The sequence below is a fragment of the Variovorax sp. 01T432 genome (assembly GCF_056398605.1).
Genome location: NZ_JBFTPS010000018.1, coordinates 1 through 56,233, shown reverse-complemented (window position 1 = coordinate 56,233; position 56,233 = coordinate 1). Strand labels below are relative to the sequence as shown.

Annotated in this window: 51 protein-coding genes and 2 pseudogenes (1 of these 53 cut by a window edge); 30 read left to right on the top strand and 23 right to left on the bottom strand. The window is 66.1% G+C overall.

What is annotated here, in order from left to right; all coding sequences use genetic code 11:
- A protein-coding gene (locus AC1DNF_RS15775) for a hypothetical protein (RefSeq protein WP_478149547.1) crosses the window boundary here: on the top strand, window positions 1-564 show its final stretch. The gene continues 597 nt to the left of window position 1, outside the view; 564 of the gene's 1,161 nt are visible here — the last part of the coding sequence; its start codon lies off the left edge, out of view; the stop codon is at window positions 562-564.
- 26 nt (window positions 565-590) lie between these two features.
- On the top strand, window positions 591-791 hold the full coding sequence (locus AC1DNF_RS15770; RefSeq protein WP_478149546.1) for a hypothetical protein: 201 nt from the start codon (window positions 591-593) through the stop codon (window positions 789-791).
- A gap of 1 nt (window position 792) precedes the next feature.
- On the opposite strand, the gene moeA is transcribed toward AC1DNF_RS15770, so the two are convergent.
- Genes moeA through moaA form a run of 3 tightly spaced genes read right to left on the bottom strand, consistent with a single transcriptional unit; the run spans window position 793 to window position 3,877 of the window.
- Window positions 793-2,106, bottom strand: coding sequence for a molybdopterin molybdotransferase MoeA (moeA, locus tag AC1DNF_RS15765; RefSeq protein WP_478149545.1), 1,314 nt, complete (start codon window positions 2,104-2,106; stop codon window positions 793-795).
- A gap of 11 nt (window positions 2,107-2,117) precedes the next feature.
- Complete coding sequence (gene mobA / locus AC1DNF_RS15760) at window positions 2,118-2,768, bottom strand: molybdenum cofactor guanylyltransferase MobA (protein ID WP_478149544.1); 651 nt, start codon at window positions 2,766-2,768, stop codon at window positions 2,118-2,120.
- Window positions 2,765-3,877 carry a GTP 3',8-cyclase MoaA gene (gene moaA / locus AC1DNF_RS15755; RefSeq protein ID WP_478149543.1) on the bottom strand — a complete coding sequence of 371 codons (1,113 nt, stop codon included), beginning with the start codon at window positions 3,875-3,877 and terminating at the stop codon, window positions 2,765-2,767. Before moaA ends, mobA begins: the two co-directional genes overlap by 4 nt.
- A 167-nt stretch (window positions 3,878-4,044) precedes the next feature.
- Here moaA and AC1DNF_RS15750 point away from each other — a divergent pair, with 167 nt between their 5' ends.
- Together AC1DNF_RS15750 and AC1DNF_RS15745 are read left to right on the top strand one after the other, a co-directional pair.
- A complete protein-coding gene (locus AC1DNF_RS15750) occupies window positions 4,045-5,616 on the top strand; it encodes a toll/interleukin-1 receptor domain-containing protein (protein WP_478149542.1) in 1,572 nt (523 codons plus the stop codon).
- Window positions 5,609-10,045, top strand: a complete 4,437-nt coding sequence (locus AC1DNF_RS15745; RefSeq protein WP_478149541.1) for an nSTAND1 domain-containing NTPase — start codon at window positions 5,609-5,611, stop codon at window positions 10,043-10,045. The genes AC1DNF_RS15750 and AC1DNF_RS15745 overlap by 8 nt, the downstream gene beginning before the upstream one ends.
- Window positions 10,046-10,116: 71 nt before the next feature.
- On the opposite strand, the gene AC1DNF_RS15740 is transcribed toward AC1DNF_RS15745, so the two are convergent.
- Complete coding sequence (locus AC1DNF_RS15740) at window positions 10,117-10,764, bottom strand: helix-turn-helix domain-containing protein (RefSeq protein ID WP_478149540.1); 648 nt, start codon at window positions 10,762-10,764, stop codon at window positions 10,117-10,119.
- 53 nt (window positions 10,765-10,817) lie between these two features.
- Between AC1DNF_RS15740 and argE the strand changes: the two genes are divergently transcribed.
- The 4 genes from argE to AC1DNF_RS15720 are packed head-to-tail and all read left to right on the top strand — an operon-like array spanning window position 10,818 to window position 15,384.
- On the top strand, window positions 10,818-12,011 hold the full coding sequence (argE, locus tag AC1DNF_RS15735) for an acetylornithine deacetylase (protein WP_478149539.1): 1,194 nt from the start codon (window positions 10,818-10,820) through the stop codon (window positions 12,009-12,011).
- A gap of 50 nt (window positions 12,012-12,061) precedes the next feature.
- Window positions 12,062-13,354 carry an MFS transporter gene (locus AC1DNF_RS15730; protein ID WP_478149538.1) on the top strand — a complete coding sequence of 431 codons (1,293 nt, stop codon included), beginning with the start codon at window positions 12,062-12,064 and terminating at the stop codon, window positions 13,352-13,354.
- Between the two features lie 27 nt (window positions 13,355-13,381).
- Window positions 13,382-14,386, top strand: a complete 1,005-nt coding sequence (locus tag AC1DNF_RS15725; RefSeq protein ID WP_478149537.1) for a threonine/serine dehydratase — start codon at window positions 13,382-13,384, stop codon at window positions 14,384-14,386.
- A complete protein-coding gene (locus AC1DNF_RS15720) occupies window positions 14,383-15,384 on the top strand; it encodes an ornithine cyclodeaminase family protein (RefSeq protein ID WP_478149536.1) in 1,002 nt (333 codons plus the stop codon). The genes AC1DNF_RS15725 and AC1DNF_RS15720 overlap by 4 nt, the downstream gene beginning before the upstream one ends.
- A gap of 22 nt (window positions 15,385-15,406) precedes the next feature.
- Here AC1DNF_RS15720 and AC1DNF_RS15715 read toward each other — a convergent pair whose 3' ends face one another.
- The 4 genes and pseudogenes from AC1DNF_RS15715 to AC1DNF_RS15700 all read right to left on the bottom strand — a co-directional run bounded on the left by AC1DNF_RS15715 (window position 15,407) and on the right by AC1DNF_RS15700 (window position 20,036).
- A complete protein-coding gene (locus AC1DNF_RS15715; protein ID WP_478149535.1) occupies window positions 15,407-16,840 on the bottom strand; it encodes an aldehyde dehydrogenase family protein in 1,434 nt (477 codons plus the stop codon).
- Window positions 16,841-16,850: 10 nt separating this feature from the next.
- Window positions 16,851-17,921: pseudogene (locus AC1DNF_RS15710) on the bottom strand (amidohydrolase).
- A 20-nt stretch (window positions 17,922-17,941) separates the two neighbouring features.
- Window positions 17,942-19,444 carry a M81 family metallopeptidase gene (locus tag AC1DNF_RS15705; protein ID WP_478149534.1) on the bottom strand — a complete coding sequence of 501 codons (1,503 nt, stop codon included), beginning with the start codon at window positions 19,442-19,444 and terminating at the stop codon, window positions 17,942-17,944.
- Between the two features lie 28 nt (window positions 19,445-19,472).
- Window positions 19,473-20,036 (bottom strand): peroxiredoxin, encoded by a 564-nt coding sequence (locus AC1DNF_RS15700; RefSeq protein ID WP_478149533.1) that lies wholly within the window; start codon window positions 20,034-20,036, stop codon window positions 19,473-19,475.
- Window positions 20,037-20,149: 113 nt separating this feature from the next.
- On the opposite strand from AC1DNF_RS15700, the gene AC1DNF_RS15695 reads away from it, so the two are divergent.
- From AC1DNF_RS15695 to AC1DNF_RS15680, 4 genes are all read left to right on the top strand, one after another.
- The gene (locus AC1DNF_RS15695) at window positions 20,150-21,727 is read left to right on the top strand and encodes a phospholipase D-like domain-containing protein (RefSeq protein WP_478149532.1); all 1,578 of its coding nucleotides are present in this window, start codon (window positions 20,150-20,152) and stop codon (window positions 21,725-21,727) included.
- Window positions 21,728-21,809: 82 nt separating this feature from the next.
- Window positions 21,810-22,172 carry a hypothetical protein gene (locus AC1DNF_RS15690; protein WP_478149531.1) on the top strand — a complete coding sequence of 121 codons (363 nt, stop codon included), beginning with the start codon at window positions 21,810-21,812 and terminating at the stop codon, window positions 22,170-22,172.
- Entirely contained in the window at window positions 22,159-22,392 is a 234-nt protein-coding gene (locus AC1DNF_RS15685; protein WP_478149530.1) for a hypothetical protein, read from the top strand. Before AC1DNF_RS15690 ends, AC1DNF_RS15685 begins: the two co-directional genes overlap by 14 nt.
- Before the next feature lie 220 nt (window positions 22,393-22,612).
- On the top strand, window positions 22,613-23,200 hold the full coding sequence (locus tag AC1DNF_RS15680; RefSeq protein ID WP_478149529.1) for a hypothetical protein: 588 nt from the start codon (window positions 22,613-22,615) through the stop codon (window positions 23,198-23,200).
- A gap of 425 nt (window positions 23,201-23,625) precedes the next feature.
- Here the strand turns inward: AC1DNF_RS15680 and AC1DNF_RS15675 are convergent, their stop codons facing one another.
- The gene (locus AC1DNF_RS15675; protein WP_478149528.1) at window positions 23,626-25,827 is read right to left on the bottom strand and encodes a sodium-translocating pyrophosphatase; all 2,202 of its coding nucleotides are present in this window, start codon (window positions 25,825-25,827) and stop codon (window positions 23,626-23,628) included.
- 258 nt (window positions 25,828-26,085) lie between these two features.
- Between AC1DNF_RS15675 and ppa the strand changes: the two genes are divergently transcribed.
- The gene (ppa, locus tag AC1DNF_RS15670; protein ID WP_162567842.1) at window positions 26,086-26,613 is read left to right on the top strand and encodes an inorganic diphosphatase; all 528 of its coding nucleotides are present in this window, start codon (window positions 26,086-26,088) and stop codon (window positions 26,611-26,613) included.
- A 13-nt stretch (window positions 26,614-26,626) separates the two neighbouring features.
- Here the strand turns inward: ppa and AC1DNF_RS15665 are convergent, their stop codons facing one another.
- Window positions 26,627-26,959, bottom strand: a complete 333-nt coding sequence (locus tag AC1DNF_RS15665; RefSeq protein ID WP_478149527.1) for a hypothetical protein — start codon at window positions 26,957-26,959, stop codon at window positions 26,627-26,629.
- Between AC1DNF_RS15665 and AC1DNF_RS15660 the strand changes: the two genes are divergently transcribed.
- Window positions 26,958-27,140 (top strand): hypothetical protein, encoded by a 183-nt coding sequence (locus AC1DNF_RS15660; protein ID WP_478149526.1) that lies wholly within the window; start codon window positions 26,958-26,960, stop codon window positions 27,138-27,140. The genes AC1DNF_RS15665 and AC1DNF_RS15660 overlap by 2 nt on opposite strands.
- A gap of 235 nt (window positions 27,141-27,375) precedes the next feature.
- Here the strand turns inward: AC1DNF_RS15660 and AC1DNF_RS15655 are convergent, their stop codons facing one another.
- On the bottom strand, window positions 27,376-28,551 hold the full coding sequence (locus AC1DNF_RS15655; RefSeq protein WP_478149525.1) for a GNAT family N-acetyltransferase: 1,176 nt from the start codon (window positions 28,549-28,551) through the stop codon (window positions 27,376-27,378).
- An 11-nt stretch (window positions 28,552-28,562) separates the two neighbouring features.
- A complete protein-coding gene (locus tag AC1DNF_RS15650) occupies window positions 28,563-29,498 on the bottom strand; it encodes a DMT family transporter (RefSeq protein WP_478149524.1) in 936 nt (311 codons plus the stop codon).
- 106 nt (window positions 29,499-29,604) lie between these two features.
- Here AC1DNF_RS15650 and AC1DNF_RS15645 point away from each other — a divergent pair, with 106 nt between their 5' ends.
- Together AC1DNF_RS15645 and AC1DNF_RS15640 are read left to right on the top strand one after the other, a co-directional pair.
- Window positions 29,605-31,299 (top strand): NAD+ synthase, encoded by a 1,695-nt coding sequence (locus AC1DNF_RS15645; RefSeq protein ID WP_478149523.1) that lies wholly within the window; start codon window positions 29,605-29,607, stop codon window positions 31,297-31,299.
- The gene (locus AC1DNF_RS15640) at window positions 31,296-31,634 is read left to right on the top strand and encodes a P-II family nitrogen regulator (RefSeq protein ID WP_478149522.1); all 339 of its coding nucleotides are present in this window, start codon (window positions 31,296-31,298) and stop codon (window positions 31,632-31,634) included. Before AC1DNF_RS15645 ends, AC1DNF_RS15640 begins: the two co-directional genes overlap by 4 nt.
- 53 nt (window positions 31,635-31,687) lie before the next feature.
- Here AC1DNF_RS15640 and AC1DNF_RS15635 read toward each other — a convergent pair whose 3' ends face one another.
- The 6 genes from AC1DNF_RS15635 to AC1DNF_RS15610 are packed head-to-tail and all read right to left on the bottom strand — an operon-like array spanning window position 31,688 to window position 35,127.
- Window positions 31,688-32,278 carry an LOG family protein gene (locus AC1DNF_RS15635; protein WP_478149521.1) on the bottom strand — a complete coding sequence of 197 codons (591 nt, stop codon included), beginning with the start codon at window positions 32,276-32,278 and terminating at the stop codon, window positions 31,688-31,690.
- 29 nt (window positions 32,279-32,307) lie between these two features.
- Window positions 32,308-32,700, bottom strand: a complete 393-nt coding sequence (locus AC1DNF_RS15630; RefSeq protein WP_478149520.1) for a diacylglycerol kinase — start codon at window positions 32,698-32,700, stop codon at window positions 32,308-32,310.
- Window positions 32,697-33,278, bottom strand: coding sequence for an RDD family protein (locus tag AC1DNF_RS15625; protein WP_478149519.1), 582 nt, complete (start codon window positions 33,276-33,278; stop codon window positions 32,697-32,699). Before AC1DNF_RS15625 ends, AC1DNF_RS15630 begins: the two co-directional genes overlap by 4 nt.
- Window positions 33,279-33,305: 27 nt before the next feature.
- Complete coding sequence (locus tag AC1DNF_RS15620; protein WP_478149518.1) at window positions 33,306-34,124, bottom strand: DUF3106 domain-containing protein; 819 nt, start codon at window positions 34,122-34,124, stop codon at window positions 33,306-33,308.
- Between the two features lie 14 nt (window positions 34,125-34,138).
- On the bottom strand, window positions 34,139-34,564 hold the full coding sequence (locus AC1DNF_RS15615) for a DUF3619 family protein (RefSeq protein ID WP_478149517.1): 426 nt from the start codon (window positions 34,562-34,564) through the stop codon (window positions 34,139-34,141).
- Window positions 34,561-35,127, bottom strand: coding sequence for an RNA polymerase sigma factor (locus tag AC1DNF_RS15610; protein ID WP_478149516.1), 567 nt, complete (start codon window positions 35,125-35,127; stop codon window positions 34,561-34,563). The genes AC1DNF_RS15615 and AC1DNF_RS15610 overlap by 4 nt, the downstream gene beginning before the upstream one ends.
- Window positions 35,128-35,416: 289 nt before the next feature.
- Between AC1DNF_RS15610 and AC1DNF_RS15605 the strand changes: the two genes are divergently transcribed.
- The 7 genes from AC1DNF_RS15605 to AC1DNF_RS15575 all read left to right on the top strand — a co-directional run bounded on the left by AC1DNF_RS15605 (window position 35,417) and on the right by AC1DNF_RS15575 (window position 44,652).
- Complete coding sequence (locus tag AC1DNF_RS15605; protein WP_478149597.1) at window positions 35,417-37,201, top strand: acetolactate synthase 3 catalytic subunit; 1,785 nt, start codon at window positions 35,417-35,419, stop codon at window positions 37,199-37,201.
- A 131-nt stretch (window positions 37,202-37,332) separates the two neighbouring features.
- Complete coding sequence (ilvN, locus tag AC1DNF_RS15600; RefSeq protein WP_286368027.1) at window positions 37,333-37,824, top strand: acetolactate synthase small subunit; 492 nt, start codon at window positions 37,333-37,335, stop codon at window positions 37,822-37,824.
- Between the two features lie 44 nt (window positions 37,825-37,868).
- Window positions 37,869-38,885 (top strand): ketol-acid reductoisomerase, encoded by a 1,017-nt coding sequence (ilvC, locus tag AC1DNF_RS15595; RefSeq protein ID WP_478149515.1) that lies wholly within the window; start codon window positions 37,869-37,871, stop codon window positions 38,883-38,885.
- A 164-nt stretch (window positions 38,886-39,049) separates the two neighbouring features.
- A complete protein-coding gene (gene pssA, locus AC1DNF_RS15590) occupies window positions 39,050-39,874 on the top strand; it encodes a CDP-diacylglycerol--serine O-phosphatidyltransferase (RefSeq protein WP_478149514.1) in 825 nt (274 codons plus the stop codon).
- Between the two features lie 177 nt (window positions 39,875-40,051).
- A complete protein-coding gene (gene leuA / locus AC1DNF_RS15585; RefSeq protein WP_478149513.1) occupies window positions 40,052-41,755 on the top strand; it encodes a 2-isopropylmalate synthase in 1,704 nt (567 codons plus the stop codon).
- A 59-nt stretch (window positions 41,756-41,814) separates the two neighbouring features.
- Complete coding sequence (locus AC1DNF_RS15580; protein WP_478149512.1) at window positions 41,815-43,353, top strand: 2-isopropylmalate synthase; 1,539 nt, start codon at window positions 41,815-41,817, stop codon at window positions 43,351-43,353.
- A 117-nt stretch (window positions 43,354-43,470) separates the two neighbouring features.
- The gene (locus AC1DNF_RS15575; RefSeq protein ID WP_478149511.1) at window positions 43,471-44,652 is read left to right on the top strand and encodes a serine hydrolase; all 1,182 of its coding nucleotides are present in this window, start codon (window positions 43,471-43,473) and stop codon (window positions 44,650-44,652) included.
- Window positions 44,653-44,706: 54 nt separating this feature from the next.
- Here the strand turns inward: AC1DNF_RS15575 and AC1DNF_RS15570 are convergent, their stop codons facing one another.
- Genes AC1DNF_RS15570 through aat form a run of 3 tightly spaced genes read right to left on the bottom strand, consistent with a single transcriptional unit; the run spans window position 44,707 to window position 47,029 of the window.
- Window positions 44,707-45,501 carry an IclR family transcriptional regulator gene (locus tag AC1DNF_RS15570; RefSeq protein WP_478149510.1) on the bottom strand — a complete coding sequence of 265 codons (795 nt, stop codon included), beginning with the start codon at window positions 45,499-45,501 and terminating at the stop codon, window positions 44,707-44,709.
- 29 nt (window positions 45,502-45,530) lie between these two features.
- Entirely contained in the window at window positions 45,531-46,280 is a 750-nt protein-coding gene (locus AC1DNF_RS15565; RefSeq protein WP_478149509.1) for an arginyltransferase, read from the bottom strand.
- The gene (gene aat / locus AC1DNF_RS15560) at window positions 46,277-47,029 is read right to left on the bottom strand and encodes a leucyl/phenylalanyl-tRNA--protein transferase (protein ID WP_478149508.1); all 753 of its coding nucleotides are present in this window, start codon (window positions 47,027-47,029) and stop codon (window positions 46,277-46,279) included. The genes AC1DNF_RS15565 and aat overlap by 4 nt, the downstream gene beginning before the upstream one ends.
- A 134-nt stretch (window positions 47,030-47,163) precedes the next feature.
- Here aat and AC1DNF_RS15555 point away from each other — a divergent pair, with 134 nt between their 5' ends.
- Window positions 47,164-49,473, top strand: coding sequence for a xanthine dehydrogenase family protein molybdopterin-binding subunit (locus tag AC1DNF_RS15555; RefSeq protein WP_478149507.1), 2,310 nt, complete (start codon window positions 47,164-47,166; stop codon window positions 49,471-49,473).
- Window positions 49,474-49,494: 21 nt separating this feature from the next.
- Here AC1DNF_RS15555 and pobA read toward each other — a convergent pair whose 3' ends face one another.
- The gene (gene pobA / locus AC1DNF_RS15550) at window positions 49,495-50,676 is read right to left on the bottom strand and encodes a 4-hydroxybenzoate 3-monooxygenase (protein ID WP_478149506.1); all 1,182 of its coding nucleotides are present in this window, start codon (window positions 50,674-50,676) and stop codon (window positions 49,495-49,497) included.
- 134 nt (window positions 50,677-50,810) lie between these two features.
- Here pobA and AC1DNF_RS15545 point away from each other — a divergent pair, with 134 nt between their 5' ends.
- The 6 genes from AC1DNF_RS15545 (at window position 50,811) to AC1DNF_RS15520 (ending at window position 56,076) form a co-directional block, all read left to right on the top strand.
- Complete coding sequence (locus AC1DNF_RS15545; RefSeq protein WP_478149505.1) at window positions 50,811-51,581, top strand: IclR family transcriptional regulator domain-containing protein; 771 nt, start codon at window positions 50,811-50,813, stop codon at window positions 51,579-51,581.
- Window positions 51,582-51,640: 59 nt separating this feature from the next.
- Window positions 51,641-52,300: a response regulator gene (locus AC1DNF_RS15540; RefSeq protein ID WP_478149504.1), complete on the top strand. Its 660-nt coding sequence runs from the start codon at window positions 51,641-51,643 to the stop codon at window positions 52,298-52,300.
- The gene (locus AC1DNF_RS15535) at window positions 52,297-53,610 is read left to right on the top strand and encodes an ATP-binding protein (RefSeq protein ID WP_478149503.1); all 1,314 of its coding nucleotides are present in this window, start codon (window positions 52,297-52,299) and stop codon (window positions 53,608-53,610) included. Before AC1DNF_RS15540 ends, AC1DNF_RS15535 begins: the two co-directional genes overlap by 4 nt.
- A gap of 114 nt (window positions 53,611-53,724) precedes the next feature.
- Window positions 53,725-55,200: a DegQ family serine endoprotease gene (locus tag AC1DNF_RS15530; RefSeq protein WP_478149502.1), complete on the top strand. Its 1,476-nt coding sequence runs from the start codon at window positions 53,725-53,727 to the stop codon at window positions 55,198-55,200.
- Window positions 55,201-55,338: 138 nt separating this feature from the next.
- Entirely contained in the window at window positions 55,339-55,689 is a 351-nt protein-coding gene (locus tag AC1DNF_RS15525; protein WP_478149501.1) for a hypothetical protein, read from the top strand.
- 21 nt (window positions 55,690-55,710) lie between these two features.
- On the top strand, window positions 55,711-56,076 hold the full coding sequence (locus AC1DNF_RS15520; protein WP_478149500.1) for an FHA domain-containing protein: 366 nt from the start codon (window positions 55,711-55,713) through the stop codon (window positions 56,074-56,076).
- 30 nt (window positions 56,077-56,106) lie between these two features.
- Here the strand turns inward: AC1DNF_RS15520 and AC1DNF_RS15515 are convergent.
- Window positions 56,107-56,233: pseudogene (locus AC1DNF_RS15515) on the bottom strand (IS110 family transposase); the annotation flags it as partial.

Below are 56,233 nucleotides of genomic sequence, written 5' to 3'. Positions count from 1 at the left end.
CAGGCCCGGCTCGCCGATGAATGGAGCGACATCACGGCCCGGCTCGCCAAGGCGGCGGCCGAGATCAACCGCCGTCAGGCGGAGATCGCCACCGTGCGCGAGATGGTCGCCAAGCTGGAGAGCACATTGCCGATCGCCCTGCAGAGAGAGGCCGACATCAGGAAGCTGGCCGAGCAGGGCTTCATGTCGAGCCACGCGACCCAGGACCGGACGCGCGAGCGCATCGAGCTCGCGCGCGATCTCGCCACGCAGCGCGCCCGGCTCGCGGAAGCCATCGCCACCCTCAGGGAAAGCGAGAACACGCGAGCCGCCTACCTCGCCGAGACGCGCCATGGCCTGAGCGCGCGCGAGGCGGCGGCCGAACTGAAGCGCCATCAAGGCACGCAGGAACTCGCCAAGGCCGGCCAGCGCGAACGCCTGTCTATGTGTTCGGGCGCGGCGATGGGGTCGACACGATCCGGGAGTTCGATGCCACGCCGGGCAACACCGACACGCTGCGTCTCGGCGCCGGCATCGCGGCCGACCAGATCTGGTTCAGCCGGGCGGGCGAGGACCTGGAGCTGAGCATCATCGGCACGGGGGACAAGCTGGTGGTCGATGACTGGTACCTGGGGGCCGAGCACCGCGTGGAGCAGTTCCAGACCAGCGACGGCAAGCTGCTGCTGGAGTCGCAGGTCCACCTGCTGACGGAGGCGATGGCGGGGTTTGCTCCGCCGCCCGCGGGCGAGACGAAGCTGGCGCCAAGCTATCAAGCCAGCCTGGGGACGCTGATCGCGGCCAACTGGCAGTGATCTACAGCACGCCGTCGAACATCATGACGTCGACGGCGTCACCCGCGGCCACGCTGCCCTGCTCATGGTGCAGTACCACGAGCCCATTGGCCTCGACCATCGAGCTCAGCACGCCGGAACCCTGATTGCCGGCGATGCGCACCTCGGGCAGCGCGCCCGGCACGGACTGTACCCAGCCGCGCTGGTATTCGGTGCGGCCGGGCTTCTTGCGGATCGCGCCGACGCTCGTCGCGCGCAGCAGGGGCGGCGGCGCGGAGCAGGCTTCGTTGCAGCCCATCATGCGCAGCAGGGCGGGGCGCACGAACGCGAGGAAGGTGACCATGACGGCCACCGGATTGCCGGGCAGGCCGAAGAGCACCGCGGGCCCGCGGTCGCCGGTCGGCGTCGGAATCAGTCCCACCGCCATGGGCCGGCCCGGCCGCATGGCGACGCGCCAGAAGGCCATGTCCCCGAGGCGCTCCATCACGGCGCGCGTGTGGTCGGCCTCGCCGACGCTCACGCCGCCGCTGGTGATGATCGCGTCGGCCTCGGCCGCCGCGCGGCGCAGTGCCGATTCCAGCGCGGCCGGGTCGTCGCGCACCAGGCCCAGGTCGATCACTTCGCAGCCGAGCCGCGTGAGCAGGCCGAAGACGGTATAGCGGTTGCTGTCGTAGACGGCGCCTTCGCGCGGCGCTTCTCCGAGGCTCAGGATCTCGTCGCCGGTGGAGAAGTAGGCGACGCGCAGGCGGCGCAGCACGGGCACCATCGGCAGGCCCAGGCTCGCGACCATGCCCAGCGCGGCGGGCGAGACGATCTGGCCGCGCAGCAGGGCGGGCTTGCCCTGCATCAGGTCTTCGCCGGTGAAGCGGCGGTTGTCGCCGCGCCGCAGCGCTTCGGCGGGGAAGCGGACGGTGTCGCCCTCGAGCTTGCAGAACTCCTGCGGAACCACGGTGTCGAGGCCCGCCGGCATCACGGCGCCGGTCATGATCTTCACCGCCTCGCCGGCCGCGACGGTGCCGCGCCAGGCGGCGCCGGCGAAGGCCTTGCCGACCACGCGCAGGCTCAGCGATGCATCGGCGGCCGCCGGGGCGTCGAGCAGGGCGCCATCGAAGGCGAAGCCGTCCATCGCCGAGTTGTCGTGCGGCGGCACGCTGACCGGGGAGATGACGTCCTCGGCCAGAACGCGGCCCAGGGCCTCGCGCAGCGCGATGCGCTCGGCTTGCGTGACGACCGCGGATTCGGCGAGCCTGGCGAGAAAGGCCTGCACGGCGTCGACGCCGAGGGCCTTGGGGTCATAGCCGGCCAATGCGGCGGCTATTTCTGCGATACGGCTCATGGCGGGAGGAATCAGCTTCGCTGAGCTTCGAGCGCATGCAGCTCGGCCAGCGTGTTGGCGTTGTAGAAGGCGTCGGGCGCGTCGCCGGGCTGGTCGAAGGGCACGAGCACCGTGCGGTGTTGTGCGGTCCACTTGTCGATCTTGCGGCCGCCGTCCTGGGTGAAGCGCACCAGGCTTTCGAGCAGGGTGGTGGGCAGCAGGCAGAACACCGGCTGGGGACGCAGCACGGGCGCGGCACCGGGCTCGTCCGCGGCCTCGGGCGCGCTCACCATGGCGATTTCGGCGCCTTCGGCCGTCAAGGCTTCGGCCATCCGCCCGGCGAGGTCGAGCGGGAACAGCGGCGTGTCGCAGGGCACGGTCAGCAGGTAGGGCGTCTCGCAGCGTTCCAGCCCGGTCAGGAAGCCCGCGAGCGGACCGGCGTAGTCCGCCAGGCCATCCGGCCACACGGGCGCGCCGAATGACTCGTAGGCCGACAGGTTGCGGTTGGCATTGATCATCAGCTCGCCGACCTGCGGGCCCAGGCGCAGCAGGGCATTCATCGCGAGCGGCGTGCCGTTGAAGTTCTGCAGGCCCTTGTCGATGCCGCCCATGCGGGAGCCGCGCCCGCCGGCGAGCACGAGGCCGGTGATGTCGCCCGGGGCGATGGCGGTGGGGCTGCTCATCCGCCGATGTAGCTCATCTCGACGCGGCGCGGTGCGGGCCCATCGCCGTCGTCGGGCCCGCGCAATGCGCGCAGCTCGGAATAGCGGTCGGCGCGACCTTGCCAGATGTGGCCGACGGCCGATGCGATCCGCGCGTCGTCGGCGTCGCCGCGCAGGAGCGGGCGCAGGTCGTGGCCCGTGCTCGCGAAGAGGCAGAGGTAGAGCCGGCCTTCGGTCGACAGCCGCGCGCGGGTGCAGTCGTGGCAGAAGGCCTGCGTGACACTGCTGATGACGCCGATCTCGCCGCCGCCATCGCCGTAGGCCCAGCGCTGCGCGGTCTCGCCGGGCGCGCTGGCTTCGAGCGCCGTGAGCGGAAATTCCTCGGCGATGCGCCGCACGACCTCGGCCGAGGGCAGCACCTCGTCCATGCGCCAGCCGTTGGTGGCGCCGACATCCATGTACTCGATGAAGCGCAGCACCACGCCGGTGCCGCGAAAGTGGCGAGCCATGGGCAGGATCTCCTGCTCGTTGGTGCCCCGCTTGACGACCATGTTGACCTTGATCGGCCCCAGGCCGGCGGCCCGCGCGGCCTCGATCCCGGCGAGCACTTCGGCCACCGGGAAGTCGACGTCGTTCATGCCGCGGAATACCGTGTCGTCGAGGCCGTCCAGGCTCACGGTGACGCGGTTGAGGCCCGCGGCCTTCAAGGCGGGGGCCTTGCGCGCGAGCAGCGATCCGTTGGTGGTCAGCGTGAGGTCCAGCGGCTGGCCCTGCGGCGTGCGCAGGGTCGCCAGCTGCTCGACCAGGACTTCGAGGTTCTTGCGCAGCAGCGGCTCGCCACCGGTGAGGCGGATCTTGTGCACGCCGTGCGAGGCGAAGATGCGGGCCAGCCGCGTGATTTCCTCGAAGCTCAGCAGTGCGCTGTGGGGGAGGTACTGGTGGTCCTTGTCGAACACTTCCTTGGGCATGCAATAGCTGCAGCGGAAGTTGCAGCGGTCGGTCACGCTGATGCGCAGGTCGGTCAGCGGGCGGGCCAGGCGGTCGAGCAGCACGCCGGTGGCCGGTACAGCGACTTCGGGCACGCGAGGCGGGCGACCGATTTCGGAGATGTTCACGACATGCTTTTTCATGGATGAGGGCAATTTAACCCATTGGCCGGGTCCCGTCCTGCCTCATGGCTACTGTCGGCGAAGCGTCACGTTCCCGTGACGTCGCCAATGAGCGCCGAGGACCCGGCCGTGTCGCACGCGTGTGACCGTTGCGCGCGCGTGGGGCCCCGGCCAAACTGGTCCGCGCCATGGCCTCATCCAACGACATCTTCATCAGCTACGCGTGGGCGGACAACGAGCCGCCGGCCGGTGCGCTGGCGCCCGAGAAGGACCGCTGGGTATGGCAGTTCGAGCGGGCGCTGACGGCGGCGCTGCGCTCGAAGCTCGGCGCGCCGCTCAACGTCTGGATCGACCGCCGCAAGCTGAGGGCCAATTCGCTCATCGAGGGCATGCTGACCGAGGAGCTGCGGCGAAGCCGACTGCTGGTGGTGCTGATGTCGCCGAGCTGGAGCGCTTCGTCCTGGTGCCGCCTCGAACTCGAAACCTATCTCGCGCAGCACCCGGGCACCAAGACACAGGAAAGCGTCTTCGTGGTGGAGATCGAACCGGTGCCGCGCGCCACCTGGAACGAGCGCATCCGCGAGCTTGCGGCATTCACCTTCCACAAGCCGCTGGCCAATGGCAGGGGCAGCGTTCGCCTGGGCTACCCGCTTCCCGATCCGCGGCTGGACCGCGACTTCTACCTCGACGTCGTCACCCTGGCCGATGACATCGCCGCCGCGCTCGAGGCGCCGCTGGCGCAGCCTGCCGTGTCCGAGTCGCCGGGGCCGGTCGAGCCGGCGGCCTCATCCGCCTCATCCGCCTCATCCCCGTCGTCCGCGTCATCCGCGCCGCCTGGCTCGCTCGAGGCCGCGGTGCCCGAGGCGAGGCCGCGGGAGAGGGTGGTCTGGATTGCCGAGCCGACCGACGACCTGCAGCGCCGGCGCCGGGAACTGCAGGACGCCATCAGGCAAGCGGGCTTCGACGTCGTCAGCCCGAGCCTGGACGCCATGCTGCGCGCCGGCGGCGCGCCGATCGAGCGGCAGCTCGAGCAAGGCCTCTCCACGGCGGGGCTCTTCGTCCAACTGCTGGGCCCGCATGCCGGTCGCACGATGGAGGACGGACGAAGCTGGGCTCAGCTGCAGTCCGAGTTGGCGCACGCCGTGGCCGCGCGCGAAGGATGGCCGTTCATCGCCTGGCGTGCCATCGGTACTTCCTTCGATGAGGCCGAGGAGCCGCACCGTCTGCTGCTGAATGCCGCGGTCGAGCAGGGCTTCGAGGAATTGCGCCGAGACCTGATCCGGCGGCTGCCCGCGCAACGCACGCTACCGGCGGCCCCGCAGCTCGGCACGCCGGCACGTCCGTCGATCTGCATCACCTGCAGCGAGGAAGACACGAAGCTGGGCGACGAGGTGATGCGCATGCTCGACGACCTGGATGTCTTCTATCTCGAGTTCGTCGACGGTGCCGGCGGGGAGGAATCCCTGCCCGATCGCGCCGAGGACAAGGCCTTGTCCGAGAGCACCGGCGTCGTCATCGTCTACGGCGCGGCCGATGCGAACTGGCTGGTGAGCAAGGTCCAGCGCGCCAACCAGCTCCGCGGCAGGGGCGAGCGGCTGTGGGGCGCGCTGATCGATGCGCCGGTCGCGGGCAAGCGGCCGGCGCCGCGGGCGCGGGCGCGGGCGATCGAGCGCCACGACTGGAGCGGCGGGCCCGACTTCGAGCACATGCGCCGCTTCGTCGAGACGATCGGGTTCGCCGGGGGAGGGGCCCATGTTTGAACTTCATGATGTGGACCGGCCCTATCCCGGGCTGAGGCAGTTCGAGTCATGGGAGACCGAGATCTTCTTTGGCCGGCGCAAGCACACCGAGCGGTTGCTGGAGATCCTCGACCGCGAGCACTTCGTGGCCGTCATCGGCCCCTCCGGTTCGGGCAAGTCGAGCCTGGTTCGCGCGGGCCTGCTGCCGGAGCTGCCGCTCGGGCGCCTGCACACGGGGACCCGCTGGCGCATCGCGACCATGCGCCCCGGCAACGAGCCGGTTCGGCGTCTCGCGCGCGCCCTGCTGCGGCCGGAGGCGTTCGGGGAGGTGTTGCTGGATGCGGAGCGCATTCCACCCACACCCGATGCGCAGACGCTCGAGGTTGCCCTGGCCGAAGCCGAGCTTCGGCGCGGCCAGTTCGGTTTGATCGAGCTGGCCGCGCAGGCGGCGCGGCGCCAGGCGAGCGCCGACGCGAGCATCGGCGTGGAGCGCCCGCCGCTGAATCTTCTGTTGCTGGTCGATCAGTTCGAGGAACTGTTCACCCACCTCGATGTGGGCACGGGCGATCTCGAAGCACGCAGGACACTGGCGGAGGAAAGCGATGCCTTCGTCAACCTGCTGCTTTCGGCGCGGGCGGCGCGGGAGGCCCGGATCTTCGTGGTGATCACGATGCGCACCGATTTCCTGGGGGCCTGCGTTCGCTTCAGCGAGCTGCCGGACGCCATCAACCGCGCCCAGTACCTCACGCCCCGCCTGCAGCGGGAGGAGATTGCGCTTGCCATCACGGGCCCGGCGCGTCATTTCGGCGGGGAGGTCGATCCGGTGGTGGTGCAGGAGCTCATCAATGCCGTCGGCACGGACAGCGACCAGTTGCCGCTGCTGCAGCACGCGCTCAGCCGCATGTGGGCATTCGCGAGCCGTCGGGCAGGGCCGGGGGAGCCGGTCCATATCGCGCAGCAGGACTTCGAGGAGGCCGGCGGCGTGCGCGATGCGCTCGCCAGGCATGCCGACAGCGTGCTCGCCTCGCTGTGCGGCCTGTCGGCGGTACCCGAGCCGCTGCGGCCCGAGCAGGTGCTGGCGCGCGAGCTGTTCTGCGCCATCACCGAGCAGCGAAGCGCCGACAGCGGGGGGCAGACGGTGCGCCGGCCCCGGGCTCTGGCGGTGATCGCCGAGCGCGCCGGGCGGGTGCCGGAAGACTATTTCCCGGTGGTGCATGCCTTCGGCGACGAGCCGGTCAATTTCCTGGCCTGCCAGGGTCCGCTCGGGCCGGATACGGTGATCGACATTTCGCACGAGGCGCTGATCCGGCAATGGCCTCGGCTGGCGGGATGGGTCGCCGACGAGGCGCGCCGTGCGGGCGAGTACCGCCGCCTGCGGCGCCAGGCGCGCGCTTTTTTTGCCGGCGAGGTGGGCGCGGCCATGCTCGGCGGGGCCGCCCTGGCCCGTGCGCTGGAGTGGATGAACGGCGGCGGCGCGGCAAGCGACGACGACTGGCGCCCGAGCGCGGCATGGGCGGCCCGCTATGCGCGCGATGCGACGCCCGATGGGCAACGCGCCGAGTTCGAACAGGTCGCACGCTTCATCCGCGAGAGCGCCGACGACGCGGCGGCGGCCGAGCGCCGCGCGGCGCGCGAGCAAGAGCAGCGGCGCCAGGCAGAGAAGGCGGAGATCGAGCGCCGCGCCGCGATGGCGCTGCTCGCCGAGAAAGACCTGCGCATGCGCGCGGAGCGCAAGCGCGCCGACGAGGCGCGGCAGTCTGCCGCCAGGCAGCGCCGGATGAGCAAGCTGCTGCTCGTCGCCGCCGCGGTGGCCATCGCCCTGGCCGCCTACAGCGCTGTCCTGAAGGAGCAGGCGAACGACAGGCGCCGACTGGTCGAGACCCAGGCTCACGTGCTGAGGGGCAGGGCCTTGTGGTTGCCGCTGGCCATCGAATCGGGACGCCTGAGCGCCAAGGACGCCGATGCGCTGCTGCGCGTGCTGCGCGCGGATGGCGAGAACCTGTCCGCCTTCGCCACTCAGCTGCGCGACGAGGAATTCCTGGCCGAGCGCTTCGTGCGCGAACCGGCGCCCTTGCTGGCCGCCATGGTCGGACCGGGGCCGGCCGCCAGGGAGGCCATGCTGTCGCTGTTCGAGCGCCGACCTGCGGCCGCCGGGGCGGACGCCGCTGCGCGCTTGCTGGCGCGCGCCTTTCTGCGCGCCGCATTGGTCGAGGATTCCGCGGCGGACATGCCGCTCGCGCAGGATGTGGCGGCCGCGGCGGTCGGCTACAGCGACGACGACCGCGAAGGATGGCGTGTCTTCGGCCGGGCCCTGAGCTCGCTCACGCCCGATATGCGGATCACGCGCCGTCGCGCGTTGTTCGAGGCGCTCGACGCGGCCGCGCGCGATCCGGCGGCCACCCCGGCCCAGTCGCTCACCCTGTCGGTGGGCATGGGTGTTCTGAGCGGGTATGCGCCCGAGGCGGAACTCGGCCATGTCTACGACCGCTTGCTGAGCGCTTCGCTCAACGGCGTCGAGGCGGAGGTCCGGCGCGGCGTGCCGCTCGCCCAGGCGCGGCCGCTTGGCGGCGCCGAGGAGTTGCCGGTCATCGGCTCGCGCCGTGATGCCTTGGTTCTCTTGCTGATTCGCCTGGCGGGTCGTCTTCCGCCGGAGGATGCCAGACAGCGCTGGCGCGTGGTGCAGGAGGAAATCAGGCTTCGGCGAGGCGCCAGGAAGGCGTTCGAACTCGGCGCCGCGGCGCCGGCGGGTGCCAACGCCAGTCCGCTCGCCCTGCGCGGCGAAGCGAGCCGGCGCGGTCTCGATCGACGCGATCTGGTCCAGTTGCTCCCCGGTCTGGCGAGGCGCCTGGCGCCGGGGCCCGCCGCGGCGGCCTACGACGAGGTCACGCGCGTTCTGATCGACGAGTTCTGGGCGCCTCGTGGCACGCACCGCGATCCCGACGAGAACGACACCGACATCGAGGTCGGTGCCTACGGAATGGCGCTCGCGCCGCTGGCCCTTGCATTGACGCCGGAGCGCGCGGCCGCCGAGGCCACCCGGCTGCTCGATCGGGTCACGCAAAGGGGCAGGCCGGAGTCCACGCGCGAGGCATTCCTCATGACACTGGTGGGGCTTGTCGAGAGGATGGAAGGGCCGGCCGCGGTGGATTTCGCCGCGCGCCTGGGCAAGGCGAACTGGGATTCCGAGGATGCCGCCTTCCACGATGAGCCTTCGCGCGATGACGCCAGGCGATTGTGGGCGGCGCTGAGAAGCAGCCTGCCAGCCGGCGAACTGGCTCTCGCGCCAGGCTGGGCCCTTGACGCGTCGCCCACATCATCGGCCCCGGCACCGCGAGCACCGGGCGGCGCGCGGGCGCAGCCCGCGGCGGGCGATGGCGCGCTCTCGGTCGCCGAATGGATCGAGCGCATCAGCGCCATCGACGACACCGACTCCGACGATGCGCTGCCGACGCTGGACGCCGCGCTGGCGGCGGCCGTGCAACGCGCCCCGGCAGCGCAACTTGCCGCGAATGCCCAGAGCCTGCATGAGGCCTTGCTGCGGGCTCGGGACGCCGATCAGCGTGGGGTCCTGGCCCGGGCATTGCAGGCCACGGCGGCGCGTCTCGACCCCACGCAGGCGGGCGCGCTGCGGCATCGGATCGCGGCGGAGATGAATGCCGACGCTTCGGTCGATGCGCGCGCGCAACTTTGGGCGATCTACGAGGGACTCGTCCCGTCCGGCTCGATCGCGGAGCGCCGGGCGATTGCCCATGAACTGCTGACCTTGATCGAGACCGCCCATGCGCCGGTGTCCGTGGCGGGCGAGACTCTGCTGCAGATCGCGGGCCAGTTCGAAGCCGCCGACCGCATGGCACTGCTGCGCGACGTGGTTTCGGCGATGGCGCACGTGCCTGAGAGCCCCCTCACCAGCGCCGATCCTTCGCTCAATGTGGTTCGCTCCGCGGGATTGTGGCGCGAGGATGCGGTGCCCGCCGAACGGATGAAGGCGCTGGAACCCATCGCCGTCGCTCTGGCTCCGAGCGTCGCGCAGCCCGAGCGGGATGACATGCGCGAGGGCGTCATCGGCGCCATCCTGGCCAGCCACAGCATGGCCGCCGCCGATGCTCTGGGCCGCGTGCTGCGCGGCTTGGGCGGCGACACGGAAGCGGAGCGACGGCGGGCCGTCGCGCAGTTCATGGCGACGCTGCCGCGCTGCGCCCGGGCGCAGGACGTGAGCGCATTGGCCGCCGCCGCGCGCTGGAATCTCGATCAACAGCCGGCCTCGTACGAAGTCGCTCGCGACATGTTCGAGCTGATGAAATATCCCTCGTCCGCGCGAGAGGCCGCGGCCAGCGTGCGCGCGAAGTTCGCGGAAGCACCCGGCGCCGATGCCGGTCTATGGGCGCTGGTCGGCTGGGCTCGCAAGACCTGGCCCGCGCTGCCGCTCGACGCCCGGCCCCAGGGCGCCTGACAGGCCTAGACGCGGCGCGCGCCGTCGACTCCGATGCAGTGCATCGCCCGCGGCATTCGAGTACCGGCGCGTCAGGCCAGGCCCGCCAGCGGCGCGCCGCCGGGTTCGTTGCAGCAGACCACGAGGATCTGCGCGCCGTCGATGCCGCCGTTCACGTACAGGTGACCCAGGCCGCTGTCGAAATAGATGCTGTCGTGCTTCTCCAGTCGCTCGACGCGGCCATCGACGAAATGCATCTCCAGCGCGCCGTCGAGCACGAAGATGAATTCCTCACCCGGGTGTTTGCTGAACTGGCCGGGACGCAGCACGGAATCGGCCTCGACCCGACCGATCATGGGTGTCATCTTCTTGGCGGTCACCTGCGTCGCCAGCATGCCGTACAGGTAACGCTCGGAGTGGTATTCGACGACGTCCTTGCTTCGCGTCACCACCACGCTCCCCGGGATGAAACCGGCCGGCTGGCTGCCGAACAGCGTCGACAGGTCCAGCTGCAGGGCGGCGGCCAGGGCGGCGAACTTCTCGTAGCTGAGCGCCAGCAGGCCGCGTTCGGCCTTGGAAATCGACGCCACGGAGACCTGCGACTTCTGGGCCAGATCGGCCAGGGTAAGGCGCTGCGCGAGGCGGGCAGCGCGCAGGCGCGCGCCGAGTTCGATCTTGTCCAGGACGACGCCCTGGCCCGGCGTAGAAGGAGGAGGGGGAGGCGAGGCGGATGGAGGCATGTCGGCCCGTGTAGAAATTTTCTTATCTGAAAATTTTCGCATATGATAATTCTGTGAGCACCCCAAACACCTCCTCTAAAGCACCGATTTCGCTTCCCTGGATCGAGAAGCTGATTCGGTTCGACACGACCAGCTTCGAGCCTAATCTCGGCCTCATCGAGACGGTCCGGGACCATCTCGAACAGCAGGGCCTCGCATCGACGCTCACCTACGAGGCCACGGGCAGGAAGGCGAATCTGTTCGCGACGCTGCCGGCGGCGGACGGCGCGACCCAAGGCGGCATCGTGCTGTCCGGCCACACCGACACGGTGCCGGTCAAGGGCCAGGCCTGGGACAGCGGTCCCTTCGATCCGGTCGTGCGCGACGGCAAGCTGTTCGGCCGCGGCGCGTGCGACATGAAGGGCTTCATCGGCGTCGTGCTGACGATGCTGCCCGAGATGAAGGCCGCGCGCCTGAGGGAGCCGATCCATTTCGCGTTTTCCTGCGACGAGGAACTGGGCTGTACCGGCGCGCCCTACATGCTGGCGGACCTGAAGGCGCGGGGCATTCATGCCAATGGCTGCATCGTGGGCGAGCCGACCGACATGCGCGTCATCGTGGCGCACAAGGGCATCAACGCCTACCGCTGCCGCGTGCATGGCCATGCCGCGCATTCCTCGCTGACGCCGCAGGGCCTCAACGCCATCGAGTACGCCGCCCGGCTGATCTGTTTCATCCGCGACCAGGCGGATCGGTTTCGCGCCGACGGGCCCTTCGACGACGCCTTCGACGTGCCCTTCACCACGCTGCAGACAGGCCTCATCCAGGGCGGCATCGCGCTCAACACGATCCCGTCGCAGTGCGAGTTCAGCTTCGAGTACCGCAACCTGCCCGGCGTGGACAGCGCGCCCATCATCGAGCGCATCAAGGACTACGCGGCGAACACGCTGCTGCCGCGAATGAAGGGCGAGCACCCGGGCGCCAGCATCGAGTTCGATCTGCTCGCCGCCGCGCCGACGCTGGATGCCTCCGAGCACGCGGCGATCACGCAACTGGTGCGCGCGCTCACGCAAGACCGGGGCGTGCGCAAGGTGGCCTATGGCACCGAGGCCGGCCTGTTCGAGCAGATGGGTGTGCCGTCCGTGATCTGCGGGCCGGGCAACATCGAACAGGCCCACAAGGCGAACGAGTTCGTCACCCTGGCGCAGATCGAACAGTGCGAATCCTTCCTTCGCAAGCTGATCCGGAGCATGCGCTCCGCGCCGTGAATCCGCGGCCGAAAACAACAACGCAACAGAGACAGGAAAGAAGAGTACCCATGGCCCATGTTCATGCCCAAGCTGGTCTGCCGGACCGTTCCTTCCAGGCCGATGCGCCGCCCTGGCGCGCCGTCATCTCGGCGTCCATCGGCAATGCGCTGGAGTGGTTCGACCTGGTGGTGTACGGCTTCTTCGCCGCGACGATTTCCAGGCTCTTCTTTCCGACGGGCGACGACACGGTGTCGCTGTTGCTGACGCTGGGCACCTTCGGCGTGTCCTTCTTCATGCGCCCGCTCGGCGCGGTGCTGATCGGCGCCTATGCCGACCGCGCCGGCCGCAAGGCCGCGCTGACGCTGTCCATCGTCCTGATGTTCACCGGCACGCTGATGATCTCGATCGTGCCGACCTTCGGCAGCATCGGCCTGCTCGCGCCTGCCGTGCTGGTGGTGGCGCGCATGATCCAGGGCTTGTCGGCGGGGGGCGAGTTCGGCAGCGCCACCGCCTTCCTGGCGGAGCACGCGCCCCGGCGGCGTGGCTTCTTCTCCAGCTGGCAGGTCGCCAGCCAGGGCCTGACCACCTTGCTGGCAGCCGGTTTCGGCGCGGTGCTCACCGGTACGCTGACGGCCGAGCAGATGGCATCGTGGGGCTGGCGCATTCCATTCATCTTCGGTCTGCTGATCGGCCCGGTGGCCTACTACATCCGCCGCAACGTCGACGAAAGCCCCGAGTTCGCGAAGATCGAAGCCACGGCCACGCCGCTGCGCGACACCTTCCGCGACCAGAAGGTGCGCCTGCTGCTGGCCATCGGCATCGTGATCCTGGGCACGGTGGCGACCTACCTGGTGCTCTTCATGCCGACCTACGGCGTCAAGCAACTGGGCCTGCCGGCTTCGGTGGTGTTCACGGCAACCATGATGGTCGGCGTGATCCAGATGCTGTTCTCGCCCTTCATCGGCCATCTCTCGGATTCGGCGGGGCGCGTGCGCATCATGCTGGTCGCCGCCGTGCTGCTGCTCCTGGCCATCTACCCGATGTTCGCCTTGCTGGTGGCGCGGCCGAGCTTCGGCACGCTGCTGCTGGTGGAGATCGTCTTCGGCTGCCTGATGACCGCCTATTTCGCGCCGGTGCCGGCGCTGCTGTCGGAACTGTTTCCGACCCGGACCCGCACCACCGGGCTCTCTTTGAGCTACAACACGGCCGTGACGATCTTCGGCGGCTTCGCGCCCTTCATCCTGACCTGGTTGATCAGCGTCACCCACGACAAACTCTCACCCAGCTATTACCTGATCTTCGCCGCCATCATCAGCATCGTCGCGCTCCTGTTCACGCGGCGCCGGCTGGGCATGAAGTAGCCATCATTCAAAGCCAAACGACATTCCATGAATCCGACTTCCGACCTGATCGACGGCCAACCGGTGCCCACGCTGGAGGCCATCGGCGAACTCAGCGCCGCCCTGCAGCCCTACGTGTTCGCTACGCCGGTGCTGGACAAGGACGCGCTGTCGACCCTGCCGGCCGCGCGCATCAACTTCAAGTTCGAGCTGCTGCAGGCCAGCGGCACCTTCAAGGCCCGCGGCGCCTTCTCCAACCTGCTGGCGCTCGACCCCGGGCAGCGGCAGGCAGGCGTGACCTGCGTGAGCGCTGGCAACCACGCGGTGGCGGTGGCCTATGCGGCGATGAAGCTCGGCATCAGCGCCAAGGTGGTCATGATCAAGACAGCCAACCCGTTTCGCGTGGCGTTGTGCCGCCAATACGGCGCCGAGATCGTGATGGCCGACAACGGCGCCGCGGCCTTCGAGCGGGTCCACCAGATCGAGAGCGAAGAAGGCCGCTTCTTCGTGCATCCGTTCAGCAGCTACCGCACGGTGCTGGGTACGGCCACGCTCGGCCATGAGTGGGCCCGGCAGGCACCGAAGCTCGACGCCGTGATCGTCCCGGTCGGCGGCGGCGGCCTGATGGCGGGCGTTTCCACCGCGTTCAAGCTGATCCAGCCCGACTGCAAGGTCTACGGCGTCGAACCCGAAGGCGCCGACGCCATGGCCCGCAGCTTCGACGCCGGCCACCCCATCAAGATGGGTCCGATGCAGGGCATTGCCGACAGCCTGATGGCGCCGCACACCGAGGCCTACAGCTACGCGCTGTGCCGCAGGAACGTCGACCGGCTCGTGACGGTGTCCGACGACCAGATCCGGCGCGCGATGCTCCACCTGTTCGAGGAACTCAAGCTGTCGCCGGAGCCGGCTTGTGCGGCCGCGACGGCGGGGCTGCTCGGGCCGCTGCGCGAGGAACTCGAGGGCCAGCGAGTGGGTGTTCTCCTGTGCGGCACCAACACCGACCTGGGGACGCTCACCAGGCACCTGGACGCTGCGCGGGCGCTGGCATGAGCGATGCGGCGGGTCCTGTCCTGTTTCTCTCGCGCGAGGAAGTTGCGCGCTTGTTGAGTGTCGCGGACTGCATCGACCTGATGTCCGATGCCATGGCGGCGCTCGCGCGTGGCGAGGTCCACCAGCCGCTGCGGCAGATCGTGAGGCCGCCGGACGCCAAGGGGCTGCTGGGCCTGATGCCCGCCTACATCGGGGGCGCCGAGCCGGTCTATGGTGCCAAGACCGCCGGCTTCTTTCCCGGCAACAGCGCGATCGGGCTGGACCCGCATCAAGGCTGCGTGCTGCTGCTCAGCGGCGAGACCGGCGCGCTCATGGCCGTGATGTCGGCGTCCGAGATCACGGGCATCCGGACCGCGGCGATGACCGGCCTCGCGACACGCCTGCTGGCCAGGCCCGAGGCCAGCCGCCTGGCGCTGATCGGCAGTGGCCACCAGGCGCACTGGCAGTTGCAGGCCGCGGCGGCCGTGCGGCCGCTGGCATCGGTCAAGGTCGCGGCGCGCAGCCTGTCGAGCGCGCAGGCGTTCGTGGAGGCGCAGCAGCGGTCTCATGGTTTTGTCATGGAGGCGGTGGAGTCCGTGGAGGCGGCGGTAGGCGACGCCGACATCGTGATCACCGTCACCGGAGCGCGCGAGCCGATCCTGCGGCAGGAATGGATTGCGCCGGGTACTCACATCAACGCCGTCGGCTCCAGCACGACTTCGCACTGCGAGATCGACCCGGCGCTGATGGGCCGCGCGTCTCTGTTCGTCGACCGGCGCGAATCCACGCTCAACGAATCGGGCGACTATCTGAATGCCTTTCGCGCCGGCATGGTCACGCCCGCGAGTCTGCTCGCGGAGATCGGCGAGCTGGTCGTCGGCCGGCATCCGGGGCGCGCCGGTGCGGACGAAGTGACGCTGTTCAAGTCGCTGGGCATGGCGCTCGAAGACGTGGCGACGGCCCGGCTGTTGTACCAGCGCGCCAAGGCCGCCGGTACCGGGGCCTGGCTGGCCCCATAGCCAAGGCGCCGCGCCGCGCCGCTCAGCCGTGGCGCACGGCCACGGTCTTCAGTGTCGTGAAGCCATAGAGCGCCTCGAAGCCCTTCTCGCGCCCATAGCCCGAGGACTTCACGCCGCCGAAAGGCAGCTCCACGCCGCCGCCCGCACCGTAGTTGTTGATGAAGACCTGGCCGCTGCGCACGCGCCTGGCCATGCGGAACTGGCGCGCGCCGTTCTGCGTCCAGACGCCCGCAACCAGGCCGAACTGCGTCGCGTTGGCGAGCGCCACGGCTTCGTCCTCGTCGCGAAAGGACATGGCGGCCAGCACGGGGCCGAAGACTTCCTCCTGTGCGAGCCGGTGATCGACCGGCACGTCACGCAGCAGCGTGGGTGCCTGGTAGAAGCCCGTTTCGGGCGCCTCGTCGACCACCACGCCTTGCGCGACCATCGGGATGCCCGCCACCTGCGCGTCGGAGAGAAAGTCCCACACGCGCTGCTGCTGCGTCTGCCGGATCAGCGGCCCGACGTCCAGGTCCATGGCCGCCGGGCCGACGCGCAGGGCGCCGAAGGCGTGGCCGAGGCGTTCGAGCAGTGGCTCGTAGATGGTCTTGTCGATCAGTACGCGCGAGCCGGCCGAGCAGGTCTGGCCGGCGTTCTGCACGATCGCGTTGATGATCACGGGGATGGCGGCGTCCAGGTCGGCGTCGGCGAAGATGATCTGCGGGCTCTTGCCGCCGAGTTCCAGCGTGACCGGGCAATGCCGCTCGGCCGCGACCTGCTGGATCAGTGTGCCGACCTTGGGGCTGCCGGTGAAGCTGATGTGGTCGATGCCGCCATGGCGCGCCAGCGCGTCGCCGACCTCATGCCCATAGCCGGTCACGATGTTGAGCGCGCCGGGCGGGAAGCCCACTTCGGCGGCCAGCTGCGCGACGCGGATCAGCGAGAGGCAGGCGTCTTCGGAAGGCTTGACCACGCAGACGTTGCCCGCGGCCAGCGCGCCGCCCACGCTGCGCCCGAAGATCTGCATCGGGTAGTTCCACGGGATGATGTGGCCGGTGACGCCGTGCGGCTCGCGCCAGGTGAAGACGCTGTAGCCGTCCTGGTAGGGAATGGTCTCGCCGTGCAGCTTGTCGCAGGCGCCGGCGTAGAACTCGAAGTAGCGCACCAGCGCCAGTGCGTCCGCGCGCGCCTGCTTGACGGGCTTGCCGCAGTCGCGTTGCTCGATGAGCGTCAGTTCGTCCACATGCTCGGCAATCTTCAGCGAGAGCTTGTAGAGCAGGCGGCTGCGGTCGGCCGCGCTGAGCTTCTGGCATGTGGTCTCGAAGCAGTGGCGTGCGGCGCGCACGGCCGCGTCGATGTCGGCGGCATTGCTGCGCTGCAGTTCGTCGAAGGGCTGGCCGTCGGAGGGGTCGATGACGGGCAGGGTACGGCCGGACGCGGAGGCAATGGCTTGGTTGCCGATGTAGTTGAGTTGCATGGAGGAGGTCTCAGAGAAGGTAGTTCTCTGCCAGGCAGGCCCAGTAGGCCGCGCCGATGGGCAGGTTGCTGTCGTTGAAATCGTAACCGGGGTTGTGGACGCCGCAGGCGCCGTGCGAACCCGGCGCGCCATTGCCGATGAAGAGAGCAGCCGGGCCGCTTCTCCAGCATGAAGGCGAAGTCCTCGCTGCCCGTGACGGCGGCGCCTTGTGGCACGACGTGGTCGGGGCCGACGAGCTCGCAGGCGATGCGGCGCGCAAACTCGGTTTCCTCCGGCGTGTTGACCAGCACCGCATAGCCTTTGCGGTAGTCGATGTCCGCCCGCACGCCGAAGCTTTCGGCCTGCGCCGTGACGATGGCCTTGAGCCGCTTCTCCAGCAGCGCGCGCATGTCGCGGTTGAGCGAGCGGACGCTGATTTCCATCACGGCGGTTTCCGGGATCACGTTGTTGGCCTTGCCCGAGTGGATGGCGCCGACGGTGACGATGGCCATCTCCTGTGGGTCGGCATTGCGCGACACGATGGTCTGCAGCGCGAGGACGATGCTGGAGGCCGCCACGATCGGGTCGGCCGCGCGGTGGGGCATGGCGCCATGGCCGCCGGTGCCGGTCAACGTGACGGTGGCGTAGTCGGACGAGGCCATGGCCGCGCCGTCGCGGAAGGTCAGTTGGCCCTGCGGCTGTCCGGGCATGTTGTGCATCGCGTAGCTTGTTCGGCCAGGTACCTGGCCGCGCCGAGCAGCATGGCGGTGTGGCCGTCGTGCCCGCAGGCATGCATGATGCCGGGGCGTCCGCTGCGGTAGGCGAGGCCGGGTTTCTCGTCGATCGGCAGGGCGTCCATGTCGGCGCGGATGCCGATGGCGCGGGTGCCGCTGCCGCGGCGCAGGCGCCCGACAAGCCCGGTGACGCCGAGCCCGCGCTCGACTTCATAGCCCCAGGCGGTGAGGCGCTCGGCCACCAGGTCGCTGGTGCCGAATTCCTCGAAACCCAGCTCGGGGTTCCGATGGATCTGCTGTCGCACGGTCACGAATTCGGCGGCGTGCTTCTTCATGTAGGCGAGATAGTGCTGTGCGCTCTTGGGCATGGTTCTTGGGGTTGGGGGAATCAGGGGCGCAGCGCCATCGTCGCGGGCAGCCGCGTCCACGGCAGGTCCGACGGGTCGGCGGCCATCGGACCGGGCGCCTTGGCGATCAGGATCCGGCTGGCGATCGGTGCGAAGTCGGCACGGAAATGCACGGAGCTCTTGTTGACCAGCACCTTCATGGCCTCGGGCTCGATGCCCAGGAAGCGGAACAGTTCGCGGTCCAGCATCTGGCTCTTTCCGCTGGCAACGGCAATGAGCACGCCTTCGATTTCGAGGCAGGCGCTGGGGCCGACGGATACATCGCTGCCGTACGTCATCGGCCCCTTGAGCGCGACCACGCCGTCGCTGAGCGCGCGCACGGTGAACTGGCCCTTGACCGGCGCGTCGCTGCGCTGCCCGCCCCAGGTGGGCACCTCGGTGCCGAGCGAAATCTCGATGCGGCCGCCGACACCGGCCGCGTGGGCGGCGGCGGCCGCGGCGGGGTCGTACATGAGGCCCAGGGCCACGCGTCCGGGATATCGGACGCCCGCGCGCTCGGCGAGCAGCGCGTGCAGCATGCCGGAGGTGTTGCTGTCGGCGCCCGCGCCGGGGTTGTCCTGCGTGTCGGCGATGACCACGGGCTTGTCCGCGCCCTCGGCGAGCGACAGCGCCTGGGCCACGGCGGCGCGAGGCAGGAGCAGGTCGAGGCGCCATTGCGCGCGAGGCTGGTCGATGCGCGCGAACAGCGCCGCGACCGCGGCCTCGGCGTCGTCGCCATAGCCCCAGACCACCGGCCCGCACTCCGCGATGTCGGCCGCCGGAAATCCGGTGGTGAAGCTCAGCACCGCGCCATGTTTCGCGTCGAGATCGCGCAGCAACCGGTAGACCGAGGCGCCGGGTTCGGTCATGGTGGACTGCACATTGAGCGGCAGCAGGAACGCCAGGCGCCGCACATGCAATGGCTCACGTGACCCGCGTGCCAGGCGGCGCGCCAGCAAGCCGGCCGCGCGCCTGCCGGTGTCGGCGGTGTCCACGTGCGGGTAGGTGCGAAAGGCCACCAGCGCATCGGCCTCGGCCAGCATGCGCTGCGTGATGTTGCCGTGCAGGTCGAGGCTGGCGACGATGGGCACCGCCGGACCGACCATCGCCCGGATGCGGGCGAGGAGTTCGCCCTCGGGGTCGTCCAGGTGTTCGGTGACTGCCGCGCCGTGCAGGTCGAGGTAGACGGCACCGAGGCCGCCCGCGGCGAGCGCATGGGCCAGGTCTTCGGTGATCGCGGCGCAGATGCGTTCGAAGGCGTCCTCGGTCACATGGGCCGAGGGTGTGGCCCCGGCCCACGCGGAGGGCACCAGTTCCCAGCCGCGTTCGCGCGCCGCGTCGATGAACCCGCCGATGGGGATGTTCTGGCCGGCATAGGCGTCGATGATGTCCGGCCCGCGCCGATAGGGTGGGTAGCTTTCGCCCAGGTGGAATGCGGCCCAGTCGGCCTTGGTGGGGGCGAAGGTGTTGGTCTCGTGCTGAAAACCGGCGATGAAGACTTTCATTGATTCCCTGGCGTCGCAACGCACGCGGTCAGCGGGATGCGGTGGCCTTGGGCAACGCGCGGATCGCGTTCAGCATGCGCTCCACGTGCTTGTCCGGATTCAGGTTCTGATAGTAGTAGGCGACCCTGCCGTTGGGCGAGATCACGTAGGACAGGCGGTTGGCAAAATCGGGCCGCGTCTGCATCAGCGCGTCGAAACCGTTGATCACCGTCTTCGTTTCATCTGAAGCCACCGGGAAGCGGCTCTGGCAGGATTTGACCGAGAACTTGGTGAGGGTGTCGATGTCGTCCGCCGAAACGCCGATCACGCTGGCGCCCAGGGTGGTGAAGCTGTCGATGGCTTCGGCAAAGGCATGGGCCTCGATGGAGCAGTCGCTGCTGTCGGCCGCGGGAAAGAAGTACACGACCACGGGGCCCTTGGCGAGGGCGTCGGCGAGCGAGTACTTGAAGACCTTGCCGCCGAGGGCGGCATCGGCGACGAATCTGGGCACGGCGTCGCCGATGTCCAACGCGGCGAGCGCCGGCGGGGCGACGAGTGCAAGGAAGGCGGCACAGGCAAATGGAGTCAGGCGAGAGGCGAACGGGAGCATCATGATGCAACTCCAGGGTGAGACGATTCGAATTCTAGAACCGGGGCCCGCGCCGCGCCGTCCTGAAACCGGCGCGGTCTTTCGGACGTACCAACGCCAATGAACAGGAGTAGAGCATGAGCACCGCATGGACCCGTTGGCTGCGCGCCGCGCTGCTGGTCGCGTTGGCCGTCCTGCTGGGCGCCTGCGGCTCGCTGCCGCCGGCTCGCGAGCGTCCGGCCGAGCATGCGGCAGCACCGGATCCCTCCACGCCGCTCGCGAAGATCGTCGCCGCGTCGACGCCGCCCGGAGAACATTCGGGTTTCCGGCTGATGCCGCTGGGCGTCTATTCGCTGGACGCGCGCGTCCAGCTCGCGCAGCGCGCGAAGCAATCGCTGGTCGTCCAGTACTACCAGTTCGAGAACGACGCGACCGGGCGCCTGCTGATGCGCGCATTGCGCGAGGCCGCGGGCCGCGGCGTGAAGGTGCGCGTGCTCGTGGACGATCTCTACACCGCGAAAAGCCAGCAGGCGCTGCTCGCGCTGTCCGAGGTTCCCAACGTGGAGGTACGCCTCTTCAATCCCTTCTGCTGCGGGCGCAACGGCTTCATCTCGCGTTTCCTCGCCTCGCCGCAGGAGATCGGTCGGCTCAACCACCGCATGCACAACAAGCTGTTCATCGCCGACGGCGTGATGGCAGTGGTCGGCGGGCGCAACATCGCCGACGAGTACTTCGTACTGAGCCAGGCGCAGAACTTCATCGATATGGATGCGGTCGTGGTCGGCAAGGTGGTTCCGCGTCTCGAGTCGATCTTCGACAGTTACTGGAACAGCGAGGAAGCCTGGCCGATCGCGGACATCGTGCAAGGCGAGGGCGGGCGCAGACCCACGGCCCAGGATTTCGACAACTGGATCGGCATGACCGCGCCGGCGCCAACGATCAATCTTCCGTCGGTCGACATCCTGGGCTATGGCCCGATCGCCGAGGAACTCGATGGCGGCGAGATGGGCCTTCTATGGGGTGAGGCACAGGCCATTGCCGATCCGCCGAGCAAGCCCATGTACATGACGCCGGAGGAAGCCCTGGCCACCAGCGTGACAATGAAAGTGTGGGGCCTGTTGCTCGATGCAAAGACCGAGGTGGACATGACCTCGCCCTACCTCGTGCCGGGCGAGCGGGGCATGGAGGCCTTCGAGGATCTCGCCAGGCGCAAGGTCAAGCTGACGCTCCTGACCAATTCGCTGGCCGCCAATGACGAGCCCCTGGTGCACGCCGGCTATGCGCGCTACCGGCACCGGCTGCTCGCCAGCGGCGCGGACCTCTATGAGCTGAGCCCGGAGCGCACCACGGCCAGCCAGCGCTTCGGCAGTTTCGGCAAGTCGCTCGGGCGCCTGCACGCCAAGACCGCCGCCATCGACAGGCGCCGCATCTTCATCGGCTCGATGAACCTCGACCCGCGCTCGGCGACGCAGAACACCGAGATGGGCGTGGTGGTCGACAGCCCGCAGCTGGCGCGCGAGATGCTGCGCGTGATCAATGTCAGCAAGGTCCAGAATTCGTACCGGCTGCGGCTGGACAAGGAGACCGACAGGCTGCAATGGCTGACCAACGATGGCGAGAAGGAGATGATCCTGACCTCCGAGCCCGAGGCGAGCTTCTTCCAGCGCTTCTACAACGCGTTGATCGCGCCGATCTTTCCCGAAATGCTGCTTTAGTGTCGCGGATAAGACAGGGGTCTGTCTGAGTTGGCGAAAGGAGGCGGTCGCCTACACTTGTTTTTCTGCGACGATGCCCCAGATGGAAGCCATGAACGAAACCAAGACTTCGGTACCCAAGACCGACCTGGCAGTGACGCACGTGCTCGCGCAGCTCCTCGAGCGGCTCGAACACAGCGCCGTCCCAGTGGGCGCCGAGCAATACCGTTCGGTCGTGATGCACCTCGTGGAGGAATTCCGCGACGTGGAGCAGGGCGCGCAGCTCGGCCAGCTGCTGGATGCTTATCCGGCGGCCTCTGAGGTGTACGAAAACCTGAACTACCAGCACGCGGGTCTGTGCCGCACCGCGCTGGACACTTCGCTTTCTGCCGAGATCGCGGCCAAGAAGGCGATCGAGCGCGCCATGCGCCCTGCCACCCCGGACGCCGCCAATGAGCAAGAGTGAAGTCAAGACCGCCGTCGTCGCCGACGGCCTGCGCTACAAGGCGAAGGCGCCGGGCTCGCCCTTCCGCGCCTCCGCGTCCTTCAGCGGCGCGACGATGTCCTGCTTCATGTGCGGCAAGCACCGTGTGCGCTCGCAGATGCGGACGCGGCAGCTGCTCGGAAAGTCGCAGACGGTCTGTGCGCCCTCGTGCAAGGCGCTCGACGAATTGGTGGATTCCTGATTCGCCGCTGAAGCCGCGCTGAAGGTCCTCGCGGAGGGCCAAGTGAGTACTTTGAACCTGCTATCAAAGGCTCCGAATTCGATCTACAGTTAGACACAATTGACGCAGATACTTGCTCAATACCAAAGTTCTAATTACGGTCGAATTAAATGATCCCGACTCAATCTATTGCCTTCCATCGGTTGGGGCTGCGTTCGTTGCACGCGAAAGGATGGGCCCTGTGAGTCAACCCCGTCACGTCATCATGCAGGTGGTCAAGCGCTCCGGCGGCGCGACGCACCATGTCGAATTCACCATGGATGACAACTTTGCCGAACGGCTGCGGCAACTGCGATCGCTCGTCCCACCTCTCAACACGCTGAACAAGCAGCGCGATCTTGTCATCGACAAGGTCCGCGTGCGTCTGCCTACCGCCACATGGCGCTGCGGCGGCGATCTGGACAGCCAGGTCGAGGGCTCCTGCATCGTGATCGCTTCCGAGGGCTACTTCAACTGCGGCGGAAGGGACAAGAAGACCAAGGAAAAACTGGTCACCTACACATTTCCGATCGGGCGCCTGATCGAGTTGCACCTGGAGCGCCCCGCTGGAGAGACCTTCTACATCCGCGACGGCATCTTCACCAACGACGAACCGGCCGATTCGGCCTCCGGCCGCTGGGTGGCATCGCTGCATGAGATGGACGTCCCGCGGGCTCCCGAGGAAGCCGTTCGCATACCGGATGCGCCATCCGACTTCGACACGCTGCAGGGCGTGCCGCTGCGCAGCGAGCAGGGTGCGCTGCCCGGTCGCGGCATCGGCCTGAACTGAGCGTGTATCGGCGCACCGCCTCGATGCGCTGATCGCAGGCGCGATAGCGCCGGATGTGGCTGCGTCGCAACGCCGGTGGGACTTCGTTCACGTTTTCAGTCAAATGTCGAGCGGCACGCCACGGCGTTCGCGAGCCCTGTCTCCGCGCCGTGACGTTCCTGCCGCTTCTGGAGAATCGGCTGGGACAATCACCGCCTGGCATCGGATATTGACGAATTGAGGCGGCACTTGCGAATGCCGAATCAATTGCGCTCCTTGTAGAAATCAATAAGGCAATTCCACTGGGCGGGCTTCGTGCCGTCCAATGCACTGACATTCAGCGAGCGCGTGCGCGCTCGCGAGTCGGAGTCCGCGGTGTCGAGTCGCCGTGAATCACGGTCGCGGTCGACCCCGACCGGGATTCGGCGCGCTCATTGCTGAGCAATTCACTTGACCGCGCCGTTCGCACTCTTGGTCGAGGTGTCCGTGCTGTCCGAAGCTGCCGGAGCGACCGGCGCAGCCCTTGCAGGAGCGCTCACAGCCGCGGGTGCCACGGCCGGCGCCGCCATGGCGCCCGCATCGCCCGAGTGGAACTTGACCACCAGCGGCACGATGAGCAGCGCCACGATGTTGATGATCTTGATCAACGGGTTCACGGCGGGGCCGGCCGTGTCCTTGTAGGGGTCGCCGACGGTATCGCCGGTGACGGCCGCCTTGTGCGCCTCCGAGCCCTTGCCGCCGTGGTGGCCGTCCTCGATGTACTTCTTGGCGTTGTCCCAGGCGCCGCCGCCGGTGCACATGGAGATCGCCACGAAGAGACCGGTGACGATCGTGCCCATCAACAGGCCGCCGAGCGCCTTGGGGCCCAGCAACAGGCCGACCAGGATTGGAACCACCACTGGCAGCAGCGAGGGAATCATCATTTCCTTGATCGCCGCGCCGGTCAGCATGCTCACGGCACGACCGTACTCGGGCTTGCCGGTACCTTCCATGATGCCTGGGATCTCGCGGAACTGGCGCCGCACCTCCTCGACCACCGACCCGGCCGCGCGGCCCACAGCCTCCATCGCCATGGCACCGAAGAGGTAGGGGATCAGGCCTCCGATGAAGAGGCCCACGATCACCATCGGGTCGCTCAGGTTGAAGCTGATGGCCAGGCCGAAGCTCTCCAGCTTGTGGGTGTAGTCGGCGAAGAGGACCAGCGCCGCGAGTCCGGCAGAACCGATGGCATAGCCCTTGGTCACCGCCTTGGTGGTGTTGCCCACGGCGTCCAGAGGGTCGGTGACGGCGCGCACGCTGGCCGGCAGGTCCGACATCTCGGCGATGCCGCCGGCGTTGTCGGTGATGGGGCCATAGGCATCGAGCGCGACGACGATGCCCGCCATGCTCAACATGGCCGTGGCGGCCACCGCGATGCCGTAGAGGCCCGCCAGCGTGTACGAAGCCAGGATCGCGATGCAGACGCAGATCACGGGCCCGGCGGTGGAGCGCATGGAAACGCCCAGGCCCGCGATGATGTTGGTGCCGTGACCGGTGGTCGATGCCTGTGCGATGTGCCGCACCGGCGAATACTGCGTGCCGGTATAGAACTCGGTGATCCACACCAGTGCCGCGGTCAGTGCAAGGCCAACGAAACAGGCACCGAAGAGCTTCAGCTGGCTGCCGGTGGCGGCGATCGCGTTGTCGGGGATGAGCCACTGCGTGACGAACCAGAACGCGATCAGCGACAGGATGCCCGCCACCGCGAGGCCCTTGTAGAGCGCCGGCATCACGTTGACCATGCCCGGCGAGGCCTTGACAAAGAAGCAGCCGATGATGGACGCGATGATCGACACCGCGCCCAGCGCCAGCGGGTAGAGCACCGCGTTGACCGGCGCGGCGCTCACCATCAGCGCGCCCAGCACCATGGTCGCGATGAGCGTCACGGCGTAGGTCTCGAACAAGTCGGCCGCCATGCCGGCGCAGTCGCCCACGTTGTCGCCCACGTTGTCGGCGATTACCGCCGGATTGCGGGGGTCATCCTCCGGAATTCCGGCCTCGACCTTTCCCACCAGGTCGGCGCCGACGTCGGCGCCCTTGGTGAAGATGCCGCCGCCCAGCCGCGCGAAGATCGAGATCAGCGAGGAGCCGAAGGCGAAACCGATCAGCGGGTTGAGGAGGGTGGCGAGGCTCTTGTCCGGCGTGAGGTTGCCGTTGCCAACCAGGAACCAGTAGAAGACCGAGACCCCGAGCAGGCCCAGCCCCACCACCAGCATGCCGGTGATGGCGCCGCCGCGAAAGGCGACGTCGAGTGCCGGCCCGATGCCTTGCGTGGCGGCCTGCGCGGTGCGCACGTTGGCGCGCACCGAGACGTTCATGCCGATGAAGCCGCAGGCGCCCGAGAGCACCGCCCCCACCACGAAGCCGACGGCCGTGGTCGCGTCGAGGAAGAGTCCGATCAGAATTGCGAGCACGACGCCGACGATGGCGATGGTGCGGTACTGCTTCGCGAGATAGGCCGCGGCGCCGGTCTGGATCGCGGCCGCGATCTCCTGCATTCGGGCATTGCCCGGGTCTTTCGAAAGAATCCAACTGCGCGCCCAGGCCCCATATCCCACGGCGATGAGGCCGCAGACTATGGCGAGGACGAGAGGGGTGTTGCCAGTCATGCCTTGCTTCTCCATTCAGTTCGTTTTGACTTGTGGAGACGAAAGCACGGGCCCCTGCGCGCAACGCGTACGGGTCAGTGCTTCCGCCGCGTTGCTTCCTCGAAGCCCCTCGCCTTGAAAGAAAAGCAGGGGCCGATTGGCCAACGCGGCCAATTTACAGGCAAAAGGCGCGTTTCGTGCGACCGTACCGTGACACGGAAAGTAAACTTCGGGTTTGTCCTCATCCCGCCAAGACTTTCAAACCACTCAAGACCCACCATGTCCCTCGGCCAAGTTTCCCCCGGAAAAGACGCTCCCGAAGCCTTCAACGTCGTCATCGAGATTCCGATGAACGCCGACCCGATCAAGTACGAAGTCGACAAGGAGTCGGGCGCGATCTTCGTCGACCGCTTCATGACGACCGCGATGCACTATCCGACCAACTATGGCTATGTGCCACAGACGCTGTCGGGCGATGGCGACCCGGTCGATGTGCTGGTGATCACACCGTGGGCGCTGGTGCCGGGCGTGGTCGTGCCGTGCCGGCCGATCGGCATCCTCATGATGGAGGATGAAGCCGGCGTCGATGGCAAGGTGCTGGCCGTGCCGACCGACAAGGTGCTGCCGATCTACAGCCACTGGAAGAAGGTGGAGGACGTGAACCCGATGCGCCTGAAAGCCATCACGCATTTCTTCGAGCACTACAAGGATCTGGAGGCCGGCAAGTGGGTCAAGGTGCTGGGCTGGGAAGGGATCGATGCCGCCAAGAAGGAAATCCTGGACGGTATCGCCAACTTCAAGAAGTAAGGAGCGCTGCCGCCTACTTCTTGCCGGCAGCCTTTCGTTCTCCGTCCGATGACCAGTCCGCGCGCACCCAGTAGAACTCCTTCCTTGCCTGCTGGGGGCTGACGCGCAGGGTGCGCGTCACCGCGGCCTGGATCTCGCCGTCCGCGGTGCAATAGAGCGGCTCTCCTTCCAGCGTGGCCCGGTGCGCTTCGAGCAGGGACCGCAACGGCACCTCGACGCTTTCGCGCGCCGGGAACGTCGAACGGATCACGACCAGTTCCCGCGTCGCGAACAAGCGGGTCTTTTGAAAGCGGTCATCGTCGATGACCGCTTCGCCTCTGCTTGTCCAGGTGGCCTCGATCTCCATGGCCATCATGACCGCGTCCGGCGAGCGCATGCCGCGCAAGGACGCGCTTCCGGCCGCGCTGAGGCATGAGCACAAATGCGGCGTGAGCTCGAAATGGACGGATCCGCGCGCCTGGGTTTCGGACTTCGCCACCTCGAAGGTCACGCTCCGCGGCGCGCTGAGGGCAGCCGCAATCTCGTGAGCCCGCCTGGCGCGTCGTCGAGCCTGGACATGCGCCACTGCGGCGAAACCCGCCATGGGCGCGGTTGCGGCGACGATCTTGATCGCAAGGAGACCCTCGTCTGAGAACATCATGAGACTTCGCCTGAGGGTTTTGGGGCTGCCATGTTGAGGATATCGGCAGGCATTCCAGAAACTTTAGGCCTACCTTGCAGCCGCCGGCACCCGATGTTCCGGATGCCCTTGCATCAGATTGCTCATGCGGAATGGCGGAAGGGGCTGCGCTCGCCGAGATGATCCATGTAGTTCTCGATGCCCTCTCCCTCACGCTCCAGGAAGCGCTCCACCGCGTCGGCGAATGCGGGATGGGCCAGCCAGTGCGCGCTGGTGGTCTTGACCGGCATCAGCGCGCGCGCCATCTTGTGTTCGCCCTGTGCGCCGCCTTCGAAGCGCTGCACGCCGTGCTCGATGCACCATTGCAGAGGCTGGTAGTAGCAGGCTTCGAAGTGCAGGCAGTCCACGCGCTCGAGCGCGCCCCAATAGCGGCCGTAGGCGACGAGCGGGCTTTCCGAGTTGTCCGCGCCCGTCAGGCCCGCGGACAGGGCGATGAGGCTGGCCGCGATCGGCCTGCCTTCGCGCTGCGCAACGAAGAGCAGCCAGGCCTCGGGCATATGGACTGCCATGCGGCGGAAGAAGTCGCGGCTCAGGTAAGGCGGGTTGCCGTGCTCGCGGTAGGTGCGTGCGTAGCAGCGATAGAAGAAATCCCAGTCGGCCTCGCTGATGTCGGACCCACGCGAGCACCGGAAGCTCACGCCGGATTCGTGGACCTTGCGGCGCTCCTGGCGGATCTTCTTGCGCTTGTCGTGCGACAGGCTGGCGAGGAACGCATCGAAATCCGTCCAGCCGCTGTTCATCCAGTGGAATTGCACGGTGTTGCGCAGCATGAGGCCAGCGTCCGCGCACGCTGAAATATCTTCATCCGCGCCAAACAGCAGATGCAGCGACGATAGTTCTTCCCCCTTGCACCACGCGATCAGCGCGCGCACCAGCGTCGCGCGGCTTTCGGCATCGCGCGCAAGAAGGCGTGTGCCCGGCACCGGGGTGAAGGGCACCGCGACCAGCGCCTTCGGGTAGTAGGCAAGGCCGTGCTGCTGGTACGCGTTGGCCCACGCCCAATCGAAGACGTATTCGCCGTAGGAATGATCCTTGACGTAGAGCGGGCATGCCGCGATGAGCTCTTTCCCGCGCCACAGCGTGATGAAGCGAGCCGTCCAGCCGCTCGCGGGAGAAGCGCTGGCGCTCTCCTGCATCGCGTTCAGGTAGGCGTGGCGCATGAAAGGCGACGGTGCCGCCTGGCAGGCCAGCAGGGCGTCCCAGGCCTTCGCGTCGATGTCCGACGGCGCGTCGTGAATGCGAATGACAGGTGGGGTCAAGAGGGGTCTCGTCAACGCTTGCGGGCGCCGAGGTTTTCGGCGATGTAGATGCCACCCAGTACCAGGGCCAGCGCCACTGCGTGGTATGCCGACAGAGGCTCGCCAAGGACGATGACGGCCAGCAACGGCCCGAAGATCGGAACCAGATTGAGGAACACGCCAGCCCGGTCGGGGCCGATCAGGGCGACTGCGTGGATAAATGTGAGCTGTGAAATGAAGGAGGGCAGCAGTCCGATGAACAGCACCAGCAACCATCCGGTGGTGGTCGGCATCAGGAAATCGCCCATGGCGATCTCCGCGGCGAGCAGAGGCAGCGAGACGATGCAGGCCACCGCAGCCGTGGCCGCGAAGAAGACGATCGCCGGGACCGCGGGCCGCCTGCGCAAGTTGAGCGCATAGCCCGCATAGAGCACCGAGGCAATGATGATCCACACGTCGCCGATGTTGAATGCGAGCTGCGCCAGCACCGCCAACTGCCCGCGCGAGGCCACGACGGCGATGCCCGCGAGCGTCAACGCCACGCCGAGGACCTGCAGCCTGCTGATGCGAGAGGCAAAGAAGAAGAAGCTGCCGACAAGAACCAGCACCGGAATCGTGCCCTGGATGATCGCGATGTTGATCGCTGTCGTGTGATGGGCGGCCGCGTAGAAGAGGGCGTTGAAGCCGGTGAATCCGAGCGTGCCCATGAGCACGATGGACTTCCACGAGGGCAGCAGGCTGCGCCAGTGCTCGGCGATGGGCTGGCGCGAGGTGAGGCCCAGCGCAACGCAGCAGACACCCCAGCGCGAGAAAGTCAGCATCATCGGCGATACCTCGCCGACCGCCAGGCGGGCCGCGACCGCGTTCGCGCCCCAGACCAGTGTCGTGAACACCAGCAGCAGATAGGCCTGGCTGGCGGGTCGCGGAATGACGGAGTCGAAGAAGCTGGAAAGAGAACCTGTACGCATCGCCTGGCGAGGGTAACAGCCCTCGCGGCCCGGCGTGGAAAGGCCGGCACAAGCCATGGCGCCCGAGGGCGAATGACATAATCATTCAAGCTTCCCTCTGCCCTGTATGACCTTGAAACTCGCCATCGCGCAACTGAATTTCGTGGTCGGTGACCTCGCCGGCAATGCGCGAAGGATCATCGACGCGGCCCGTGATGCCTACGCGCAGGGTGCGCGGCTGCTGCTCACGCCCGAACTCTCGATCTGCGGCTACGCGGCCGAGGACCTGTTTCTTCGGCCCGCCTTCGTGGCGGCCTGCGATGAGGCGGTCCTTTCGGTGGCCCGGGAGCTCGCGGATCTCTCGGGCATGGTCGTCGTGGTCGGGCATCCCACCGGAGGCAGCCTGCGCAGCAGGTCGGTCGCGGTCCAGCTCCGGTACAACGCGGCGAGCGTGCTCGGCGAGGGGCGCATTCTTCAGACCTATGCGAAGCGCGAATTGCCCAACTACCAGGTGTTCGACGAGCGCCGCTACTTCACGCCCGGAGAGGGCGTCTGCGTGTTCGAGGCGGGCGGCGTCGCGGTCGGTCTACTGATCTGCGAGGACGCCTGGTTCGATGCGCCGGCGCAGCTCGCGAAAGAGGCCGGTGCCGAAGTGCTGGCGGTGATCAATGCCTCTCCTTACCACGTCGGCAAGGTGGGCGAGCGGGTGGCGCGCATGGCCGAAAGGGCCAAGGCCGTGAGCCTGCCGCTCGTCTATGCGCATCTGGTGGGCGGCCAGGACGAAGTGGTGTTCGATGGCGCCTCCTTCGCGCTGCAGGCGGACGGGACGGCAGCGCTGCGATCGGAGAGCTTCAAGGAGGAACTTGTCTTCGCGCAGCTCGAGCGCGCCGCTGGTGTCATCGGCTTCACGCATGACGAGCGCGCCTTGGCCGTTCCTCGCGTAGACGAGGCTCAACTGTGGGACGCACTGGTCCTGGGGGTGCGCGACTACATCGGGAAGAACGGCTTTCCGGAGGCCATCCTGGGGCTTTCCGGAGGCATCGACTCGGCGCTGGTGCTGGCCATCGCGGTCGACGCATTGGGCCGCGACAAGGTTCGCGCGGTGATGATGCCTTCGCCTTACACGGCGGACATCAGCTGGATCGATGCGCGGGAGATGGCCAGGCGGCTCGGCGTGCGCTACGACGAGATCTCGATCAAACCCACCTTTGAGGCGTTCCTGGGCGCGCTGGCCGGGGACTTCAAGGGACTGCCGGAGGACACCACTGAGGAAAACCTCCAGGCCAGAATCCGCGGCACGCTGCTGATGGCACTGTCCAACAAGCTCGGTTCGATCGTGCTGACCACCGGCAACAAGAGTGAAATGGCCACCGGCTATTGCACGCTCTACGGGGATATGGCGGGCGGTTTCGCGGTCATCAAGGATCTCCTGAAGACCACGGTTTTCGCATTGGCGCGATGGCGCAACGCGCACGACCCCTACGGCACCGGCGCCGAGCCGATCCCAGAACGCATCATCACGCGCCCGCCAAGCGCCGAATTGCGGCCCGACCAGACCGATCAGGACAGTCTCCCGCCTTACGACGTCCTTGACGGAATCCTGTCACGCTACATGGAAGACGATGAAGGCATCGATGAGATCATTGCGGCGGGCTATGAGCGCGCCGTCGTCGAGCGTGTGGCTCGGCTGATCAAGATCAACGAGTACAAGAGGCGCCAGGCGCCAGTGGGCATCAGGGTGACCCACCGCAGCTTTGGCAAGGATTGGCGCTACCCTATCACCAGCAAATTCAACGAAACCGCCGGAAGAAAGACCGTATGAAGCAAATCACTGCCATCCTCAAACCGTTCAAGCTCGAAGACGTGCGCGAGGCCTTGGCCGAGGTGGGCGTCACCGGCCTCACCGTGACCGAAGTCAAGGGCTTCGGCAGGCAGAAGGGGCACACCGAACTCTACCGTGGGGCTGAGTACGTGGTCGACTTTCTGCCGAAGATGCGTGTAGAAGTGGTGGTCAACGAGGCCGATGTCGAGCGCTGTGTCGATGCGATCGTAGGCGCGGCGCGCACGGGGAAGATCGGCGACGGCAAGATCTTCGTCACGAATGTCGAGCGTGTCGTGCGCATCCGCACAGGCGAAGAGAACGAGCAGGCTGTCTAGTCGGGCCTGGCCGCCGCGTGCGGCGGACTTCGCGGAGAATGGTCGGCCGCTGCCTAGAGGACCTCGGCGAGCTTGTCGCCTCCGGGGTGGTGGCGCGCCTCTTCGACGAGTGTTTCGAGCAGTATGGGTGCATCGACGCCCGTGCGCACCAATGCCATCTGCCACTCGCCCATGAAGCCTTCACGCACGCTGTGCGCCAGGAAGGCGAGCATGGCGTCGTAGTAGCCGGCCGCGTTCAGGATGCCCACCGGCTTGTCGTGGTACCCGAGCTGGCGCCAGGTCCAGATTTCGAACAGTTCCTCGAAGGTGCCTATGCCGCCGGGCAGGGCGATGAAGGCGTCGGCGCGTTCGCCCATCATCGCCTTGCGTTCGTGCATGGTGTCGACGATGTGGAGTTCATCGCTCAGTTTGTTGGCGAGTTCCTTGTCGACCAAGGCCTTGGGGATCACGCCGACGACGCGGCCACCTGCCATGCGGGTCGCTTCGGCGACGGTGCCCATCAGACCGGTGCGGCCGCCGCCGTAGACCAATTGGCCGCCTCGTTCGCCGATCCAACGGCCGACCGCCTGCGCGATGGCCATGAACTCCGGGCGCTCGCCAGGTCGCGAGCCGCAATAAACACAAATGGAAAAAGAAGGAGTCATACCGCCATCATGCCGCGACCCGGTTGCCCCTAGACGAGGAATCGCTGCCACAGGGCCGCCGCCCAGACGGTCCCGCACAGGAGAATGGAAAGCAACACGGCAGCGCTGCCCATGTCCTTGGCGTTCTTCGAGAACGAATGCCACTCCGGACCGACACGGTCGATGGCGGCCTCGATACCGCTATTGAGCAGTTCCACGACCAGCACCAGGACCACTGTTGCCCCAAGCAGCGCCACCTCGACCCAACTGCGACCGACCCAGAAGGCTGCTGGCAGCATCACGATCGCGCATGCGACTTCCTGGCGGAACGCCGCTTCGCCCCATCCCGCACGGAATCCATCGAGGGAAATGAGCGCCGCATGCCAGACACGGCTCAAGCCCCGCCGCGATTTCTGCGGGTTGACCGAATCGTCTGAGTTCATCTGCGGCTGAGCGGCTTGGAGGGGATGAGGCGCGTACCCGCCCAGGCGTCGTGCCAGAACTGGCGCTCGGGCTGAAATCGCGCGAGCAACGCCCAGATGAGCACCCAGCCGAACACCAACAGTGCGACCTCCCCACCCCCGAGGTGGAAAGGCTGCACGGCGGCGAGCGGCGGCAGGAACCAGACCCAGCTCAACAAGTAACGAAGCAGGGCGCGGCCCTGCGTCAGGGGACGACCAAGGCGGTCGACGATCCGGATGCCCCAGGTCTTCATGGCGAGGGTCTGGCCCTTGGACCAGAACCAGACGAAGTAGACGCCGAAGACGACGAACAGGAAAGCTTGCAGCAGGTGCCGGCGCGAATCCATTGCATCACGCATCTGACCCAGGGTGCTGAACAGCCAGCCGGCGACGAACACGACGGCAAAAAGGAGCATGCCTTCGTAGAGCCAGCAAGCCATCCGGCGCCAAAGTCCGGGGGCGCTCAGTTGGGAAGAGGCATTCAGGAAGTCGGCGTGGGGCGCGTCAGTGGCCGGGCGGGGGCCGGACTGTCCGGCGCTATCGGGGGAACTGGGAGCCATCAACACCTTGAATCAGGGCGCGCGAAATCAGGGCGCGGAAGAGGGTTGCTCAGTGACGCGCACTGGCGGTATCGCAGGCGCCGGCGTTTCGGCCGGCGCTGGTGTCTGCGAAAGCGTCGACAGCGCCGGCACCTGGGCTTCGGGGCTCACGGGGGCCCCGCCGGAGGGGATGGGCGCGGCAGCGGGAGCCGGAGCGAAAAGCAAGGGGCGCGCCGGCGAGGATGGCGCGAGCTGAATGCGTGCCGTGTGCTGTCCGTCCGCCGATACTGGCGGCACAGGGGCAAGCTTCTGGGCGGGCACGGGCCTGATCGTTGGCGCGGCGCCGTGCGGCCGAGGCGCCGCGCGGGCCGCCAGCCTGCCTTTTTCTTCTTCGCTGAGAGCCTGATAAGCCTCCCATTTGGCCTTTCGCTCGTCGATCGGGACGTCCTTGACCTCCGCGAAATTGAGTCGCGCCTGCGCGCGCTGCTGGTTGGTCAGGGCGGCCCACTCCGTCATGCGGCTATGGAGTATCTCCTGGTCTGCGGCGGGCATCTTGGCGTAGTTGCGCGACAGGGCCAACCACTTGCGCTTGTGCGGCTCGCTCAAACTGTCCCAATGCGACGCCAGCGGATGCAAGGCGCGCTGCTGGCGAGCCGTGAGGTCGCGCCACAGCGGCTTGGAGAGCGTCTGCCTTGCGGGAGCGGGTGCGGCCTGCATCACCGCGTCGCCCGGTTGAGCCTTGGCTGACGATCCGGCGAAACCCAGGGCTGCGACCACGAGACTGGTGCCAGCCCACACGACCGCTGCCCAGGAACGCACACGCCACCGGCTGAGCGTCTTCGCACGGGCGAGGGAAGGTTGAGGCATGCGTTGTCCGGGGATCAGTGTTCGGCTTCGGCGCTGGTTTTCAGGAACTGGGCAAAGCCGGGGTCCGTATAGGCGGCCGGGGGCAGGTCGTCCGTCAGCAGGGCCGAATCGACCTCCGCCAGTTCGTTGGTCCGGCTGTCATCCTGCATCACGCTGATGGCCACGAGGCCCGCGACGAGCGCAACCAGCGGCACGACCGAGCCGATGCGCGTCCACCAGCCGGCACCGAGCGCGGCCGAACTTCCGCTCGACACGATGGCGGGCGCTGCCTGCATCTGTCGCACGAACCTGCGTCGCTCGATGGCCTGCATCCGCGACACGCGCAGACGCTCGCTGATTTCGTGCGGCAGATCGAGGTTGCCAGCCGAAAGCCGGCTAGCGACTCTGCGGCCGAATTGTTCTTCAAGCGCGGCGGAGGAGGCGGAGATTGTTGTATTCATAGCGAAATTCCCTTGGCTTTGAGTGCTTTGCTCAGAGCATGCACGGCACGCGAACAGTGGGTTTTGACGCTCCCTTCGGAGCAGCCCATGGCCGCAGCAGTCTCGGCGACGTCCATTTCCTCCCAGTAACGCATCAGAAAGGCCTCACGTTGACGACCCGGCAGTGCGGCGATTTGTTCCTCGATCTCGCGAAAAATCTGGCCGCGGCGCGTCGTATCCTCGGCGCTCTCGGTTTCGCGGGTGTCCGTTGGGAGGGCGAAGTGCTCGAGGAGGTCGAAATCTCCGTCGTCGTCCACCGTCTCGAAATCGCTGAGGTTCGAGAACAACGCCCGGCGGGTCTTCTGGCGCCTGAACCAGTCGAGCGTGCAATTCGAGAGGATGCGCTGGAAGAGCATCGGCAACTCGTTGGCCGGCTTGTCGCCATAGTGCTCCGCGAGCTTCATCATGCTGTCCTGCACGATGTCGAGCGCCGCCTCGTCGTCCCGCACATGGTAGACCGAGCGCTTGAAGGCGCGCCGCTCGACGCTTTTCAGGAAATCGGAAAGTTCTTGTTCAGTGGCCAAGCGAATCCGGCGCAGGAGAGGCGCCGCGTGGGGATGTGTCTCAAGGACATTGGATGGTTTTTTGCCGCCGGGAATTATGCCTGCCAGCGAAAGCCAGGGCGCCGCGCTGGCCAGTCGCCGTATTTCCGGTGTCATAATTCGGCCTGCAAGTCAAAAGGCAAACGGGTCAAGGTCCGGCGGTATCACTCATCCGCCCATGGCTTTGGCCTCAAGTTCTGACGCGGCTTCACAAGAGCTGGCGAAAGGGCACCCAAGGTTTTTCGTTCCCGAAAAAACGCAAAGGTTGATCATGGAAATCTCAAAGGCGGAACTCTCCTCCGCGGCAGCCGCATCCTCAGGAATGGGCACTCAGGTTCAAGAACTCATGGGCGCCGAGGTGCTGGTCAAGGCACTGCAGGCCGAAGGCGTCAAGTACGTCTGGGGCTATCCCGGTGGCGCGGTTCTCTACATCTACGACGCGTTCTACAAGCAGGACACCATCCAGCATGTGCTGGTTCGCCACGAGCAGGCCGCCGTGCATGCTGCCGACGGATACGCCCGCGCGACCGGCGATGTCGGCGTGGCGCTCGTGACCTCGGGGCCAGGGCTCACCAATGCGGTCACAGGCATCGCGACCGCCTACATGGACAGCATCCCGATGGTGATTATCTCGGGCCAGGTGCCGACGGCGGCAATCGGGCTTGATGCGTTCCAGGAATGCGACACCGTCGGCATCACGCGCCCGATCGTCAAGCACAACTTCCTCGTCAAGGATCCGAAGGATCTGGCGATGACCATGAAGAAGGCCTTTCACATCGCGCGCACCGGCCGTCCAGGCCCCGTGGTGGTGGATGTGCCGAAGGACGTTTCGTTCAAGAGGACTCCGTACAGCGGCTATCCCGACAAGGTCGAGATGCGCTCTTACAACCCGGTGCGCAAGGGCCACGGCGGGCAAATCCGCAAGGCGCTGCAGCTTCTGCTGACGGCCAAGCGGCCTTACATCTACACCGGTGGCGGCGTGCTGCTGAGCAACGCGACGGCTGAACTGCGCACGCTGGTCGATATGCTCGGCTACCCGGTCACCAACACGCTGATGGGCCTGGGCGCCTATCCCGCCAGCGATCGCAAGTTTCTCGGCATGCTGGGCATGCACGGCACCATCGAGGCCAACTACGCGATGCAAAACTGCGACGTGTTGCTGGGCGTGGGTGCGCGCTTCGATGATCGTGTGATCGGCAACCCGAAGCACTTTGCGCAGAACGAACGCAAGATCATCCATATCGACATCGATCCTTCGAGCATCTCGAAGCGGGTGAAGGTCGACATTCCGATCGTCGGGGACGTGAAGGAAGTGCTGGGCGAACTGATCTCGATGATCAGGGAAAGCAGCAACCGGCCAGACCCGGCAGCCCTCGGCGGCTGGTGGGAATCGATCGAAGCATGGCGCAGCAAGGACTGCCTCAAGTACGACCGCGGCAACAAGGATGTGATCAAGCCGCAGCACGTCGTCGAGACGCTGTGGAACATGACCAAGGATACCGACACGTACATCACGTCGGACGTCGGCCAGCACCAGATGTGGGCGGCCCAGTACTACCGCTTCGATGAGCCGCGTCGATGGATCAATTCCGGCGGCCTGGGGACCATGGGCGTGGGCATTCCTTATGCAATGGGTGTCAAGCTCGCGAAGCCCGAGTCGGAGGTTTTCTGCATCACGGGCGAGGGCTCGGTGCAGATGTGCATCCAGGAGCTTTCCACCTGCCTGCAATACAACACGCCGATCAAGATCTGCTCGCTCAACAATCGCTACCTGGGCATGGTGCGGCAGTGGCAGGAGATCGAGTATTCAGGTCGCTACAGCCACAGTTACATGGACGCGTTGCCCAATTTCGTGAAGCTCGCCGAAGCCTATGGCCACGTCGGTATGCTGATCGAACGGCCACAGGACGTCGAGCCCGCGCTGCGCGAGGCGCGCAAGCTCAAGGACCGCACGGTCTTCATGGATTTCCGCACGGACCCCACCGAGAACGTGTTCCCGATGGTCAAGGCGGGCCATGGCATCACCGAGATGATTCTGGGTTCCGAAGATCTTTAATCCACCCACCCCATAGCTCCTGGTCCATAGGACCAGGGTTTCGACTCTCCAACTTCGACGAATCTATTGCCCGCCGAGCCCGCGCATTACCGTGCGCGGGGGAGGGCGGCGAAAAGAGGAGTCCGATCGACATGAAACACATCATTGCCGTGCTGCTCGAAAACGAGCCCGGTGCACTCTCGCGCGTGGTGGGCCTGTTTTCGGCTCGCGGCTACAACATCGAATCGCTGACCGTGGCGCCCACGGAGGACGCAAGCCTGTCGCGGATGACCATCGTCACCGCGGGCTCCGACGATGTGATCGAACAGATCACCAAGCACCTGAACCGCCTGATCGAGGTCGTCAAGGTCGTCGACCTGACGGAGGGCTCCTACACCGAGCGCGAACTCATGATGGTGAAGGTGCGTGCGGTCGGCAAGGAGCGCGAGGAAATGATGCGCATGGCCGAAATCTTCCGCGGCCGCATCATCGACGTGACCGACAAGAGCTACACGATCGAGCTCACTGGCGACCACGGAAAGAACGATGCCTTTCTCGAGGCCATCGACCGAGGTGCGATTCTCGAAACCGTTCGCACCGGAGCCAGCGGCATCGGCCGCGGCGAGCGCATCCTGCGCGTTTGAACAAGCAGCAGTTCCACATCCACCGAATCAACGAAGGAGTAATCATGAAGGTCTATTACGACAAGGACGCCGATCTGAGCCTCATCAAGGGCAAGACGGTCGCCATCATCGGCTACGGCAGCCAGGGCCACGCGCACGCGCAGAACCTGAACGACAGTGGCGTGAAGGTCGTCGTCGGGCTGCGCAAGGGCGGTGCCTCGTGGCCCAAAGTCGAGAAGGCCGGGCTCAAGGTCGCTGAAGTCGCCGACGCCGTGAAGTCGGCCGATGTGGTCATGATCCTGCTGCCCGACGAGCAGATCGCCAACGTCTACAAGAACGACGTCGCCCCGAACATCAAGCAAGGCGCTTCGCTCGTGTTCGCGCATGGCTTCAACGTGCACTACGGCTTCGTCCAGCCGCGCGCCGACCTCGATGTGTGGATGGTCGCTCCCAAGGCTCCTGGCCACACCGTGCGCAGCACCTACGCCCAGGGCGGCGGGGTGCCTCATCTGATTGCCGTGCACGCCGACAAGAGCGGCAAGGCGCGCGACCTCGCGCTCTCCTACGCCACGGCCAATGGCGGCGGCAAGGCCGGCATCATCGAGACCAACTTCCGCGAAGAGACTGAGACCGACCTGTTCGGGGAACAGGCCGTGCTGTGCGGCGGCACCGTCGAGCTGATCAAGGCCGGCTTCGAGACGCTGGTCGAAGCCGGATATGCGCCGGAGATGGCCTATTTCGAATGCCTGCACGAACTGAAGCTGATCGTCGACCTGATCTATGAAGGCGGCATCGCCAACATGAACTACTCGATCTCGAACAACGCCGAGTACGGCGAGTACGTGACCGGCCCGCGCATCGTGACCGATGAGACCAAGAAGGTCATGAAGCAGGTCCTCAAGGACATCCAGACCGGCGAATACGCCAAGAGCTTCGTTCTCGAAAACGCGGCCGGCGCGCCCACGCTGATCAGCCGCCGCCGTCTGAACTCCGAGCACCAGATCGAAGTCGTCGGCGAGAAGCTGCGGGCGATGATGCCCTGGATCAAGAAGAACAAGCTGGTCGACCAGACCCGCAACTGATCGGACTCGCTCCGACCTGCCAGGGCCACCTTCCGGTGGCCCTTTTCTTTCATGGGGCGCCCGTGGCGCCTGAACTACACTGCGACCGATGCGATCGACACCCAGTTCTGCAATGAATCCGACAGCCGCTTGCGCCCGATCCGTGCGCGCCGGAGGCCGTTGTCATGCATGACGACACGCTCCCTGACGATGTCACGCCGCGCAAGCGGCGAAAGGGCATCTATATCCTGCCCAACCTGTTCACCCTGGCGGCGTTGTTCGGAGGCTTCTATTCGGTCGTGATGGCCATGAATGCGCGCTTCGACCTCGCGGCGCTCGGCGTGTTCGCCGCCATGATCCTCGACAGTCTCGACGGCCGCGTCGCTCGCATGACCAACACGCAAAGCGCGTTCGGCGAGCAGATGGATTCGCTCTCCGACATGGTGTCCTTCGGCGCCGCGCCCGCGTTGATTGCCTACGAGTGGTCGCTCAAGGGTCTCGGCCGCTGGGGCTGGATCGCCGCCTTCGTCTATTGCGCGTGTGCGGCACTTCGGCTTGCGCGCTTCAATGTCAATACCGGCGTCGTCGACAAGCGCTGGTTCCAGGGGCTGCCCTCGCCGGCGGCGGCTGCGCTGGTGGCTGGCTTCATCTGGCTCATGACGGAGTGGGGCAAGCGTGGCGGCGAGGTGCTTTACCTTTCCTGGTATCAGATCACGTGGATCACGTTCGCATTCACGCTCTATGCGGGCCTTGCGATGGTGACCAACGCGCCGTTCTACAGCTTCAAGGACGTTCAGATGAAGAAGAGCGTGCCGTTCGCGGTCATCGTGCTGATCGCGCTCGGGATCGCCGTCATCAACATCCATCCGCCGACGGTGCTGTTCGGGGTGTTCGTCGCCTATGGGTTGAGCGGATTCGTGGTCTATGGCTGGCGCAAGGCCAAGGGTCAGCAGGTCAGCGTCATCAGCATCTCGACCGACGAGCCCGACGAACGTGGCCTGCACAAGTGATGCGCCCTGTGCTACATTCACCGCTCCCATGAACAAGATTTCGCTGGCCCTACTACTGATCCCCTTCGGGCGGAGACGGTAGCGCACGCGCAGATCCCTCACCACGGCCCGTTCGCACCAGCAACGGGCCGTTTTGTTTGGGGTTGCTGGTTGATCCAACCACAGCGAGAAATTCAAATGTTGAAGCAACCCGACCGCAAGTACCGTGCCTTCGCACCGATCGGCCTCAAGGACCGCACCTGGCCCGATGCCGTGCTGAACCGGGCTCCGATCTGGCTGTCTACCGACCTGCGCGACGGTAACCAGGCGCTGGTGGAGCCCATGGACATTGCTCGCAAGATGCGCATGTTCGAGACGCTGGTGGCGATTGGCTTCAAGGAAATCGAGGTCGGCTTTCCATCCGCTTCCCAGGTCGAGTTCGACTTCGTGCGCAAGCTGATCGAGGAAGACCGTATCCCGGACGACGTGACGATCCAGGTGCTCACGCAGGCGCGAGATCATCTCATCGAGCGCACCTTCGAGGCCCTGCAGGGCGTGCCACGCGCCATCGTGCATCTGTACAACGCCGTGGCGCCCATCATGCGGCGTGTCGTGCTCGGCATGGACGAAGATCAGATCGTCGAACTCGCAACCACGCATGCGCGCATGTTCAATGCGTGCGCGGCCAAGCAGCCGGATACACAGTGGAGCTTCCAGTATTCGCCCGAGATGTTCTCCGGCACGGACCTCGCCTTCTCCAAGCGCGTGGTGGATGCGGTCACTGCCGTATGGGCGCCCACGCCCGCGCGCAAGTGCATCATCAACCTGCCTTCGACGGTCGAGCATTCAACGCCCAACATCTTCGCTGACATGATCGAGTGGATGCATCGCCACCTGGACCGGCGAGACGCGATCGTGCTGTCTGTGCACCCGCACAACGATCGCGGCACGGGCACGGCAGCCGGCGAGTTCGCATTGATGGCGGGCGCTGATCGTATCGAAGGATGCCTGTTCGGCAACGGCGAGCGCACCGGCAACCTCGACCTCGTCAACGTGGCGCTCAATCTCTATACGCAAGGCGTTTCGCCCGGGCTCGACTTCTCGAACATCGACGAAATCCGCGCCACCGTCGAGCACTGCAACCAGTTGCCTGTGCATCCGCGACATCCCTATGCGGGCGATCTGGTCTACACCTCTTTTTCCGGCTCGCACCAGGATGCGATCAAGAAGGCCTTTGCGGCGCGCAAGGATGATGAGATCTGGGACATGCCCTACCTGCCGATCGATCCGAAGGATGTCGGCCGCAGCTACGAGGCGGTGATCCGTGTCAACAGCCAGTCGGGCAAGGGCGGCATCGCCTATCTGCTGGAAAGCGAATATGGGCTCGAATTGCCGCGGCGCCTGCAGATGGAATTCAGCCAGGCCGTGCAGCGCGTGATGGATGTCGCCGGCAAGGAACTCACGGCGGCTGATCTCTGGCAATTGTTCGAGCGCGAATACCGAATCAATGACGATGCGGGGCCTCAACACCGGGTGCTCGAAGAGCAGGGCGAGGGCGCCGGCGCAACGGTGGTGTTGCGCGCTGATCTGCCCTGGGAAGGTGAGATGCGAAAGATCGAAGGGCGCGGCAATGGGCCCATCGATGCGTTCATTCATGCGTTGGGCGAGGCCACCGGGCACTCGATTCGAGTGATCGACTATCACCAGCATGCGATCGGTGCGGGCGCCGACGCACAGGCCGTGGCCTACCTCGAACTTCGGGTCGACGAAACGACGACCCTGTTCGGGGTCGGCAGGGACGCCAACATCATTTCCGCGTCGCTCAAGGCCATCGTCTCCGGTCTGCAGCGGGCCAGGGCGAAGGGCGCGCGCAGCGCACAATTCGTGGTTCAGCCCGCCTGAAGCAATAGCCGAAACGTCAGCGCAGGGGCAACCGCAAACCAAGGACAAGGAGATCCACGATGGCCGACAAACTGATCATTTTTGACACCACCTTGCGCGACGGCGAGCAATCGCCGGGCGCCTCGATGACCAAGGACGAGAAGCTGCGCATCGCACGCCAGCTCGAGCGCCTGCGGGTCGACGTCATCGAAGCCGGCTTTCCCGCCAGTTCCAACGGCGATTTCGAGGCTGTGAAACTGATCGCGAACGCCATCAAGGATTCGACAATCTGTGGGCTATCGCGCGCCAATGACCGGGATATCTCCCGAGCTGCGGAGGCGCTCAAGGGGGCGGCCAGCGGGCGCATTCACACCTTCATTGCCACCTCGCCCCTGCACATGGAAAAGAAACTCCGCATGACGCCGGACGAGGTATTCGAGCAGGCGAAGCTTGCAGTGCGTTTCGCGCGCAACCTGGTGGGTGATGTGGAATTCAGTCCGGAAGACGGCTACCGCAGCGACGTCGATTTTCTGTGCCGCGTGCTGGAAGCGGTCATCAAGGAGGGCGCGACCACGATCAACGTCCCCGATACCGTCGGCTACGCGGTTCCGGAGCTGTACGGCAATTTCATCAAGACGCTGCGCGAGCGAATCCCGAACAGCGACAAGGCGATCTGGTCGGTCCATTGCCACAATGACCTCGGCATGGCGGTCGCCAATTCGCTGGCCGGCGTCAAGATCGGAGGCGCGCGGCAGGTCGAATGCACCATCAATGGTCTAGGCGAACGCGCCGGGAATTGCTCCCTCGAAGAGATCGTGATGGCGGTGAAGACCCGCAAGGACTACTTCGGCCTTGATCTCGGAATCGATACGAAGCACATCGTGGCGGCCAGCCGCATGGTCAGCCAGACCACCGGTTTCGTGGTGCAACCCAACAAGGCGGTCGTCGGCGCCAACGCCTTCGCCCATGCCTCGGGCATCCATCAGGACGGCGTGCTCAAGGCGCGCGACACTTACGAAATCATGCGTGCCGAAGACGTTGGCTGGAGTGCGAACAAGATCGTGCTCGGCAAGCTGAGCGGACGCAACGCCTTCAAACAAAGGTTGCAGGAGCTGGGCGTGACCATGGAGAGCGAGGCCGACATCAACACGGCGTTCACACACTTCAAGGAACTGGCCGATCGGAAAAGTGAAATATTTGATGAAGACATCCTTGCGCTTGTAAGCGCCGAAGAGATGTCACACGTTGCTGAACAGTTCGGATTTGTATCCTTGTCGCAGCACAGCGAAACAGGCGAGCGGCCGCAGGCTCGAATCGTCTTCACCGTGAGTGGCAAGGAAGTCACCAGCGAATCCGATGGCAACGGTCCGGTCGATGCATCGCTGAAGGCCATCGAGGCTCATGTCAGGAGTGGCGCCGAGATGGTGCTCTACTCGGTGAATGCGATCAGCGGGTCGACGGAAAGCCAGGGAGAAGTGACGGTGCGGTTACAGAATGCGGGCCGGGTCGTCAACGGCGTCGGGGCGGATCCCGACATCGTGGTGGCTTCTGCCAAGGCTTATTTGAGTGCGCTCAACAAGTTACAGAGCCAAGCTGAGAGAGTGGCGGCACAAGGTTAGTTGTTGCTGGATCCTTGTTTTCGAAATGAAGAAGAGGATGCAAGTAACTGATATTGCGTGTCTTTTTTGATTTCGATAAACTGCGGTTTCCTTTTGTCACCGCTGGAGAGTTTTTAGATGCCCGAAGCCCGTTTCCACCGAGTTTCAAGCCAGCGGTTTCTTCCCGCCCTTCGTCTGGTCGCCGTCGCTCTCTGCGCGACGGCGTTCTTGCTGCCTGCGGCTAACGCTGCAAAGAAGACGCCGGCGAGCAAGAAAGCGGCGACCGTTGTCGTGGACAGCAAGCACAGGGCGGCGCACCGAAGCACAAGCTCCAAGCGCAGCGCCAAGGCCGACAGGGAAGAGCGCGTGGTGAGCGGCGGCAGCAATGTGGTGGCCTCGATCCGCAAGAGGGGCGGCAAGACTGTAGTGGCCGTACAACGCCGCTCGGTGGTGCGCGTGGCTGAACCCGCTCGACTGTCCTATGGACAACTGGCCGGTCTCCACAGCACGGAAGATGCGCTCGACCTGAAGTCCAGCGTCGCCTTGGTGATTGACCAGGATACGCGCGAAGTGTTGTTCAGCAAGAACGACCATGCCGTGCTTCCCATCGCATCGTTGACCAAGCTCATGACGGGTCTGCTTGTGAGCGAAGCCCATCTTCCCTCCGACGAGTTGATCACCATCAGCCAGGACGATGTCGACACCGAAAAGCGCAGCGGCTCCCGCCTGAGCGTCGGCACGACGTTGTCTCGCGGCGAGCTTCTCCACCTCGCATTGATGTCGAGCGAGAACCGTGCCGCGCATGCGCTCGGGCGGACCTATCCCGGCGGCCTGGCCACCTTTGTGAGCATGATGAACGCCAAGGCCAAGATGCTCGGCATGAAGGACACACGCTACGTGGAGCCGACCGGCCTGTCGAGCCGCAATCAGTCGAGCGCGCAGGATTTGGCATTGCTCGTCAATGCGGCCTATGCAGATGCCACAGTGCGCGAGCTGTCCACCTCGCCGGAGCATCAAGTGGAGGTGGGTAACCGCGTCTTGCAGTTCAACACCACGAACCGTCTGGTCAAGAACCCTGATTGGGACATCGGCGTGCAGAAGACGGGCTATATCACCGAGGCGGGTCAGTGCCTGGTGATGCAGACCAAGATCGCCGGCCGCAAATTGATCATGGTGTTTCTTGACTCCGCCGGCAAGCTCAGTCGCATCGGCGATGCCGAGCGTGTGCGGCGCTGGGTCGAGGCGACGCAGAACCACTTGACGAATCCCGCGGCTCCTGCTGCCGCATCTCAGAACGTTGCCGCGCACGTCGCGGGCTAACGACCCCTTGGCTTTTCGTGGCGCCTGAGTGGCGCCGCACCTGAAGACTGGAACTCAGGCGGGAGCCTGCGTCCCAGTCTTGAAGCCCAGGGCGCTCGAGATTTCATTGGCCGTCGCCTGCAGTTTCGGCAGCCAGCCGTCGTCGAGCCGATCCGCTGGGGCCGAAATCGACAGCCCCGCGATCAGCTTTCCCTGATCGTCGTAGATGCCGGCGGCCATGCAGCGCACGCCGAGTTCCAACTCTTCGTTGTCGCGCGCAATACCGTACTGCCGCGCCTTGGATAACTCGCGTTCGAGCGCAGGCAGTTGCGTGATGCTGTTGCGGGTGTGTCCGGCCAAGCCGGTCCGTGTGGCGTAGCTGCGCACGCGTTGCGGCTCGTCGACTGCCAGGAACAGCTTGCCGGTCGACGTGAGATGCAGCGGCGCCCGCCCTCCAATGGCGCGCACCACCTGCATGCCCGAGCGCTCGCTGTAGGCACGCTCGATGTAGACGATCTCGTCTCCCTGGCGCATGCTGAGATTGACCGGCTGCTGCGTAAGTTTGTGAAGTTCGCGCATCGGCGTCATCGCGGCGTCGCGCACGTTGAGCCGTCCCTTGACCAGGTTGCCCAATTCCAGGAGTCGCATTCCGAGCCTGTAGCTGCCAGCTTCCGGGCGGTCGACGAAGCGGCCGACCGCCAGGTCATTCAGGATGCGGTGTGTGGTGGAAGGATGCAGCCCCGTCTTCTCGCTGATCTCCTTGAGGGAGATCGCTTCCTCCCGGGACGCCAGCACGTCGATGAGCGAGAACATTCGCTCAATGACCTGGATGACAGGCGTGGCAGGAACGTCGGAGTGGGGTTTTCTCATGTGCAACACGGTAAGGACCGGTCGCCATTTTACTTGGTGAAATCATCCGGCGCTTGCCAGCGCCCGTCTTTGAGCAGTTCATGTGGCTCATAGAGGGCCTTGTAGTTCATCTTTGAACTGCCCTCGATCCAGTAGCCGAGGTACACATGGGCGAGTTGCAGCTTTCGCGCCTGTTCGATCTGCCAGAGCACACTGTAATTACCGTAGCTTGTGCCTGGCTCCGGCTCGTAGAAGGTATACACCGCCGAGAGCCCATCATTCAGGACATCGAGAATCGACACCATCTTGAGCACGCCGGCGCTGCCGTCAGGCTGGGTTTCCCGGAACTCGACGAGCCGCGAATTGACCCGGCTCTGGAGCAGGAACTGGGTGTACTGGTCGATGCTGTCATGATCCATCCCGCCACCCGAATGCCGGCCGTTCTGGTAGCGCAGATACAGCTGGTAGTGCTCGGGCACGAAGCAGAGTTTCAACACGCGTGCCTGCAGGTTGGCGTGACGTGCCTTGGCTCGGCGCTGGCTGCGTTTGGGGCGGAAATCGTTCACCAGCACGCGCAGCGGGATGCAGGCATTGCAGCCGTCGCAATAGGGCCGGTAGGTGAACATGCCACTGCGCCTGAACCCGCTCAACACGAGATCCGAGTACGCGTCGTTGTGGATCAGGTGGCTCGGCGTGGCAACCTGGGAGCGCGCCTGCCTGTCCGGCAGATAGCTGCACGGGTAGGGTGCCGTCGCGTAGAACTGCAGTGTGTGAAGTGGGAGATCCTTGAGGTGCGTCACGTCGTGAAGGTGGGTCGCGCTGACAGGAGTTCATTCCAGTATACGGGCTCGAACCGCCACGCAGGGCCCGTCTTGGCGCGCGCGTCGGCGACATGCGACAGAAACCGCTCGCGAGGGACTTCCCGAGCCCCGAAACTTGCGAGATGAGCCGTGTTCTGCTGGCAGTCGATCATCACGATGCCGTGTCGGCGGCAGAAGCACACCAGCGCGGCCAGGGCAATCTTGGAGGCGTCCGCCCGGCGCGTGAACATCGATTCGCCGAAGACCGCACGGCCGATCGCGACGCAATACAAGCCACCCGCGAGTTCGCCGTCGATCCAGGTCTCGACGCTGTGAGCATAGCCGGCACCGTGCAGCGCGATGTAGGCGCGCACCATTTCCGGCAGGATCCAGGTGCCCGACTGGCCGGGTCGAGGCGTCTGCGAGCAGGCGCCGATGACTGATTCGAAAGCATGGTCGATGCGGATTTCGCAGCCCGGCGCCGAGCGAAAATGATTGAGGGTCTTGCGCAGCGACCGATGAAGTCTGAACCGGTTCACCTCGAGCACCATGCGCGGGTCCGGGCTCCACCAGAGGATGGGCTGGCCCTCGCTGAACCAGGGAAAGATGCCATTGCCATAGGCCTGCAACAGGCTGGAGATGTCGAGCCCTCCGCCCGCCGCGAGCAGGCCGGGCACAGGGTCGGATTCGCCCCACGCCATCGCGGCGTCGGGCAAGGGGTCACCGGGGGCAAGCCAAGGCAGTTGCATGGGTGGATATATACATGGCTTTGGTCAGCCACGCGCCATCGCAAGCCTAAACTTCCTGAAGCCCATATAGTCGTTGCTGCAATCGCGAAAAACGCTCACGAAAAAGGACAGCGGTGATACCTGAAACGAACCCCATGCGCTTTGGCAGCGGCCAAGCCGTTCGCCGGCTCGAAGACGAAAGCCTGCTGGCCGGTGCCGGGCGATATACCGACGACGTCACGCTACCGGGTCAGACTTACCTGAGCTTCGTGCGTTCCCCGTACCCCCATGCGCGAGTCGTGTCGATCGACACCCAGTCGGCCGCTGCCATGCCTGGCGTGCTGCGGATCATCACAGGCGCGGATCTGGACCGGGCCGGCGTCAAGCCCATGCCGGGCGCCGCAGCCTTCAAGCGCGCCGACGGCTCCGATTGCGCGACGCCTCCCCGGCGCGTTCTGGCCCTCGATCGGGTCCGCTTCGTCGGCGAGCCGGTCGCTGTCGTGGTCGCGGAGACGGCTGGACAAGCGCGCGATGCCGCCGAGGCGGTGATGGTGGATTACGAAGAGCTTCCGATGGTGGTGACCCTCGCCGGCGCGACCGTTGACGGCGCCCCTCTGGTCTGGGATGAGGCGACCGGCAACATCGCCGCCGAAATGCGCCATGGCAGCGTCGACGCGACGAGCGCGGCCTTTGCCAAGGCCGCCCACGTGGTCGCGCTCGATGTGGTCAACCAGCGAGTCGTCGCCCTGACGATCGAACCACGCACAGTGCTCGCTGATTTCGACACCGCGTCAGAACGGATCACGATCCGCATGAGCACGCAGATGCCTTCCGGCGTGCGTGGTTCGGTGTGCGACGCAATCGGCCTGCCCAAGGAGAGGGTGCGCGTCGTGGTCGGTGACGTCGGTGGCGGCTTCGGCATGAAGACCGGCGCCTATCCCGAAGACATCGCGGTGGCCTTCGCCGCTCTCGCAGTCCGCCGCCCCGTGAAGTGGGTGGCTGATCGCAGTGAGGAATTCGTCTCCACCGCGCACGGCCGCGACATCGAAGCGCGGGCTGAGATGGCGCTCGATGCTCAAGGCAAGATCCTCGCGCTGCGCATCAAGACCCTGGCCAATGTCGGCGCCTACGCCACCGGCACCGGCGTCGCCATCCAGTTGCTGATCGGCCCCTGGGTGCAGACCAGCGTCTATGACATCCAGACCATCGATTTCCATTTTCATGCGGTGCTGACCAACACCGCGCCCACCGGCGCCTATCGTGGCGCCGGCCGGCCCGAGGCCATCTATACGATCGAGCGCCTGATGGACGAGGCGGCGCGCCAGACCGGCATCGACCGCATCGAACTGCGGCGGCGCAATTTCATCCATCCGGACCAGATGCCGTACACGAACCCGATGAAGCAGACCTATGACACGGGCAAGTTCGAATCGGTGATGGACCAGGCGCTCGCGCTGGCTGACTGGGAAGGCTTTGACGCCCGCGCGGCCGAGTCGAAGCGGCGGGGCAGGATGCGAGGCCTCGGTATCGCCACCTTCCTGGAATGGACCGGCGGCAACGTGTTCGAGGAGCGCGTGACGGTATCGGTGCAGGCTGACGGCATCATCGAGGTGTTTTCCGCCGTGAACGCGATGGGACAGGGCATCGCGACCACCCTGGCGCAGCTCGCCGTCGACGCCTTCGGCGTGCCGATCGACAAGGTCCGCGTCGTGCTGGGTGACACCGACCGTGGGGACGGCTTCGGCAGCGCGGGCTCGCGCTCGCTGTTCACCGGCGGCTCGGCCGTCCGGATAGGTGCCGAGCGCACCATCGACAAGGCCAAGGCGCTTGCCGCGCAGGAACTCGAGGTTTCGGCCGCGGACGTCGAATACGCGGCCGGCGTCTTCAAGGTGGCGGGTACCGACCTGCAACTCGATCTGTTCACGCTCGCGGGTCGCCAGCCGGACCGGCAGATCTTCGTCGATTCCACCAGCACGGTGGCAGGCCCTACCTGGCCGAATGGCTGTCACATCACGGAGATCGAGATCGATCCGCCCACGGGCGAGGTGAGCGTTCTCGCCTACGCATCAGTCAACGATGTGGGAAGGGTGGTCAATCCGTTGATCGTGCGTGGCCAGCTCGAGGGCGGGGCGGTGCAGGGCATTGGTCAGGCGCTGTACGAACGCGTGGTCTATGACAGCGAAACCGGCCAGCCGCTGACCGGCAGCCTGATGGACTACGCCGCGCCGCGCGCGGACACGATCGCTTCGATGTTCCGCATGGAGATGGACGAGTCGACACCATGCAAGAACAATCCGCTGGGCGTGAAGGGCGTGGGCGAACTGGGCACCATCGGCGCGACGCCGGCCATCGTGAATGCCGTGGCCGATGCGCTCGCGCGCAATGGTCTTGGCGACCGGGCGCCACACCTGGACATGCCGCTGACGCCGGCGCGCGTCTGGCAGCTGATGCAGTCCGCGCCTTGAGGGCTGCGTGACTGCCTCTTCTCAGAAGTCCTCGAGCGGCAGGCCGACGTAGTTCTCTGCCAGCGAGGTCGAGGCGGCGCGGGAGTGCACCAGGTAGTCGAGCTCGGCTTCCTGGATCTTCTGCCCGAATTCGCCGGAATCCGGGAAGCGGTGCATCAGCGAGGTAAACCACCACGAGAAGCGTTCCGCCTTCCAGACCCGGCGCAGGCAGAGGTCCGAATAGCGGTTGAGCGCCAAGTCGCTGCGCTCGCCGTAGAAGTGTTCCAGCGCGCGTGACAGGTAGCCCACGTCCGCTGTCGCCAGGTTCAATCCCTTGGCACCCGTCGGCGGCACGATATGGGCCGCGTCGCCCGCGAGGAACAGGCTGCCGAATCTCATCGGCTCGGCCACGAAGCTGCGCAGCGGGGCAATGCTCTTTTCGAGCGAAGGGCCGGTCACGAGCCGCTCGCGCGCCTCAGGGTCCAGGCGCAGGCGGAGTTCGCTCCAGAAGGCCTCATCGCTCCAGTTCTCGACGCGCTGCTCGGTCGGCACCTGGACGTAATAGCGGCTGCGCGTGGCGCTGCGCATGCTGCACAGCGCGAAGCCGCGGGAGGTGTTGGCGTAGATCAGCTCGTGAGACACCGGCGGCACGTCGGCGAGCACGCCCAGCCAGCCGAAGGGGTAGACCTTCTCGTAGGTGTGCAGCGCGGCTTGCGGCACGCTGGCGCGGCTGACCCCGTGGTAGCCGTCGCAACCAGCGATGAAATCGCACTCGATCTCGTGCGTGGCGCCATCCTTTTCATAGCGCACGCGCGGCCTGGTCGTGTCGAAATCGTGCAGGCTGACGGGGGACGCATGGTAGATCGTCTTCAGGCCTTCCGCCTCGCGCGCCTCCATCAGGTCACGTGTCACCTCGGTCTGACCATAGACGGTCACTCGCTTGCCGTCGGTCAGGCCGTACATGTCGATGCGATGCCGCTCGCCCTTGAAGAGCAGCTCGATGCCCTCGTGCGGCAAGCCTTCGGTCCTGGCGCGCATGTCGACGCCGGCACGCGCCAGGAGATCCATCGTGATCTGCTCCAGCACGCCGGCCCGGATGCGGCTGAGGACGTACTCGCCGGTCTGGCGTTCAATGATGACGTTGTCGATGCCGGCCTTGTGCAGCAGCTGGCCGAGCAACAGTCCGGCCGGCCCTGCGCCGATGATCGCGACCTGTGTACGCATGCGTGTCTCCTGAGTGCAGTTCTTGCGGTCCGGCAAGCGTAGGCCGATGCGGCATTCCCGTCTGCATCGCGGAGGCATCCTCTGTGCGATCATGAGATAAGCTGCGCGATGATCGCGCAAACCTTCATCATCCCATGACCATCGCCAAACCCGATTTCATCGAGGGCATCGCCAAGGGGATGGCTGTTCTCGAGAGCTTCGATACCGAGCGCCAGCGGCTCAACGCGACGCTGGCCGCGGAACGCGCCGGGCTCACGCGGGCCGCGGCGCGGCGCCACCTGCTCACGCTCGCCCACCTCGGCTACCTCGAAACCGACGGCAGCTATTTCTGGATGGCGCCCAAGGTATTGCGTTTCTCGGGCAGCTATCTGGCCTCGTCCCGACTGCCGCGCGCGCTGCAACCCACGCTGAACCGGCTCGCCGCGCAGACGCAGGAATCCTTTTCGGCAGTGGTTCTGGATGGCGAAGAGGTGGTCATCGTCGCGCGCAGCGGCAGCTATGGCGCGCCGACGCGTGTGCTGGCCTACGGGCTTCACCTCGGTGCCCGTCTGCCGGCGCATGCGACCTCGACCGGCCGCGTGCTCCTGGCCGCCATGAGCGCGGCTCAATTGACGCAATGGTTCAAGGGGCGCAGCCTCGCGCGGCTGACGCCTCAAACGCTCACCCAGGCACGCGAGCTGCGCCGGCGCATCGCGCAGGCCCGCAAGGACGACTTCTGCTTCGCGAGCGAGGAGCATGAGTTGGGCGTGCAGGCATTGGCGGTGCCGCTGCGCGACATGAAGGGCCGCACCGTCGCCGCGCTCAATGTGGTGCTCTCCGGCACGCAGCACCAGGAGGAGACGTTGCGCCGCGACATGCTGCCGCTGCTCTTCGAGGCGGCGCGCGAGGTGAGGGCGCTCTTGTGAGCGCGGTTGAACCTCCGCGCCGGTACGATCTCGAACCGTACTTTCCGGAGCCCTGAAACATGCGATTGCTGCTGCTTGAAGACGACGTCATGATCGGCGAGGCCGTGCTCGACCTGCTGCGCGCCGAGCAGTATGCGGTCGACTGGGTGAAGGACGGCGACGCGGCCGACCTTGCGCTGCGCACGCAGCAGTACGACCTGGTGCTGCTCGACCTGGGCGTCCCGCGACGCGATGGGCTGGAGGTGCTGCGCTCGCTGCGCGCGCGCAAGCAGCGCATGCCGGTGCTGATCGCCACCGCGCGCGATTCCGTGCAGCAGCGCATCGAAGGCCTGGACGCCGGCGCCGACGACTATGTGCTCAAGCCCTATGATCTCGACGAGCTGCTGGCGCGAATCCGTGCCTTGCTTCGCCGCGCATCCGGGCGCGCGGAACCGGTGTACGAGCACATGGGGGTCAGCATCAACCCTGTCACGCGCGAGGTCACCGTTGCCGACCAGCCGGTGGTGCTGTCCGCGCGCGAGTGGGCCGTGCTCGAACCCTTGCTTGCGCGGCCCGGCATGGTGCTATCGCGCGCACAGCTCGAGGAGAAGCTCTACAGCTGGAAGGACGAGATCAGCAGCAACGCCGTCGAGGTCTACGTGCACGGCCTGCGCAAGAAGCTCGGCGCCGATCTGATCCGCAACGTGCGCGGTGTCGGCTACATGGTTCCCAAGGAATGAGATCCCTTCGCGCTCGCCTGCTCTGGTTCCTGTTGGCTGCCATCGTGCTCGCCGCGGGCACGCAGGCCTATGTCGCCTACCGCACGGTACTCAAGGAAGCCGACGAGATCTTCGACTATCACATGCAGCAGATGGCGCTCTCGTTGCGCGCCGGCCTGCCGCCCAGCTCGGCCGTGGGCGGGCTCGGCGGCGGCGAGGAGAATTTCGAGTTCGTCGTGCAGATCTGGACGGTCAGCGGCGTGCGCATCTTCGAATCCGCAGCCCAGGCCGCGCTGCCGCAACGCGCCGTTCTGGGTTTTTCGAATGTGAAGGCGCGCGGCACCAACTACCGCGTATTTTCGATGCAGACCGGGGCTCTGGTGATCCAGGTCGCCCAGGACATGGCCGCGCGGCGCACCATGGCGGGCACGCTGGCGTTGCGCACTGTCGGGCCGATCGTGCTGGCGGCTCCCTTGCTCATGCTGGTGGTGTGGTGGGTGGTCAGCCGTTCGCTCGCGCCGGTCGCGCGCGTGCGCCGCCAGGTCGCGGAGCGACAGGCCGACGACCTGTCTCCGGTGAGTGAGGAAGATCTGCCGGAGGAAGTGCGGCCGCTGGTGATCGAGCTCAATCTTCTCTTCGAGCGCGTACGGCGGGCCTTCGATGCGCAGAAGAACTTCGTGGCCGACGCGGCCCATGAACTTCGCTCGCCGCTATCCGCCCTGAAGCTGCAGGTCCAGGCGCTGCAGCGCGCATCCGATGCGGCGACGCGCGAACTCGCCATCGGCCGCCTCGCCGCGGGTATCGACCGCTCGACGCGGCTGGTCGAGCAGATGCTGGCACTGGCTCGACACGAGGCGAGCGCGGCAGCGGGCGCGAAGCCGGAGGCGGTCAGCCTGCCGGAGGTCGCGCGCCTCGCGATTTCGGATGCCATCGCCGCCGCGCAAGCACGCCGCATCGACATCGGCATCGTCCATGCCGATCCGGTGGAGTTGATCGGTCAGGCCGATGCGCTGCGCATGCTGATGCGCAACCTGCTCGACAACTCGGTCAAGTACACACCCGAAGGCGGCCGAGTCGACCTCGCGATCCTTGCGCGCCCGGAAGGGATCGAGCTCAGCGTCGAGGACAGCGGCCCCGGGCTTCCCGCCGAGGAGCACCAGCGCGTCATCAACCGCTTTTACCGCTCGGGGGAACCACAGGCTCCGGGCAGCGGGCTTGGACTCGCCATCGTCAAGTCCATTGCCGATCTGCACGGCGCAACGGTGTCCCTGGGCCGCTCGGAGAGCCTTGGCGGCCTGCGCGTGACGCTGCGTTTTCCCATCGCACCCTGAGCTTCCCGCCGCCGGCTCGCGGCTGCTGGTGCCTGCTTGCGCTTAAGGTAGGCCTAAGCAGCTTGCCCGACATTCCTTTCATCGACTCTCGTTGACATCTCGAAAGGATTAGAAATGAAGCCCAGCCTGACCTCCCCGCGCGCGATCGTTCTTTCGCTGGCAGCCGCTGGCGTGATCGGAGCCGCCGCCGCGGGGGCTTACACCAGCGCCCATGCGATTGCCTCGGTGCCGACCGCGACGGCAGCGGCGCCCACGGCCGCCGTGCCCCTCATCACCTTGCCCGACTTCTCGGCCATCACCGCCCGCGATGGGGCGGCCGTCGTGAACATCAGTGTGACCGGTGTCACCAAGACGTCGATGGATGGCGCGGCGGGAATGGATCCCGACGACCCGATGTTCCAGTTCTTCCGCCGTTTCCAGGGGCAGTTGGGCCCGCGCGGCCCGCAGCAGCAACGCGAGGTGCCCACGCGTGGGCAGGGATCGGGCTTCATCGTGAGCGCTGACGGCGTCATCCTGACCAATGCCCACGTCGTGAAGGACGCGAAGGAAGTCACGGTCAAGCTGACCGATCGACGCGAGTACCGCGCCAAGGTCCTGGGCTCCGACGAGAAGACCGACGTCGCCGTCCTCAAGATCGATGCGAAGAACCTGCCGACCTTGGCACTGGGCAATACCAAGGACCTGAAAGTGGGCGAATGGGTGCTGGCGATCGGCTCGCCGTTCGGGTTCGAGAACACGGTCACCGCGGGCGTGGTGAGCGCCAAGGGGCGTTCCTTGCCAGACGATGGCTACGTGCCCTTCATCCAGACCGACGTGGCCATCAACCCCGGCAACTCGGGCGGCCCGCTGATCAATACGCGTGGGGAGGTGGTGGGCATCAATTCGCAGATCTATACCCGCAGCGGCGGCTACCAGGGTGTCTCGTTCGCCATTCCGATCGACGTCGCCGTGCAGGTGAAGGACCAGATCGTCGCAACGGGCAAGGCCACTCACGCACGGCTTGGCGTGGCGGTCCAGGAAGTGAATCAGACCTTTGCCGACTCGTTCAAGCTGGACAAGCCCGAGGGCGCGCTGGTGTCGAGCGTGGAGAAGGGCGGTCCTGCCGATCAGGCCGGCTTGCTATCGGGCGACGTGATTCGAAAGGTCGATGGCCAGCCGATCATTTCCTCGGGCGATCTGCCTGCCGTCATCGGGCAACAGAAACCGGGTACGAAGATCACGCTCGAAGTGTGGCGCCAGGGCGCGCGTCAGGAGATCAGTGCCCGTCTTGGCGATGCGAGCGACAAGGCAACAGCCGTCGCGAAGAACGACTCGGGCAGCGGCAACGGCAAGCTGGGCCTTGCCCTGCGCCCCCTGCAGCCGCAGGAGCAACGTCAGGCGGCAGTCGAAGGCGGCCTCTTGATCGAGGACGCCGCGGGCCCTGCGGCGTTGGCCGGGGTACAGGCGGGCGATGTCCTGTTGGCCATCAATGGCACCCCCGCCCGGAGCGTCGAACAGGTGCGTGAAGTGGTCAGCAAGGCGGACAGGTCCGTCGCGCTGCTCATCCAGCGCGACGGCGACAGGATCTTCGTCCCGGTCCGAATCGGCTAGGCCAGCGGGCATTCAGCGCGGGCGGGCGGCATTGGACGACCGCCTGGTACCGCGGCTGAATGCATCGTGCAAAAGTGCCTTTGCTGAATACTTACGACACGTAACAATTCATCTATCGACTGAATAAGAGGTTTCCCTATGGCGCTCCGTGATCTCGCTCTGACTGTTCTCGAACTGGAACCCAACGAATTTCATTGGGTTCTGATGGAAGCCGTTCAAGCGGATTCGGAAGAATGTCTCGGATACAGGCCTATCGACTCATCGACCCAGGGCCTGCCGGACTATTCGCAGGCCTTGATCCAGGGCGCTTCGGCCCTTCGCGTATTGCAAGGCCTCGCGCCTTTCGGCAAACCGGTGACGCCCGTCGGTATCGGAGAGAGTGCCGATGAAGCTCTGCAGGACAATACATCGGATTCCATGGAGTCGAGTTCAATCGAGGATCTCGATCAGGACTCCTGCATGTTCACGACCAATCACTCCGCCCTGTAAATCCTGCTCCCCAGCGAACGAATGCCAAGACTGATCGTCCTGCAGAAGAACGGCTCCGCCAAGCAGGTCAACATGGTGAGCACGCCGTTCGTCATCGGTCGCGCGGACAGCTGCGATCTCGTTCTCGACAACCCGCTGATCAGCAGAGCCCACGCTGTTGTCGAGGCCGTGGGAGATGCCGTGACGATCCGCGATCTGGAGAGCCACAACGGAACCTATGTCAACGGGCAGCGCCAGGAAGGCTGCGCGCTGAGCGCCGGTGATGAGATCAAGATCGGCGGGTACCAGATCCGATTTCTGACGAGCGGCAGCCCCATCGGCGACGCCGAGGCGCTGAGGCTGGTGACGATGCCCGGCAAGCTTGCGGACATCGATCTGGCGAAGTAGGGTGTCAGCTCTGAGCAACCGTCTTGCAAGTCAAGCCGAATGAAGCGAATCGTCCCAATGCTTGCCACTCTTGGCGATGGCGTTGAGCACCGTCAGGAGCTTGCGCATGGCTGCCACGAGGGCGACCTTCTTTGGTTTGCCGGCGACGACCAGGCGC

Coding starts and splice junctions, on each gene's coding strand:
- moeA (WP_478149545.1), bottom strand. CDS start 2,106: ATGAGCCGTATCGCAGAAATAGCCGCCGCATTGGCCGGCTATGACCCC.
- mobA (WP_478149544.1), bottom strand. CDS start 2,768: ATGAGCAGCCCCACCGCCATCGCCCCGGGCGACATCACCGGCCTCGTG.
- moaA (WP_478149543.1), bottom strand. CDS start 3,877: ATGAAAAAGCATGTCGTGAACATCTCCGAAATCGGTCGCCCGCCTCGC.
- AC1DNF_RS15750 (WP_478149542.1), top strand. CDS start 4,045: ATGGCCTCATCCAACGACATCTTCATCAGCTACGCGTGGGCGGACAAC.
- AC1DNF_RS15745 (WP_478149541.1), top strand. CDS start 5,609: ATGTTTGAACTTCATGATGTGGACCGGCCCTATCCCGGGCTGAGGCAG.
- AC1DNF_RS15740 (WP_478149540.1), bottom strand. CDS start 10,764: ATGCCTCCATCCGCCTCGCCTCCCCCTCCTCCTTCTACGCCGGGCCAG.
- AC1DNF_RS15730 (WP_478149538.1), top strand. CDS start 12,062: ATGGCCCATGTTCATGCCCAAGCTGGTCTGCCGGACCGTTCCTTCCAG.
- AC1DNF_RS15725 (WP_478149537.1), top strand. CDS start 13,382: ATGAATCCGACTTCCGACCTGATCGACGGCCAACCGGTGCCCACGCTG.
- AC1DNF_RS15720 (WP_478149536.1), top strand. CDS start 14,383: ATGAGCGATGCGGCGGGTCCTGTCCTGTTTCTCTCGCGCGAGGAAGTT.
- AC1DNF_RS15715 (WP_478149535.1), bottom strand. CDS start 16,840: ATGCAACTCAACTACATCGGCAACCAAGCCATTGCCTCCGCGTCCGGC.
- AC1DNF_RS15705 (WP_478149534.1), bottom strand. CDS start 19,444: ATGAAAGTCTTCATCGCCGGTTTTCAGCACGAGACCAACACCTTCGCC.
- AC1DNF_RS15700 (WP_478149533.1), bottom strand. CDS start 20,036: ATGATGCTCCCGTTCGCCTCTCGCCTGACTCCATTTGCCTGTGCCGCC.
- AC1DNF_RS15695 (WP_478149532.1), top strand. CDS start 20,150: ATGAGCACCGCATGGACCCGTTGGCTGCGCGCCGCGCTGCTGGTCGCG.
- AC1DNF_RS15690 (WP_478149531.1), top strand. CDS start 21,810: ATGGAAGCCATGAACGAAACCAAGACTTCGGTACCCAAGACCGACCTG.
- AC1DNF_RS15685 (WP_478149530.1), top strand. CDS start 22,159: ATGAGCAAGAGTGAAGTCAAGACCGCCGTCGTCGCCGACGGCCTGCGC.
- AC1DNF_RS15675 (WP_478149528.1), bottom strand. CDS start 25,827: ATGACTGGCAACACCCCTCTCGTCCTCGCCATAGTCTGCGGCCTCATC.
- ppa (WP_162567842.1), top strand. CDS start 26,086: ATGTCCCTCGGCCAAGTTTCCCCCGGAAAAGACGCTCCCGAAGCCTTC.
- AC1DNF_RS15660 (WP_478149526.1), top strand. CDS start 26,958: ATGGCCATCATGACCGCGTCCGGCGAGCGCATGCCGCGCAAGGACGCG.
- AC1DNF_RS15665 (WP_478149527.1), bottom strand. CDS start 26,959: ATGGAGATCGAGGCCACCTGGACAAGCAGAGGCGAAGCGGTCATCGAC.
- AC1DNF_RS15650 (WP_478149524.1), bottom strand. CDS start 29,498: ATGCGTACAGGTTCTCTTTCCAGCTTCTTCGACTCCGTCATTCCGCGA.
- AC1DNF_RS15645 (WP_478149523.1), top strand. CDS start 29,605: ATGACCTTGAAACTCGCCATCGCGCAACTGAATTTCGTGGTCGGTGAC.
- AC1DNF_RS15640 (WP_478149522.1), top strand. CDS start 31,296: ATGAAGCAAATCACTGCCATCCTCAAACCGTTCAAGCTCGAAGACGTG.
- AC1DNF_RS15635 (WP_478149521.1), bottom strand. CDS start 32,278: ATGACTCCTTCTTTTTCCATTTGTGTTTATTGCGGCTCGCGACCTGGC.
- AC1DNF_RS15630 (WP_478149520.1), bottom strand. CDS start 32,700: ATGAACTCAGACGATTCGGTCAACCCGCAGAAATCGCGGCGGGGCTTG.
- AC1DNF_RS15625 (WP_478149519.1), bottom strand. CDS start 33,278: ATGGCTCCCAGTTCCCCCGATAGCGCCGGACAGTCCGGCCCCCGCCCG.
- AC1DNF_RS15620 (WP_478149518.1), bottom strand. CDS start 34,124: ATGCCTCAACCTTCCCTCGCCCGTGCGAAGACGCTCAGCCGGTGGCGT.
- AC1DNF_RS15615 (WP_478149517.1), bottom strand. CDS start 34,564: ATGAATACAACAATCTCCGCCTCCTCCGCCGCGCTTGAAGAACAATTC.
- AC1DNF_RS15605 (WP_478149597.1), top strand. CDS start 35,417: ATGGAAATCTCAAAGGCGGAACTCTCCTCCGCGGCAGCCGCATCCTCA.
- ilvN (WP_286368027.1), top strand. CDS start 37,333: ATGAAACACATCATTGCCGTGCTGCTCGAAAACGAGCCCGGTGCACTC.
- ilvC (WP_478149515.1), top strand. CDS start 37,869: ATGAAGGTCTATTACGACAAGGACGCCGATCTGAGCCTCATCAAGGGC.
- pssA (WP_478149514.1), top strand. CDS start 39,050: ATGCATGACGACACGCTCCCTGACGATGTCACGCCGCGCAAGCGGCGA.
- leuA (WP_478149513.1), top strand. CDS start 40,052: ATGTTGAAGCAACCCGACCGCAAGTACCGTGCCTTCGCACCGATCGGC.
- AC1DNF_RS15580 (WP_478149512.1), top strand. CDS start 41,815: ATGGCCGACAAACTGATCATTTTTGACACCACCTTGCGCGACGGCGAG.
- AC1DNF_RS15575 (WP_478149511.1), top strand. CDS start 43,471: ATGCCCGAAGCCCGTTTCCACCGAGTTTCAAGCCAGCGGTTTCTTCCC.
- AC1DNF_RS15570 (WP_478149510.1), bottom strand. CDS start 45,501: ATGAGAAAACCCCACTCCGACGTTCCTGCCACGCCTGTCATCCAGGTC.
- aat (WP_478149508.1), bottom strand. CDS start 47,029: ATGCAACTGCCTTGGCTTGCCCCCGGTGACCCCTTGCCCGACGCCGCG.
- AC1DNF_RS15555 (WP_478149507.1), top strand. CDS start 47,164: ATGCGCTTTGGCAGCGGCCAAGCCGTTCGCCGGCTCGAAGACGAAAGC.
- pobA (WP_478149506.1), bottom strand. CDS start 50,676: ATGCGTACACAGGTCGCGATCATCGGCGCAGGGCCGGCCGGACTGTTG.
- AC1DNF_RS15545 (WP_478149505.1), top strand. CDS start 50,811: ATGACCATCGCCAAACCCGATTTCATCGAGGGCATCGCCAAGGGGATG.
- AC1DNF_RS15540 (WP_478149504.1), top strand. CDS start 51,641: ATGCGATTGCTGCTGCTTGAAGACGACGTCATGATCGGCGAGGCCGTG.
- AC1DNF_RS15535 (WP_478149503.1), top strand. CDS start 52,297: ATGAGATCCCTTCGCGCTCGCCTGCTCTGGTTCCTGTTGGCTGCCATC.
- AC1DNF_RS15530 (WP_478149502.1), top strand. CDS start 53,725: ATGAAGCCCAGCCTGACCTCCCCGCGCGCGATCGTTCTTTCGCTGGCA.
- AC1DNF_RS15525 (WP_478149501.1), top strand. CDS start 55,339: ATGGCGCTCCGTGATCTCGCTCTGACTGTTCTCGAACTGGAACCCAAC.
- AC1DNF_RS15520 (WP_478149500.1), top strand. CDS start 55,711: ATGCCAAGACTGATCGTCCTGCAGAAGAACGGCTCCGCCAAGCAGGTC.